Source organism: Leucobacter japonicus (genome assembly GCF_001273855.1).
Classification (GTDB): domain Bacteria; phylum Actinomycetota; class Actinomycetes; order Actinomycetales; family Microbacteriaceae; genus Leucobacter; species Leucobacter japonicus.
In genome coordinates, this window is record NZ_JHBX01000142.1 from 57,051 (window position 1) to 114,078 (window position 57,028).

Genomic DNA, 57,028 nt, shown 5'->3' on the forward strand with positions numbered 1-57,028 from the left:
TCCGTACTTCCGTCGGAACCTCGGAACCGTGTTCCAAGACTTCCGTCTCCTCACGAACAAGACCGTGTACGACAATGTCGCTTTCACCCTTCAGGTGATCGGCAAGTCGCGCGGCTTCATTCAGGAGGCCGTGCCCGACACGCTCGAGATGGTCGGGCTGGCGAACAAGGCGAAGCGCTTTCCGCACGAGCTGTCGGGCGGTGAGCAGCAGCGCGTCGCCATCGCACGTGCGATCGTCAACAAGCCGGCGATCCTGCTCGCCGATGAGCCCACGGGCAACCTCGACCCCGCCACGAGCCTCGGCATCATGCAGTTGCTGCGCGCGATCAACGCCGCCGGTACGACCGTGGTGATGGCGACGCACGAGGCCACCTTCGTGGACATCATGCAGCAGCGCGTCGTCGAGCTCTCGCAGGGCGTCGTGGTGCGTGACGAGGTCGGCGGCGGATACGGCCAGACCGCCTCGATTCCGATTGCAGATCTCTCTGACGCCGGGGTGCAGGTGCTGCGCACCTCTGAGGCCGTCGTGCGCGCCGCGCTCGCCCCCGAACTGATCGGCGACCTGCCGCAGGCCGCCGTCGTGCAGCAGGCGACGGAGCGCGAGCCCAAGCTTGCCGAGGCCGCCGCGAGTGTCGTGGCCGCCGCAGCGAGCACTGAGCCTGCCGAGGTCCCGAGCCCGGATACGCCGGCTGCGCACGACGTCGAACCGACTCCGCCGGTGCGTGAGGCCTCAGTCTTCGAGGAGCCGCACCCGTTCGGGGATGACGACGATCTCGACGAGACCGTGCATGCTCAGGATCGCGGGGGCAAGCGCATCCCGACGTTCCTCGAGCCCGGAAAGCCCTTGGATCCGGTGCAGATGGCCGAGACGGGCAGTCTCGCCGAGCACCTCGGCCTCAAGCGCAAAGACGATGACCAGACGGATGTGGGGCCGGTTCGATGAGGGTGGGACTCGTACTCGGCGAGGTGTGGAGCGGCTTCCGCCGCAACCTCTCCGTGGTGATCTCGGTGGTGCTCGTGACGTTCGTGTCGCTCACGTTCGTCGGTGCCGCCATTCTGATGCAGCTGCAGGTGCAGCAGATGAAGACGTTCTGGTACGACCGCGCCCAGGTCGCGGTGTACCTCTGCACCGATTACGACCAGAGCGCGACCTGCTCGGGTTCGGACGCGGGGGAGGAAGAGATCGCCGCGGTGCAGGCCGCTCTGGACTCGGATACTCTCGCGCCCTACATCGAGGACTCCTTCTTCGTCGATCACGATCAGGCGTATGAGGAGTTCACGAAGCAGTTCGAGGGCAACCCGATCGTCGAGATCACGAAGCCGGAGCAGCTCAACCAGACGTTCTGGATCAAGCTGAAAGACCCGTCGCGTTCCGACATCATCCAGGAGACCTTCGCCGGCATCCCCGGCGTGCAGAGCGTCTCCGATCAGCGAAGCCTGCTCGACCGCATCTTCCTCTTCCTCGGCGCAGCGAGTTACACCGCGATCGCCATTGCGGGTCTGATGCTCATCGCCGCGATGCTGCTGATCTCCACGACGATCCGACTGTCGGCGTACTCTCGGCGCCGTGAAATCGGCATCATGCGTTTGGTCGGTGCGTCGAACCGGTTCATTCAAACCCCCTTCATCTTGGAAGGCATTATCGCGGCGCTCATCGGCGCGGTGCTCGCGAGTGCGGCTTCGGTCGCCATCGTGAAGTTCTTCGTGCAGGGGTTCCTCGTCAGCGAGGTACCGTTCACGAGCTACATCACCGTGGAGCAATCGTTGATCGTGCCCCCGATCCTGATCCTGGTCGGCGTCGTCCTCTCGGCGATCGCGGCGAAGATCGCCATCACGCGATACCTGCGGGTGTAACCGGCGCGGTATGCTGGGAGGTCCGTCCGCGCGAGAAAGGAAGTGCCATGCCCAAGGAGACCGGCGAGAAGCTGATCGCCTCGAACAAGAAGGCTCGGCACGAGTACGAGATTCTCGACACGTACGAGGCGGGCATGGTGCTCACCGGCAGCGAGGTGAAGTCGCTGCGCATGGGGCGCGCGTCGCTTGTCGACGGGTACGTGTTCTTCGAGCACGGTGAAGCCTGGCTCGACGCGGCGTACATCCCCGAGTACCTCAACGGCTCGTGGACGAACCACGCGCCGCGCCGCAAGCGCAAGCTGCTGCTGCACCGGCAGCAGATCGACAAGCTCTCCCAGAAGACGCGCGAGGGCGGCGTGACGGTCGTGCCGTTGCGCCTCTACTTCTTGGATGGCCGCGCGAAAGTCGAGATCGCGCTCGCGCGAGGCAAACGCGAGTACGACAAGCGTCAGACGCTGCGCGAGCAGCAAGACAAGCGCGAAGCCGAGCGCGCCATGCGCCAGCGCAACCGGATGGGCGACTGAGCGACGTGCCGCACGACGCGTCGGCACCGGTCGAGACGGCGCGGCCGTCGGGCCGTGTGCGCAAGTCGGCAGAGGCGCGTCGCGCTGAGATTGTCGAGGAAGCCGCACGAATCGCGTTGACCGGCGGCCTCGAGCGGATCACCCTGCGCGCGGTCGCGGAGCCGCTCGGGGTGCGCCCCGGCTTGATCGGACACTACTTTCCGGCGGTCGATGACCTCGTCGTCGACGCGTTCGTGCTCGCGGTCACTCGCGAGCGCGACTGGCTGTTCGGTTCTGCTGACGCTGATGCGCCACCGCTGACGCGCATGGCGGGATTCGTGCAGCGGGCGGAGAGCCCCGAAGCGCTCGAGCTCTGCCGACTGTGGCTGAATGCGCGGCATCTGGCCCGGTTCATGCCGCGCCTCGCGGCCGTCATCGATGAGCAGGAGACGCTCGACCGTCACCGCATGGTCGAATTGATCGAGTCAGGGGTGGTGAGTGGCGCCTTCACCGCCGCCGACGCCGTCGCCGCGAGTACGCGGATCTACTTGGCCGTTGACGCAGTCGGGGCCTACTCGAATAACGCGCACCCGTTCGATCACCCGTCATCGCGCCATTTCGTCGCCGACGTCGCCGGTTGGTCGCTCGGTATCGATCCGAGTTCGCTGAGCGCTGACGCTGCGACACCGACCGGGGTCGCCGCGCGCACGGCGGGCTGATAAGCTGAATGCTCCGGTGAACGCCGGTTGTGCCGGTGCTCGCACCGGAACTGAAAATTCCACAGCGCATGATGCGAACGTCCCGACCGCACCGGAGTATCCGGTGCACATACGGGGCCGATCGGTTTCGACACGTCGATTTTGAGACTGTGAGAAGCGGGCCGAGGACGCGGAGTTATCTCGTAAACGCCCTTCGCAAACAATAGGTGCAAACGTAAAGCGCACCGACTTCGCTCTCGCTGCCTAAGCACGAGACCGAGTCCGTCAGGTCGGGTGGGCCTCCGCCCCGGTTTCCTGGCGTCATTTAGGAGGCTTGCTGGTGCGTCGCGTTTCAGGGCGTATCGGGACTTTTACTGGAACTGGGCCTGTCGCACGAGGTGTTCGTGACAACGTGCGGGGCCGAGTAGAACGCTTGCACGAACTACGCTCGTAGAAGGCACGGAATCGTCGAAGTGGACCGGGGTTCAATTCCCCGCGGCTCCACCGATACGTTTGCATCATGTGGCGGGGGTGACCCCGTGTGGACACGCAGGCGCGCACTCTCGGGTGCGCGCCTGCGTGCGTTTTCAGGGGGATGCGGTTCGCGTCATGCGAAGAGCGTCTCGCCGATGTAGCCGCCCTCGGCGCAGCCCGGGGGAATCGCGAACACCGCCGAGCCGATCGGCGTGGTCCACTCGTTGAGCAGGTCGAGCTCATCGAGGCGGCGCTGAATCGGCACGAACTGCTTCGTGACGTCGGCCTGGAACGAGACGAACAGCAACCCGCTATCCGAAATCTCGGAGCCGGCTGGTGCGTGGTCGTAGTTGTACGCCCGGCGATAGATCCGCTCGTCGGTGTTCTCCGAACGGGCCCGCCGAATGTGCGAGAACTCGGGGATCACCGGGAACCCGATGCTCGTTTTTGCCGCGAAATCGGGCTCGTCATGCTCGTGCACCCCGGTGAGCGGTGCACCATTCGCGAGCGTGCGCCCAACCGACTGCTCCCGGCCGCTGCGGTCGAGCCGATCCCACTTGTCGAGGTTCATGTGCGTGCGGCGCAGCACGAAGCTCGTGCCGCCGGCGAGCCAGCCCTCGGTGGCCCATACCAGCGCGTCGAAGTCGGCGTCCTGGGGTTTCGGGTTCGACGTTCCGTCGACCTGACCGAACAGATTGCGCATCGTGGTGCCCGGCTGCTCGGAGCCGAGCGCGCGGCGAAACCCGGTCTGGCTCCAACGCACCGACGCGAAACTGCGCGCGTCTTTCAGGAGCATGCGGGTGGCGTGCGCCACGGTGAACGCGTCGTCCGAAGCGATCTGCAGCAGCAGGTCGCCGTCGTTCCAGGCCGGCTCGAGGCGATCGATGGTGAATGCGGGCAGCGGCCCGAGCCACTCGGGGAGGGCGGCTGATCCCGCAGCTCGCGTGACGAATTGCGGGCCGAAGCCGAATGTCACCGTGAGCCGAGCGGGTACCGTGCCGAGCTCGGGCTCGGAGTCGGCGAGTGCGGGATCACCCTGCGTCAGCCGCGCGGCGTCTTCGGTGAGAATCTGCATCATGCGCCGCAGCGCGTCGCGGTCGGAGTCGTCGTGCAGATCGAGCGCGACGAACGTCGCGTGCGCCTGCGGCGTCGTGGCGACTCCCGCCTGGTGCCGGCCATAGAAGTCGATCGTCTGGCCCCCATGGAGTGGCGCCGGAGCATCGAGCGCAGCGCTCGCATCGTGCTGCGGCGATCGGTTCAGCAGCGCATCGGCGCCCACCGCAACAGCGGCGCCGATGCCGGCGACGGCCCCTCCGAAGAGGAGCCCCCGCCGACTCACGCCAGACCGACCGGTTCCGGTCGTCTGATCGGTGCTCATTCGGAGTGACCGCCCATATCGGCGTGCTCATCCATGGTCATGTCCATGTCGTCGCCGCCCTCGTAGTTCTCATTCGCTCCCGCATAATCCTTCGCGGGAACGGTGTACTCGTACGTCGAGTCGTCGGCGAAGGTCAGGGTGAACGTGACCTCGTCACCCGCCTGGAGCGGTTCGGTCAGCCCCATCAGCATGATGTGGTTTCCTCCGGGCTCAAGCGACAGACTCTCACCCGCGGCGATGACGAACCCGCCCGACTTCTCGCGCATGATCATCTCGCCCGCTTCGTTCTCGACGGTCTCGTGCAGTTCGAGTGACGTCGAAGCTTCGGTCGTCGCGGAGACGACGGTGACGTCACTGGAGCCCGTGTTCTCGAGCTCGCCGAACGCAGCCGACATGCCGCTCTCGGCGGCCTTGACCCAACCGTTCTCCATGCTGACCGAGGCGCCGGCGAGGGCGTCGGCCGACGACTGCGTATCCGTGGACGTCGGGCTGCAGCCGGTCAGAGCGATCAGCGCGGCTGCGGTGAGGGCAATGGTCGGGGCGATGGTGGTGCGTGCAAACATAGTGGTGCCTTTCAGCGTGAGGTGAAGATACATGAGTTCGGATCGACGTCAGCGCGACGCATCCGATGAGGGGTGGGGTCGCCGCTTCCTGCGCGACCAGAGCGTGAGCCCGAGGAGAGCGATTGCGGCACCGCCGATCCCGATGATGACCGTGCGCCAGACAGTTCCGGTGTCCGTCGCGCGCGACACGGAGTCAGCCGATGCCTCGGGGGTCTGGATCACTGCCTCGCTCGGAGGCGCCGGAGTGGTGGCCGTCGGATTCGACGGAGCTGCGGAGTTCGAGGTCGGCGCCCCATCTCCGACCGTGAACGGAATGACGCTGCTGATCGGGTGCCCGTCGGACGAGACCACGCGCCAGCGCACCTCGTAGTTCCCGTCGGGCAGGGCGCTATCGACCGGCACGCTCACCTTCGGCCCGTCGAGCTCAGGCGCGGCGTTCACCCACTCGGTGCCATCCTGATCGACGAGCAGCACGACCGCGCCGACGGTGAGCACTCGGTCGGAGAACTCGAGCGAGATCTCCGTCGGAGCCGAGGCGAGGCGCGCCGACTCGGCGGGAGTGCTCGACACCAGCTGATCGTGCGCGAACGCGGGTGCCGCGCTCCCGAACAGGAATGCGGCCGCGACGAGCACGATCGCGCCGATCCGCCTGCGAGCATTCGGGGCCCTGCGCGGGGATCGGCCGCGAAGACGCCATCGGTGTCGTGCGGGGTCAGGAAAACGTGTGGGCGGGGTGCCGGGCATAGCCGTACCTCTCAAAGCGGTGATGAGGGTCATCGAGGGGGTGCAGCTCGAGCGCTCGCGTGCGCGCGGGCGGTATCGAGGTGCCTCCGGGGGCGGGCGCGCAGGGACAGCGTGCAGCCGATTTCGATGCGTCGAATCGGTCGCACGGGTATTGCGCGCACGTCGCAGTCGCCCATGCGCACGACGCGCGTCGCGCCCCGCGTTCAGAGCAGTGCGACGCGCCTCGCGGTGCAGACGGGGCGGTTCAGCAGGAAGCGGTCAGCGCCGGAGGACCACGGCGCGCATGCACCGAGGGATAGACACCGAGCGGCAAGACCACCGCGCTGGAACCGTGGAACGCGGTGGGCCGCGCCACCGACGCAGACGACACGGAAATCTCGGGTGCGACCGGCCGCAGACGAGACAGGCTCGCCACCAGGAGCCGCGCCAGTGCGGCCAACGAGGCAAGTGATGTCTCAGCGCAGGAGAGCGCGACAACGGTGAGGAGACATGCGATGGCGTGCGCAACCCACATTGCGGCACCGGCGTGCCCGAGATGCGCGGTGGTGGCGGTCGACGGGTCGAAGCTCGCCGTGATGGCGTGCACGTGCTTCGGCATCGCCGACGCGGAGGGTGATGCAGTCGTGTTCGTCGCGCCGAGAATGAAGAGCGCGTGGAAGAGGAACTGGCTGACGGCGACGGAGATCGTCAGCCGGGGGAGCGACAGTCTGCGACCGGCGAGCGCGACGCAGACGAGCGTCGAGAGCACCAGCGGTACGACGATACCGAGCACTCCCGGTACCTCGCCGCCACCCGCGACATGCGAGAGCAGTGCGACAAAGGTCGCCAGCGCCGCTGCGGCCGTACCCCGGAGGGCGGCGCTGGCGCGGGCTGACGTCATGCCCCCATTGTGTCAGACGGTTCGCGGTGCGGCACGATCGAGCACGGAGCGAAATGCGCGTGCCGCCGGGCTGGGGTTGAACTCGCTCCACGCGAGATACTCGACGCGCGCGGGCCCGTCGGTGAGCTGAATCTCGCGAATGCCGAGCTCGGAACGGATCGTATTCGGAGGAAGCAGCGCGACCCCGAGTCCCTGCCGCACGAGTTCGAGAGTCAACCCGGTGCTCATCGCCTCATACATCACCGAGCGCTGCACTCCGGCCGCTCGGAACGCGCCGTCGGATTGCGCGCGACCCGGTGTGCCCCGGGGGAAGTCGATGGCCGGCTCATCCGCCAGATCGGCCAGGTCGAGACGCCGCCGCCGTGCGAGCCGATGATCGGGGGCGACGACGGCCACGTGACGTTCGCGGGCGAGCTCTCGAAACGCGACGCCGGTAAGCATGGTGGACTCGGGGAGGCCCAGTATCGCGATGTCGACGGCTCCGGAGGCGATCTCGGAGAGAAACACGTCGCTTCCGCCCACGCGCAGCGACACGGATACCGAGGGATGCAGGTCGCGGAATTCGCGGAGTGCTGCGGGAATGTCGATGCGTGTCGCGGTCGGAATCATACCGATCGCGAGGCTGCCCCGGATCTCGCCGGCAGCGGCGACCGCGTCGGCGGCCGCGCGATCCGCCGCATCGACTGCGGCTCTCGCGGCCGCAACGAATGCTTCGCCGGCGGCCGTCACCTCGACGCGTCGGCTGGTGCGAGCGAAGAGGTCGACACCGACTTCGCGCTCAAGCGCTTTGATCTGGTGGCTCAGTGACGACTGCACCACGAAGCAGCGCTCTGCGGCTCTCGTGAAACTGCGCTCCTCGGAGAGCGCGACCGCGTACCTGAGCTGCTGCAGTTCCATGTATTCATGATTGCAGATCATGAATTCTATGCAACATATGCGTTGGACGCATGGACCTGGTCGCAACGAGACTCAGTGCATGCAGAACATCTCAGCGACGCCCTCACGCTTCGGCTGGACCGCGCTCACCGCGCTCGCCCCAGCGATCTGGGGCTCGACGTACATCGTTACCACCCACCTGCTGCCGCCCGGGCACCCGTTCTTTGCCGCACTCATGCGGGCGCTTCCCGCCGGCCTGATCGCTCTCGCCGTGGCACGCACACTGCCGAAAGGCTCGTGGTGGTGGAAGAGTCTGGTGCTCGGCACGCTCAACATGGGCGCGTTCTTCCCCCTGCTCTTCCTCTCGGCGCAGCATCTGCCCGGAGGCGTCGCGGCGACGCTCGGCGCTGCCCAGCCCATGGTGGTCGCCGTGCTCGCCGTGCTGATCCTGCGCGAACGACTGTCGAGCTGGCGGGTGCTCTGGGGCGTCGTCGGCGTGATCGGCGTGGGGCTCGTCGTTCTCGGCCCAGGGGCCGGTCTCGACGCGATCGGCATCGCAGCCGGGCTCGCTGGCGCCGCCTCGATGGGGACCGGTGTCGTGCTCGCGAAACTCTGGGGGCGCCCGGCCGGAGTCTCGGCGATCGGATTCGCCGGGTGGCAGCTCACCGCGGCGGGCCTCGTGCTGCTCGCACCTGCGCTGCTGATCGACGGCGTACCTGCGGGAGTCGATGGCCCGGCGATCGCCGGGTACCTGTGGCTGGGGCTTGCTGGTGCGCTCGCGAGCTACACGATCTGGATGGCCGGCATTCGGCAATTGCCGGTGACCGCGACGGCGCTGCTGGGCCTGCTCTCGCCACTCGTCGCCGCGCTCCTCGGTGCCGGAATCGCCGGCGAGGCCCTCACCCCGCTGCAGATCGGCGGCTTCGCGCTCGCGCTGCCGGCCATGCTCGCCGGGCAGGTGGCGCCGCGCGCCGTGCAATTGCGCTCCTCCGTTCCGCGCTAGCCTGGCTTCGGGAAGTACCAGCGATACGCCGCAATGATGCGGAGAGAGAAAGGAACGCAGAGGTTCATGCTGCAATCTGTAACTCAGAACACACCGGGGAACGGGCTCGAACGGGCGCTGAGCAATCGGCACATTCAATTGATCGCCATTGGCGGGGCCATTGGTACGGGGCTCTTCATGGGGTCGGGCAAGACCATCTCGGTCGCCGGGCCCTCGGTCGTGCTGGTGTACATGATCATCGGCTTCATGCTCTACTTCGTCATGCGCGCCATGGGGGAGCTGCTGCTCAGCCGCACCCACTACCGCAATTTCGCGGACTTCGCCGGCGACATCTTGGGGCCCGCCGCCGCGTTCTTCGTCGGGTGGACCTACTGGTTCTGCTGGGTGGTCACGGGCGTCGCAGATGTCATCGTCATCGCCTCGGTCTACGTGAAGTACTGGCTGCCGGTGCTGCCGAGCTGGATTCCGGCGGTCGCCATCATCGTGCTGCTGATGCTGCTGAACCTACCCTCGGTGCGCGGGTTCGGTGAGACCGAATTCTGGTTCGCGATGATCAAGATCGTCGCGATCGTGGCGCTCATCGTCGCCGGTATCGTGCTCATCGCGACCGGCTTCACGAACCAGTACACCGACACCCATTCGGGTGGCACCGTCGAAGCCACGGCCTCGTTCGCAAACTTGTTCACGGTCGGCGGCGGGTTCTTCGGCGGCGGATTCATGGGCTTCATCATGGGCTTCCAGATCGCCGTCTTCGCCTTCGTCGGCGTCGAGCTCGTCGGCACGGCGGCCGCCGAAACGAAGAATCCGGAGCACAATCTGCCGAAGGCGATCAATGCCATCCCGATTCGCATCCTGCTCTTCTACGTGGGTTCGCTCGTCATCCTGATGTCTGTGGTGCCCTGGATCGCGTTCAGCAAAGACGAGTCGCCGTTCGTCATGCTCTTCTCGCTCGCGGGGATCGGTGCGGCGGCCCACCTCGTCAACCTCGTCGTGCTGACGTCGGCCGCTTCGTCGGCCAACTCAGGGATCTACTCGACGTCGCGCATGGTCTATACGCTCGCGACGAGCGGTGACGCCCCTCGTCTCTTCGCGAAACTGACGCGCGCAAAGGTGCCGCGCAACGCACTGCTTCTCACGGGAGTGCTGCTGCTGAGTTCGCTCGTGCTGCTGCTTACCGGACTCGACAAATCGACCGGATTCTCGATCGTGACGACGATCTCGTCGCTGTGCTTCATGTTCGTCTGGACCATGATTCTCATCAGCTACCTCGTGTACCGCCGCCGGCGTCCGCAGGATCACGAGCAGAGCCGGTTCAAGATGCCCCTGGGTCGCACGATGCCCTTTGTTGTCATTGCGTTCTTCGTCTTCCTGCTGTGGGCATTCACGCAGGATCCCGATACGCTCGCGGGGCTCATCGCGACACCGGTGTGGTTCCTCGTCGTAGCCATCGGCTACCTGGTGCTGCGCAAGAACCCGGAGCACGCGCGATTGCGCGCCGAGCACGTGGAGAAAGTTGCCGTGGAGCGGCGCGCGGTGGCCGATTGGCAGGCCGGGAAGCGCTGATCCCAGCGAGGTCGGGGCTAGCCGTCGCGGAGCGCATCGACGGGTTCGATGCGCGCGGCTTTGATCGCGGGGTAGCCGCCGGCGGCGAGCCCCACCAGTGCGCCGACGGCGACCCCGACCGGCGCGGCCCAGGGTGCGATGACCGGCGTCCACTGCTGCACGAGGCACACGCCGATCAGGGCAAAGAGCCCGACCACCACACCCATGAGCCCGCCGAGCACACCGGTGGTCAGCGATTCGAGCATGAACTGTTGGGCGATGTCGCGCGTGCGCGCGCCGAGGGCGCGGCGCAGGCCGATCTCTCCGCGTCGCTCGGACACTGAGAGCAGGGTGACATTGGCGATACCGATGCCACCGCCGATGAGCGCGACGATGCCGATCGCGAGGAACAGCACATTGACGTCGGCCTGCACGCCCTGACGCAGCGCGCTCGACGACGACGGTGCGCCGACCGTGAAGCCATCGGGGGAGTTCGGGCTGAGGGCGATCGGAGCCTGGTGCGCGACGACCTCGCCCGCACCTACGGCGATGCGGATGTCGAGGCTCTCGGCGGCGGCGATGCCGAGCTCGTCGCGCGCCGTCGAAATCGGCACAATCACGGAGTCGAGCAGGGGCTTTCGTGTACCCACGGCATCGAGTATGCCGATGACCGTATACGCGTGATCGTCGATGAAGATGGCGGGCTGCCCCGTGACGCGGTTCACTCCGAGCCGCTCAGCAGCTCCCGCGCCCAGCACCGCGACCCGGTCAGCGCGATTGTCGTGGCCGGCGTCGAAAAAGCGGCCGGTCTGCAGCTGGCCGTCGACGGTCTCGAGCAGTTCGGGGGAGGCAGCGACGACGGCGGGGGAGGCCTGCTGCGCGGCGGAAGGATCCTGCACCTGCACAGCGTCGACCTGCGGCGCCCGCGCCGGTTTCGCGACGAGCGCCGCATACTCGACTCCGGCGAGGTCTGAGATCCGCTCCACGGAATCCCACGGGAGTGATGCCGTGGCGCGTTCTTTCCCGTTGGCGGCTTTCGTGGATCCCGGCTCGACGGTCACGCGGGTCGCGGAAAGCGCGTCGAACTGCTGTGCGATCTGGCCCGCGGCGGTCTGCGCGAATCCGATAGTCGCGACGAGCGACGCGATGCCGAGCACGGTGCCGATCAGGGTGATGATGAGGCGCGACGGGCGCGCCCCGACCCCCTCAAGCGTTTCTCGCAGCAGGTCTCGGCCCGAGATTCCGGTGTGCGCTGGTCGCCGCCACGGAACTCGAAGCCGTGCCGCCCAGGCGCTGATGCGCCGCCGCATTATTCGGCCTCCGAAAGCACGCCGTCGTGCATACGGACGCGCCGGTGCGCGGCGGCCGCGACGTGCGCGTCATGAGTGATCATCACAATGGTGAGTCCGTCGGCGCTGAGGTCGGAGAAGAGGCGCAGGATCGCCTGCGAGTTCTCACGGTCGAGGTTGCCGGTGGGCTCGTCTGCGAGCAGCAGGCGCGGCGATGTGCTCACCGCCCGGGCGATGGCGACGCGCTGGCGTTCGCCCCCTGAGAGCGTATTGGGGAAGAAGTCGACGCGATGAGTGAGCCCGACCCGCTCGAGCGCCGCGCGTGCCAGCGGCTCGCGCTCCGCACGGGACAGGCCGGCGTAGGTGCCCGCCAGCATCGTATTCTCGAGCACGGTGCGCGTGGGCATCAGGTGGAACGACTGGAAGACGAAGCCGATAGCGCTGGCGCGGAGAGCGGCGCGGGCGTCTTCTCCCAGGTCGCCGACGTCGATGCCCTCGAAGCGGAAGTCGCCGGTGCTCGGGCGATCCAACAATCCCAGGGTGTTGAGCATGGTCGACTTGCCCGAGCCCGACGGGCCGATGATCGCGAGGTAGTCGCCGCGATCGACGCTGAGCGTGACGCCGCGGAGTGCGTTGACCGGTGGCGGGCCTGGGAAGAATCGCGTGACGTCGTCGAGTGCGATGAGTGGTCCGGTGAAGTCGTGATTACCGGGAGACGCTTCAGTGATCGCGTCGTCGGGCGACGCCACCGAGGTGTCCGCGAACAGGCGCGCGAGCTCGCTCACCGGCCGACCACGACTTTCACGCCCGGCGCGATGCGCCGGTCGTCGCTCGAGATTTCGACGTACCCGTCTGCGGCGAGTCCGGCGGTGACGTCGATGAGTTCGGTCTCGGCATCGGCGCCATGGCGAAGATCGACGAGGAGTTCGACGCGATCCTGCCCGCCCGAGCCCGACGACAGTGCCGCAATGGGCACCGCGAGTACATCGCCGTCGGTGCTCGCCACGGGAACGCGCACGCGCACGTTGGTGCCCCGCAGCGCATCGATCTGGTCGCTCGTAAGGTCGCTCGGGGCGAAGTTCACCGTGTAGCGGGACGAGGTGTCGGCGTCGCCTCCCGACCCGGAGGAGCCTCCGCCGTCGCCGCCGCTGGTCTCGCCGTCACCTCCGTTCGAGGATCCGCCGCTACTGCGCTTCTTGGGGGCTTCGATGCTCGCCACCGTGGCCTGGATGTCGGCGCCATCGGGGCCGGGGAACGTGGCGACGGCGCCCTCCACGAGCAGTTCAGCGTCTTGCGCGGAAATCGTGCCAACAATGGTGAGGGTCGCGCCCGAGACGCTCATGGGTGAACCCGAGAGCACGTCGCCGCGAGACACGGAGACGTCGTCGACGCGTCGCGGCAGGTCGCTGAGGAACAGCACTTCGCTCGACGGAAGCGTGGGCAGCACGCGCTCCTGCGCGGTCGCAAGCTCGCTCTGCGCGTCCGAGAGCAGGTCGTTCGCGGAGGTCACGGCGGCCTGCTCCGCGAGGAGATCGGCGGCAGCGGCTCCGGCTTCGGCGGCCTCGTTCGCCGCGGCACGCGCCTGGTTCAACGCCGACTGCGCTTGCGCGAGCGACACGTTGGCATCCCGCACCGCGCGCTCAGCGCTCTGGAGTGCGTCTGCCGCCTCGTCCCCACCGGTGGCGGGGGCGTACCCGATCTGGTCGTAGACGGCGCCGATCGCGGACGCCGTATCCCATTCGAAGGTGTCGTTGCCGGGGTCACCAGCGGCGTATCCCAGCGCTCCCAGAGCGGCCTTGAGCTGCACGACGTCGGGGCCGCGCATGCCGATGCTCAGACTGCGATACGCGGGGAGTTCTCCGGGGAGCACGATGACCGGTCGCCCGGCGACCTCGAGTGCGATGCTGCCGGACTGGAGCACCGCGCCAACCTCGGGCACGTGCCCGGTGATCACCGGACGATCGCCGGCCGCCCCCGAATCGATGGTGACGGCGACGGCATCGGCGTAGGTGACCTCGCCACGTGTGACGACGGTGTTCTCGATGCTGCGCTCCTCGATAGGCGCGGTGATCGGACCGGCCTCGGGTGCCGCCGTGCGCGCAGCGACCTCGGCCGGGGACACGATGAACTGCATCACGCCGATGCCGATGAGTAATGAACCCACGGCGACACCTGCGATCAGCGCGACGAGGCGAGTGCCCGCCCAGGCTCGCCGTGCACGACCCCCGTGCGGCTGATCCGGTTGGTCGCCCCACTCATTCGCCTGCGCAGGAGGCGCCTCGACACTCTGGGGCGTCTCAGCGATCTCGGAGGCGCGCTCGGCCCCGGCGCGACTGCGGCGCCCGAATCCCCAACCCACGGGCTACTTCTTGACGCCGTACTGGGCGACGAGGGCATCGAGCTCGGCACGGTGCTCGTCGATGAAATCCTGCTCAGCGGCAAACGTGAGCTTCTGCAGCTTCCGGTCGTATTCGACCTGCTTCTTGCACGTCGCGTCAGCGACCGCGACCTCGATCTCGCGTTTCTTGAAGGCGTCCAGCTGCTCCTGGTCGGGCTCAGAGTACTCGTCTTCCCCGCCCCCGGAGTACAGCGCATTGCTCTCCTCCGAAACCTCTTGGGCAGCCGTGTTCGGCGACGTGAACTCATCGACGCCGCGGTCGGCCATGCACGACGCCCACTGCTGATCGAGTTCGGCGACCTCGGGCGAATTCGTCTCTTCGCCGTAGAAGGGTTCGTACACCGTGTTCATCGCTTCGAAGAGTTCCGCGAACTGCGGATCCTCGTACGCCGCCTGCGATCCGCCCTGCTCGTCTTGGATCTCGTGCTGAGCGGCCCCCTGGCACCCGGCGGTCGTCCAGTCGTACTCGTAACTGCCGTCTTCATCGAGCGCGGATTCGTCTTGCGGGCCGTACAGGGTTTCGTAGAAGGCATCGCGCTCGGACTCGCTGAGCGATTCGAGATACGTGCCGTTGGGGTCGACGTACTCTTCCATGTCATCCATCGCCTCATCTCCACCCGGCCAGGAGGTGATGCCGTATCCGTACTGCTCGGCGAACTCGACGGAGCCCCACTCGGGTTCGTCGCCGTCGGTTTCGGAGCTGTACATGACGCTGCCGTTGTTCGTGTTGGGCTGGTACTCGAAACCCTCCTTCGTCATGCACTCGGCAATCAGGGCTTCGGTCTTCGCGTTCTGCTCATCGAGCTTTTCCTGCGTGAATTCGTTCTCGTCGTAGAGCGCCGAGAGGTACTGCTGCAGCGGGCCAACGGCCTCGTCTTCGGATGAAGCATCGGATGCTCCGCCCGTGCACCCGCTCAGTGCCACCGCGGCTGCGAGCGCGAGCGCCGGCGCCAGGATGAAGCGGGTACGTGTTCGGGGAGAAGTAATGCGCGTGTACATGGGAACCTCGGTTTCGGCGTGCCCGGGCAACGATGCCCTTCAGGCGGAATCGATGCTGAATCGAATGTATTTTGGATAATGCCCTTACTTTAAGTGAAGCGCTGGGTGTGCGTTGCATGGATCGCCGCGGTTCCGGGATCGGATGTTGGATACAGGCCTCGCGGTGGCGCGCAGGCGACCGCAACGCAAGCGGATCGCCGCCCGGGTAGGATCGAGGCGTGGAATCGACGCGGGGCGAGCGAACAGGCCGAGGCCTGATCGCTGCGGGTGTCGCAACGTTCGTCGCTGCGTCCTCGCACTCGCTCGCCGACGGGAGCCCGGCCCCGCTGCTCGGCGTTCTGCTCGCGCTCGTCTTCGCGGCCCCGGTGTGCGTTGCGCTCGCCGGTCGATCGCTCTCGTGGGTGCGCCTCGCGAGTGCCGTCGGCGCCAGCCAGTTCGCCTTCCACGGGTTGCTCCTCGTTGGGCTCGGCGAAGGGTCATTCGGGTGGCCGGCATCCGGGGGCGCGCATCTGCATGCGGCCGCAGCGGCGACGATCTCGTCGGGAGCGTCACCCGCGCTCGAGGCGGTTGCGCACACCGCGCACGCCACTCCGGCGATGTGGACCGCGCACGTCTGCGCCGCTGTCATCACGGTGCTCGCGCTCGGGGCAGGGGAGCGAGCGGTCGTCGCGATCCTCGGGCTCGTCCGCCTCGCGCGCGTCTCTGCACTGTTGCGATGGAGCCCGCGAGCACTCGGCGATCCCGAACCCATCCTCCCGACCTGGCGCCTGAGCGCGCCCCGGCTCGCGGTGCTCGCGGTGATGCGTCTGCGAGGGCCGCCCGTCGCGGCGTAACCCTCCCAGCACATCACTCGCGTGACGGCCGATCGCCGCCGCTGAGCACTGCCCGTACCGCGGTATCGCGCGGGGTCCGTGCCTGCGGCCGCCGCCGCGCACCCTCAACATCACCGGAGTTATTCCATGTCTCAGCACACCCGTACCCAGATTCTCGTCCGCACCCTGTCTGGCGTTGCCGCGGGCGCCGTCCTCGCCGTCGCCGCTCCGCTGGCGGCATCGGCTCACGTGACCGTCACCCCTGACCAGGTCGAGTCGGGCGGATGGTCGTACCTGACGTTCCGCGCGCCGACCGAGTCGGAGACGGCGAGCACCACCAAGCTCGAATTCCATCTGCCCGAAGACACCCCGTTCTCGCACGTCTCGTACCAGCCCGTGGCGGGCTGGTCGGCGAAGATCGATGACGAGCAATTGCCGAAGCCGGTCGAGGTGCTCGGCAACACCATCAGCGAGGCCCCGGTGACCGTGACCTACACCGCGGATGGCGCCGGCATCGAACCCGGCCAGGTGCAGATGTTCACACTGTCGGTCGGTCCGATCGCCGACACCGGCCATATCGTCATCCCGGTGACGCAGACCTACAGCGACGGCTCGGTCGTCGAGTGGCAGGCGACCCCTGAAGAAGTCGCGGCTGATGACACGCTGGAGCCGGCCCCCGTGCTCTGGGTGAACGATGCCCCGCCGGCCGACGATCACCACGCGAGCGGTGCCGCAGCGGGCGACCACGACACGGCAGCCACTGAAACGGCGACCGCAGCGGCGTCGGATTCGAGCGGAGTGACGCTCGGTCTGAGCATCGCCGCGCTCGTGATCGCTGCCGGAGGCGCCCTGCTCGGTGCCCTCGCTCTGGCGCGCACCCGCAAGGCGTCGGCGTGACGCTCGCGCATCGCATTCGGCTCGCAGCGGCGGGCGCGCTCGTCGCGCTCGTCGCGGTGCCCGTGGCGGCGACCGCCGCGTTCGCGCACGACAGTCTCGTGAGCGCGGACCCGCTCGCGGGCACTACCGTTGAGTCGCTCGACAGCATCACCCTGCAATTCAACAACTCGCCGCTCGGTCTCGACGGCAGCAATCTGGTGCAGGTGATCGGCCCCGACGGGAAGTACTACGAGACCGGGTGCCCCACACTCGCCGGCCCCGTCGTCACCGCTCCCATCGCGTTGGGTGCAGCGGGCGAGTATCAGGTCGAATGGCGGGTGGTCTCGTCTGATGGGCATCCCATTTCCGAGGAGTACACCTTCACCTACGCGCCGCAGGCGGGGGCCGAGGCCTCCGCGGGGTCTGAGACGCCGCAGTGCGGCACGGCCGTCGGATCGCCAGGCGATGCGGCGAACTCTACCTCCGCCAGCGGTGACACCGCCGACGAGCGCGTCGCCGAAACCCGGAGCCCCGTGAGCGGGCTCGGCATCGGCATCGGGGTCGGTGGGTTCGCCGTCATTGCGATTGCGGCTGCGGCCTGGTTCATCCTTCGGAAGCCGCGCGGCGAGTAGCGGCTGAGAGCGACGCGTGCTGACGCCCAGTCGAGAAGCCTGGAGCGCCGCCGCAGGGCGCGGAGTGAGCCGGGCGGTGCCGACCAGCGCCGCCCGGCTTACTCGTGCGCGTCGTCAGCAGTTGCCCACTCGGGGAACGGGTCGGGGAGTGCGAGCCACGCATCGGGCCCGGCCTCGAACTCGGCGTCGGTGAGCGCGGCCTCGTCGAGCGCGGAGCCGAGCCCGTCCCGGTCGAGGTCGATGCCGATGAATGCGAGGTCTTGGCCGATCGCGAGCAGCTCGGCGTCGATGCTGACTCCGCTGCCGAGCGGTTCGAACGAGATGACGCGCCCGACATGATCCCAGCTCGCGACGGTGGCAGGTCGGGTGGCCAGCCGACAGAACCCTGCGGAGCGCGCGACCGTGCCGAATTCGCCCGGTTCGATGCGCTGGTCGAGTACCCGTTGCAGACGCCCGGGGTGCAGGGGTCGCTCGTGCGTGTAGCGGAAGCCGCTGACGCGCGGGTCGGTCATGTGCGGATCGAATTCGCTGTTGAGAAGCGCGATCCACCCCGCGCCGTCCTGCCCAGATTCGAGGGCATGCGTCGCCCCACCGGCAATTGATGCCGCCCTGCCATCGAGGGAATCGCCTCCCTGCTGGAGACTGAGTCGTGCTCGAGGCGCCAGATGATTCGCGAGAGCCATGAGCGTGGAGAGATCGGGCGTCGAGAGTGCTTCCCAATTCACGAGCACGATGTGCGAGGCGAACTCGACCTGCGTGACCAGCAGTTCGGAGCGCGCAACGTGCAGTGCGCTGCCTCGCGCACGCACGTAGTCGTCGCGCATCAGGTCGGTGAGGAGGTGACTGGCGTCGACGACGCAGACGACGCGGGTGAGGCGCAGATCGTCGGGCTCCGATGAAAACGCGCCGATGATCTCGGTGGCGCGGATGTCGGCGGGCAACTCGACGACGACGCTGCCTCCGGAACCTGCCCAGGGGGCGAGCGCGATGGCTTCGCGAATTGGATCGATGGCGACCGCGAGGCGAGCGGCTGACAGGAGCATGGCGCGATCGCGCTCGGCCACGCGTGAGGCGTAGGCGCGGCGCTCGGGCACGCAGGCGCCGACGATGGCGATGACATTGATGTGGTGCTCGGTCACATGAGCCTCCGGAGGGGTGTGGGACGGCGGTACTGGGTTTTGTCTCTACTATAATGATAATTCTTATCAATAAGGATCGGAGAATCGCACATGAAAGTACGCGCGTCACTGAAGTCGCTCAAGCAGCAACCGGGGGCTCAGGTCGTACGGCGGCGCGGCCGGGTGTATGTCATCAACAAGCAGAACCCCCGGTTCAAGGGGCGTCAGGGCTGATTCAGGCCTCCGGGCTCAGCGGCACCAGTCGCTGAGCCCGCCAATCACCGAGCGCACGGTCTCGCCGGTCGTGAGGCGCACGTAGTTCGTCGTCGTATGCGAGTACCCACCCGTGACCGGCACCCCATCGGGCTCTCCCTCGCGCGACACCGCCTCAACCGCGGCGAATTCGCCGTTCGGGGAGACGCAGACCCGCCCCACGCCCGTATCGCCGGCGGCGGGGGTGTATACGGGTATGCCGTCGAGCGGTTCGAGGTCTCCAGGGTCGGCGGTGGCAGTGGCGGCACCGTCGTTCGTGAGGCGAAGCAACTGCCCGCCCGACGCGAGGCTGCCGTTGCCGAGCAGCGACCCCGCCGATCGTGGATCGACCAGCACCGCATCTGTCGCGAGGTCGACACTCTGGCTGCCCACTGGTGCGGCGGACGAGGCTCCAGTGCGCACGAGCGCGCTGTGCGTGTCGAGCGGAAGCGTGGCCTTCGGATCGCCCGTGCCGTGATCGAGCGGGGTTGCCGGCGGTGCGCCCGCGAACGTTCCGGTCACAATGCTCGAGAGGTCCAGGAGTACGTCGCCCGTCGCCGTCGCTACCGCGAGGCTCGTGCTCCCGGGTGCGAAGCCGAGAAGGTCGCCGGAGACGCCCAGATCGAAGCTGCGCGGCGTCGGAGCCGCCTCCCAGCCGTGGAGGCGCCCATCGGGGGTCTGGAAGACGAGCGAGGTGGTGCCGGGAATGAACCGCCAGTCGCGAACCGGCAGTGCGACCCCGGCGTCGTCGGTCACCGTCGACACGATGATGGCTTGTGGATCGATGACGAGGAGCGTGCGGTCGTAGTGCGTGCCGTCTTCGCCGACGCCGGATCCGACCACCCCCAGAACCCCGCCGTCGGGTTCGCTGCGCAACTGGCCGAGGTCCGCAAGGCCCATGATGCGGAACGGTTGGTCGCTCGCGCCGCCTCCAGGGTTCGCGTGCGGTCCGTGGACGGCGAGTTCTGCGCTTCCGGTGTCATCGCGGGTGATGACCGCGAGACCGGTGGTGACCTGCGCATACTCCTGGATGTGCGGCGCGGTGAATGCGGTGCGCGTGGCCGCGGCATCGTGCACGCGGTGCTCGAGCAGTCGATCCTCGGTATCTCCGCGTACCAGCGTGTACGTGAGTGGATCCGGGGTGCGAAATGCTGCCTCGACGGTGCCTGAGCTCCCCGTCGCCATTCCGGTGACGGACGCCGAGATGCGGTACTCCGTGTCGGTCTGGAGCATGCCGGCGAATCGCAGCGTGACGGTACCGCCATTCGTTGAGACCTCGAACGGGGCTGCGGGCGTCACGGACACGGCGGCAGCCTCCACCTCAGTGACCGGTTGACTGAGGTGCAGCTGTACCCGTTGGGCGGTGCGCGACACCAGCAAATCGGTGTTGGCATCGGTCGACTGCAGTCGCGGTGCTTGGAGGAGGTTGGCGATCGCGAGACCCGACGCGAGCAGCACCAGGATCGCGAACACCGCGATCACGGTGACGCGAGCGCGCCGGCGTGCACCGGCTTCGAGGCTTCGTTCAGTAGACATACGGATCATCCGGCTCTGCGATCGCGGTCACCGAGTAGGGGCGCAGCACGACCGGCTGGTCGCTCGTGACATCGGGGTTCGGCACGAACGCACCCTCGACCTCGACCCACGACCCGGCCGGGTGATCCTGCGACCACCCGGGTGCGAGCACCGGTACGCCGAGCGGCTGGGCGTCGACGGCGCAACACGACACGACAAAGCGTGAGGCGTAGAACAGGTCAGATTGCGAATCGGGGCCGGCGAGCACGAACCCGATGAATCGTGCGGTGCGCCCCTCGGCCTCGGCGCCGCCGTTCTGACGCAGCAGCATGGCCCAGTCGCGAGCATCCCGATCTTCATCGGCGGCGTTCATATCGGCGATGCCGCCACCTCCGCCCGCGTTGACCTCCCGCTGCTGTGCGGTCGCCGCCGAGAGCGTGGTGGGTGGAGCGATGAGCAGTGCGGCGGCGGTACCGCCCACCAGCAGTGCGGCACCGGCGATGTGTATGAGGCGGCGTGCGGTGCGGCGGGGCGCTGGGGCTGCGGGATCGCCGTGCGCGTGCGGCTCATCGTGCGCTGGCCCGTGCTCGTGCTCGTGCTGATCTCGTGCCCGCCGCACCACGGGTACGGCGGCGATGAGGGCGATCGCGGCGATGGCGCTCAGCGACACGGTGAACCACAGGTAGCGGGGGTGCACGTACCAACTCAATCGCCCAGTGGCGGCGAGCCAGACCACGGCGGCGATCCCGATGCCGCTGAGGAGCAGACCGCGCCAGTACTTCGCGAAGCGATCAGGCGACAAGGTTGAGCCCCCATCCGATGACGAGGCAGCAGAGGGCGACCAGCGCGGTCACGAGAACCAGCGTGCGCGCCGTGAACGTGGTGCGCAGCAGAGCCAGCATTTTGACGTCCATCATTGCTCCGAAGAGGAGAAATGCGACGATGCTGCCGGGCAGGAACGTGGCGCTCAGCGAAAGGATGAAAAACGCATCCACGCTTGAGCAGATCGCGATGACGAATGCCAGAAGCATGAGCGCGAGCACCGACCAGAGCGGGTGCGCGCCGAGGGTGACGAGGAGGTCGCGCGGAGCGCCGACCTGAATCGCGCCGGCGATCGCCGAGCCGATGATGAGCGCAGGCATGAGTGCGCTGGTCTCTTCTGCGATACCGAGGAGACTGCGCTGCCAGCGGCTGCCGCTCTGGTGTTCGTCGGCGTGCTCGCAGTGCGCCCTGAACTCGCGTGTCAGTGCGGTCGCGGGGTTCGATGAGCGGCTGAGAAGCCACCCCGCGAGGTTCGCAATGACGAACCCGCCGATGATGCGGGCGGCGAGAATGCCGTCGCTCCAGCCGAAGGCCTGATAGGTCGTGATGATCGTGACCGGGTTGAGCACGGGGGCGGCGAGGAGAAAGGTGACGGCTTCCGGCACCGAGAATCCGCGCAGCATGAGCCCGCGGGCCAGGGGCACGTTACCGCACTCGCACACCGGGAGCAGGATGCCTGTCACCGAGAGGACGGCTCGCCGCAGCGCTGGCCTGCGGGGGAGGAGGCGGTCAATGAGACGCTGCGGTACCCACACCTGCACCGCGGTCGAGAGCAGGATGCCGAGGAACACGAACGGCAGCGACTCGATAAACACGCTGAGCGCGAGTGTCACGAAGTCGGCCACCGCGGTGGGCAGTGCGAGGGCGGCCCCGGCTCGATCGGTCAGCGCACGGACGCCGATCGCTGCGAGCAGCGCGGCGACTGCGATGGCAATGGGAACGGCGTTGCGCGGACGCGTGGCGGTCACCTGCAAGCCGCCTCCATACTTTCCGAGCGCATCGGTATGGTTATACCGCGAGTCCCGGGAGATCGATAATCGTTCTCAGTATAAGTGGCCTACGAGCGCCCTGCGGCACGGCACTCCGCACAGATGCCGAAGACCTCGAGCGTGTGCGAATGGATCTCGAAATCGTGCGTGCGCGCCACCGACGTGAACCACGCTTCATCAGGAGGCTCGATCTCGATCGTCGTACCGCAGCTCGTGCACACCATGTGGTGGTGATGCGTCTGCGGGTCATCGCACGCCCGGTACAGCTGGCCATCGGGAGTCGAAATCGCGTCGGCCTCCTGATTGTCGACCAGCGTATTCAACTGTCGGTACACCGTGGCGATACCGATCTTCAGGCCGTCGTCGGCGAGGCGACGATGGAGCTCCTGTGCTGAGATGAATCCGGCCATGGATTCGAGCGCCGTGCGCACCGCAGTTCCCTGCGTGGTGCGCCGGGTGCGAATGGTCGTCACGGTGAAACTCCCGGGGGTCGTTGGTCGTCTCCGATGCTAGCAGCGGCGTGTCGAGCGCGGGTGACGCCGCCAGCGAACGAAGACGGCGTGCGGAAATGGTTGGAGTCCGCCTGCGCCCCTTTCGAGCGTCGGTCGCGATCGATAATCTGGACAAACGACCGAAAGGACATTCGCGCATGGGCTTCTTCACCAAGGACACGGCACCCGCGGGCGGCGCAGCAGGCGCCCTGGCTCCGCTTTCGAAAGACCGCATCAAGGCTGCCCTGGAGGCCGCCGGCTGGTCGTACAGTGTCGACGGCGACGGCGATATCGGGGGCGGGTGGGAGTACGGCTCGTTCTTCTTCTTCGTGAACGGCAACCAGGATGAACTGTTGTGCGTGCGCGGGTACTGGCGCGGTCGACTCGAGGAGACCGACTACTTGCGGGCACTGGAGCTCGCGAACGAGTGGAACGCGGAAAAGCTCTGGCCCAAGACCTATATCGGCCGTGACGACGAGGGCGCCGTGCGCGTCAATACCGAGCACAATGTCGACTACGAGCCCGGTCTGACCGATGAGCAGCTTGCGCAGCACCTGCTCTGCACCGTCAACACCAGCATGGCATTCTTCGAACGCGTCAACGAGGTCTTCCCCGAAGCCTGGGCGAAGTTCAAACCCGAAGACTGATCGCCAACCGTGGACCAGCGATTTCAAGTCGACCTCGCCGGAATGGTCGACCTTCTCTCCCGGCATCTCTACTCGGGGCCGCAGGTGTACCTGCGCGAACTCATCCAGAACGCCGTCGACGCGGTCACGGCTCGTCGTGAGCAGGATGCCGGCGCGCCCGCGACCATCCGGCTTCGCACCTCTGTCGATGCCGACGGACGATCCCACCTCGAGATCGCCGACACTGGAATCGGGCTGACGGCCGAGGAAGCCGCCGAACTGCTCGCGACGATCGGGCGATCGTCGAAGCGCGATCCGGTGCTCGGCCTGGGCCGAGACGCGTTTATCGGCCAGTTCGGCATCGGCATGCTCGCGGCCTTCATGGTGGCAGACCGCATCGTCGTGCACTCGCGCTCTGCGAGTGGAACCGAGTCGATGCGATGGGAAGGGCGAGCCGACGGCACGTTCGCGGTCGCCGTCGAGCCCGCGGGTGCGGGCATCGAAGAGACCGGTCCCGGATTCACCGAGACCGGATCGACCGTGCGCCTCACGGCCCGAGCCGATGCGGCCCACTGGTTGGCGAACGACACGGTGGTCGGACTCGCCACCGAGTTCGCCTCCCTGCTGCCATTCGACGTCGCCGTCGAAGTGCCAGTGACGGCGACCGAACGCGCGTGGCGCAGAATCACTCAGGCTGAGCTTCCCTGGCGGGTGGCGCACGAGACGACGACGGCTCGCTCGCGAGCGCTCGCCGAGTACTGCGAGCGGGTGTTCGGCTTCACGCCACTCGGGCACATCGACCTCGACTTGCCGCTCGCCGGCACGACCGGGGTCGCATTCATCCTGCCCCAGGCCGTGTCGCCCGGCACCGGACAGCACCGCGTCTACATGAAACGCATGCTGCTCGGCCCCCGAGTCGACCGGGTGCTGCCCGAATGGGCATTCTTCGTGCGCGCGGTGATCGACTCGGATGCACTCTCACCGACCGCCTCCCGCGAGCACCTCCACGACGACGAGATCCTGCTCGGCGTGCGCGAGTCGCTCGGCGCGCAGCTGAAGCAGTGGGCGACGCGCACCCTGCGTCAGCCCGGTGACGTGATGAACCGGTTCATCGAGACTCACCACCTCGCGCTGCGCGCGCTCGCGGTCACCGACCCCGACATGCTCGCGCTCGTCGCTGAGGTATTGCCATTCGAGACGAGCGATGGGCCGATGACACTCGCCGGCGCCGCGTCGCACGGAGAAATCGTCTACACGGCGACTCCCGAGGCCTATCGCCGCGTGGCCGCGGTCGCACGCGCTCAAGAACTCGTCGTGGTCAATGCCGGCTACGTGTACGACGCCGACATCATGGAGCGGCTGGGGCGCCTCGATGACTGGGCGGTCCGTGAACTCGACAGCGCCGATCTGGTGCAGGTACTCGGCGTGCCCGCCGTCGAACGCGAGCTCGCCGTGGCAGATGCGGTCGCTCGCGCTCGTGAACTGCTCGAGGACGACGACTGCGATGTGCTCGTGCGCACGTTCGCACCCGACACCGTGCCGGCAATTCTGCTGCGTGATTCCGACGGCGAGCACCGGCGAGCACTCGATCGTGAGCGTCGGGCGACGCCCGATCTGTGGGGTGGGTTGCTCGACGCCTTCGCCGAGACGAACGCGGGGACGCGGCGCACCCGCACGCTCGTACTGAATGACGCGTCACCCGTCGCGCGCCGGCTCTTGGCAGCGCCCGGCGGTGCGGTGTTCGCTGCCGGGCTCCGCTCCCTGTATCTCTCGGCGGTCATGCTCGCCGGTGAAGGGCTGCGCGCGAGTGAATCGGCATCGCTGTCGGACGCGCTCGGCGTGCTGCTCGACGCGTCGCTCGCAGACGCATCCGAGCGTGACGCAGGGCTGCCGCACCCGTCCGACCCCCGCAGACCGGAGGACCCCCGATGACGATCGACCAGCAACTCCTCGATCTGCGCGATCTCCCGTACGGCGTTGCGCGAACCGCCGCAACCGAAGCCATCGCCCGCCGCGTTGAAACCGAGGGGCCGCGCGAGCATCTGGCAATGGCGTTGCTCGAACTCGTCGAGGCGTACACCTTCACCGATGAGGGTGCGAAGTCGTTCGTGGTCTTCGCCCAGTTGCTGCGGCTCTGGGACGAATCGCCCGAGCTTTTCGACGCAGCCGACGAGCGCAACCTCTTCTGGGAGTTCAAGTGGATCGCGGCCGATGTGCCCGAATACCCCCAGATCTCGCACGCCCAAGCGGCCGCCTTTCTCGACGACATGCAGCGGCGATTCGAGCTCGCGGGGCACGGGCTCTCATCGGTGCGCATGAGCCGATTCCGCTGGGCCTGGCACGTCGGCGATCCCGAAGCGGAGGCGGCCCGCATCGACTGGGTCACCGGCATGCGCGACGAGTTCGAAGATTGTGTGGCCTGCACGATCGGCCAACAGGTCGATTTCTTCACCGAGACCGGCCGCCCCGCAGAAGCCGTGGCACTCGGGCTCACGCAGGAGTTCGACTGCAATCTTGAGCCGGCCCGCACCCGATACGCCGTCGCACTCGCAGCACTGGAGGTCGGCGATGCCGAGCTCGCCGCACGCTCGGCCGGCGACGCGCTCGCCGCAGACGACGGAGGGGCGACCGACTTCGGGCCGGCACGGGGCAAGCTCTTCGCCACACTCGCGCGGGGCGGCGATCTCGACCGCGCACTCCGAGTGCTGCGCAACGAGCACGTCGCGCTGCTGCGGGGCGGTTCGAGCCCGCTCTTCCGCCTGAGGTTTCTGCTCGGGGTGCTCGCCGGGCTTTCGGCTCGGCTCGATCAGGGAGACATGGAGACCGGTCTGCGCGACCCGGAATGGCGCACAGTCGCAGATCTGCATACCTGGGTGCACCGGGAGAGCAACGCACTCGCCGACCTCCTGGATCCGCGCAATGGCAATCGCTATTACGCCGATGCGATCGTTGCAGCGCTCGCGACACGGCCCAGCGCGTTGCACTTGCCGACGAGCGGGCAGCCCGGCGCGGTCGATGCGGCGCCTGCCGGGTCGGCCGGCAACGCTTCTATCGGCGAACGGTCGGTTGAGGCGGAGGTTGCGGCCACAGCGAGGTCGGAGGTGCGCGTCGAAACCGATGCGGCCTGGACGTCAGGCGAAGCCGCATTCGCCGCTGCGGAACACGCCGCCGGTCAGCGCGACTATGCCGCCGCGGCTCGAGCATATGGGCGAGCCGCCGAGCTGTGTGAAGCGGAGGGCTGGCTGGAGCGCGCCGGGTTCGCGCACGCGGAAGCTGCGCAGTGCGCTGCCCTGTCGGGCGCCGACCCCGACGCCCACCGCCGATTCGCCGCAGCGATCCCGCGTCTGCGAACGGGAGGAGCCGACCCGGAGGCGATCGTCGCGGTGCTCGCGGCCTGGGCCCCCGTGGCATCACGTATGTCCGACCCCGAGATGCATCTGCGCGAGGTGGCGGCTGAACTCGATCGCATGATCGCGTTCGACGCCGGAGACACTGCGGAGGCGCTGGCCGAGCGGCAGCGTGACGCGTGGAGTGCGCGACGCGCGACGCTCAGAGACACGCTCGCCCGCTCGATCGCGGCTGCGCCGCCGGGGGTTGCCGCGGGCGCGCGAATCTCACCAGAACCGACCGAGGCACATCGTGACCTCTCCGTCGGGCGGGCGATCGTGGAAGCGCTGCTCGCGGGGGAGGAGTTCGCGGCACTCGGCCGTCTCGCCGACGCCGCGCACGCGTTCTGGCTCGCCGGCCGCCTGCAACGCGATCAAGGCGACACCGCCGATGCGATCTGGTCGCTCGAGTCCGCATTCGAAGGCTTCGCGCTAGCGCGGCAGAAGCCCGATCGCGCCCGTGTCGCCGGAGAGCTCATCGACCTGCTGCGGGCCTCAGGCCAAGAGACCCGCGCCGAGGCGATCGTCGAGACCCTCGCGAACGGCTGACGCGAGGTCGACCGCGCCTCGCGTTGTCGACCGCAGCGGTAGGCTGGTGGCTATGAAACGGGTCGCCGTGGTGGTGCTCGAGGGCGCCAAGCCGATGGATGTCGGGATCCCCGCGCAGGTGTTCACACACCGCGCGAGCATGCCGTACACCGTCGACGTCTGCGGTGTGCGCCCGGGGCTGATTGCGGGCGGCGACGGGCTCTCCTACCACGTCGATCATGGACTGGATGCACTGGAGACTGCCGACCTCATCTTCGTGCCGGGGTACCGCTTCCCGGATCGCGATGCGCCTCCCGCCGCACTCACTGCCGCACTCGGTGCAGCGCACGAGCGCGGGGCGATCCTCGCCGCCATCTCGACCGGTGCATTCGCGCTCGCAGCGACGGGTCTGCTCGACGGGCGCCGCGCGACCACGCATTGGCACTACGCGCGCCGACTCGCCGAGCAGTTCCCGGAAGTGCGCGTCGACGAGCGGGTGCTGTTCGTCGATGAAGGGTCGGTGCTCACCTCCGCAGGAGCCGCGTCGGGCATCGATCTCTGTCTGCATCTGCTGCGCCGGGATGCCGGTATGGCGGTCGCGAACCATGCGGCACGACGTCTCGTCGCCGCGCCTTACCGCAGCGGCGGCCAAGCGCAGTACCTGCCGCACAGCGTTCCCGAATCGCACGGCGAACGATTCACGCAGACCCGCGAGTGGGCGCTCAGGCACTTGGGGTACCCGCTCACCATTTCACGGCTCGCTGCGCACGCGCGGGTGTCGGAGCGCACGTTCTCGCGACGCTTCCTCGATGAAACGGGATACACCCCGATGCAGTGGATCATGCGGGCGCGCGTGGACCGGGCCCGCGAGTTGCTCGAAGAGACCGACCTCGGGGTCGACGAGATCTCGGCCAGCGTCGGGTTGGGGTCGGCGACGAACCTGCGTCGCCATTTTCGCCAGGTGCTCGGAACCGCGCCGACTGCGTATCGGCGCACCTTCTCGCAAGGCTCCTGAGGTGTGACCCGGGCGATTTCCGGGGTGTTTCCACCGCATGTCACATCCTGGCAGCTTTCGTTCGAATGATGGCATTGCGGCCACTGGCGTGGAGGCCGCCGAGCGGCCACTCTGGAGATGGTTCATCATGCACGTCATTGTGAAGGAGATCGTGAAGCCATGACCCGTCGGGTAGCAATCAATGGATTCGGACGCATCGGGCGCGGGGTACTGCGCGCACTGCTGCAGCAGGGGAGCGACCTGGAGGTCGTCGCCATCAACGATCTGACCGATGCGCCCACGCTGGCGCACCTGCTGGCACGCGACACCCTGTACGGCAAGCTTGAGCAGCCCGTTTCGGTTGACGGCAGCACGCTCGTCGTCGGCGATCGCCGTATCGAGATCCTCGCCGAGCGCGACCCCGCCCAGCTGCCCTGGGGCGAGCTCGGCGTCGACGTCGTGCTCGAATCCACCGGCTTCTTCACCTCCAAAGAAGGTGCGAACAAGCACATCGAAGCGGGCGCGAAGCGCGTGCTCGTCAGCGCCCCCGCGAAGGGTGCCGACCTGACCATCGTGGTCGGCGTGAACGACGACCTCTACGATCCCGAGCAGCACCGCATCGTGTCGAACGCGTCGTGCACCACGAACGCTCTCGCGCCCCTCGCCAAGGTGCTCGACGACCTCGCCGGCATCGAGTGGGGCACAATGATGACGGTGCACGCCTACACGCAGGATCAGCGTCTGCAAGACGCCCCCCACTCAGATCTGCGCCGTGCACGCGCTGCCGCGCTCAACATCGTGCCGACGTCGACCGGCGCGGCGACCGCGATCGGCCTCGTGCTGCCCCAGCTCGACGGCAAGCTCGTCGGCGGCTCGCTCCGCGTGCCGGTTCCGGTCGGTTCCATCGTCGAACTCACTGCGGTGGTGTCGCGCGAGGTCACTCGTGACGAGGTGCTCGCGGCCTACCGCGCCGCTGCAGACGGCCCGCTCGCCGGAGTGCTCGAGTACTCGGAAGAGCCGCTCGTCTCCTCTGACATCGTTGCGAACCCGCACTCCTCGATCTTCGACTCGGAGCTCACCTACGCCGACGGCAAGCACGTCAAGGTGACCGCCTGGTACGACAACGAATGGGGCTTCTCGAACCGCGCCGCTCAGGTGCTCGGAACGCTCGCTGCGTCGTAACCGACTGCACAGAACAGCCCCGCCCCGGATACGTCCGGGGCGGGGCTGTTCTGCATGCGCTCGCCCGCAGCCTCTGAGCGATGGCGTACGCGTGCGCGGCGCGGTTGGCTGGCGGGGACGGATGGCGCGGTTAGGCGGGGCGGCGTCGCAGGCGGAGCACCAGTGCCGCAATTGCGCGCCAGCCGAGGACGAAGACTGCGAGTGTGATCGTCGCGACAATGATGAACGCCGGGGCGATACTTGCACCGGTCGCGGCGCGGAGCAGCATGCCGATCACGACCGTGCCGATCCATACCGGTACCCCGGCTCGCAGCACGGAGAGGGGGTGCCGTGCGACGCGCAGCGCCAACCACGTGATCGCGAGGCCGACGAGAAACGGCCAAGCGGTACTGAACAGGCCGAAAAGTGATGCCTCGCGCTCGTGACTGCTGCGACCGATGCCGGCGAACAGCAGCACGAACGCGATGTCGGCGCAGAACGCAAGTATCACGGTTCGGGTGACGGAGCGCTGTGCGTCGACCGGGTGCGCCGTCGAGCTCATCGCGACTCCTGCTTCGACGTCGTGGCAACGTGCTCGAGTACCGCATCGTGCAGGGCGCCGTTGGTCGCGAGCGCGCTGCCGTTCCAGGCGCTCGACGCGCCGTCGATGTCGGTGAAGCGGCCTCCGGCCTCTCGCACGATGGGCACCAGCGCGGCGAGGTCGTAGGGCTTCACATCGAACTCGGCAACGATGTCGACGAGGCCCTCCGCGAGCAGCATGTACGACCACATGTCGCCGTAGGCGCGGTCGCGCCAGACCGCGCGGGTGAGCGAGATCAACGGCTCCAGATACCCCGCAAGATCCCATTGCTCGATGCTCTGGAAACTGAGGGAGGCGTGTTCGAGATCGGAGACGCCCGAGACGCGCAACGGGCGCGGCGCCTCGCCGTGACGCTGCCCCCAGGCGCCCGAGCCGGTCTCGGCCCACCAGCGTGCGCCGAAGCCCGGCGCTGACACGACGCCGACGGTCGGTTGGCCAGCCACCTCGAGCGCGATCAGCGTCGCCCAGTTGGGAACACCACGGAGAAAATTCGACGTTCCATCGATCGGGTCGATGATCCACTGCCGTTCACCGCCGTCGACGACGCCTGATTCTTCCCCGAAGAAGCCGTCTGCGGGGCGCTCCGTCTGAATGCGTGCGCGCAGTGCCGCTTCGACAGCCGTGTCGGCGTCGGTCACGAACGTGCGGTCGGGTTTCGTATCGATCGCGAGGTCTGCTGCCTGAAATCGGGGCAGCGCGATGCTGTCGGCGAGGTCGGCGAGTGCGAGTGCGAACTCGAGATCGGCTGAGGGGGCGTGAGTGGTCATGGCGCCTGCCTTCCGGGACCGGTGGCGGATATGCGAAAAGCCCGGTAGAAACTACCAGGCTTTTCGATCTGTGCGCCCTCACGGGCTCGAACCGTGGACCCGCTGATTAAGAGTCAGCTGCTCTACCAACTGAGCTAAAGGCGCATTTTCGCTGATTCAGAACGTGATTCCCGCGCTGAGCAACGGATGAAACTCTAGCACGGGGTTCACGTACCGTTCAAATCGGCGTCGTCATCCCGCGCGCGTCGCGCGCCGTGGGCGGTACAGCAGCGCGGTCGCGAATGCGACGGCGATGAGCGAACCCACCATGACGGCGAGTCTCGCGGTATCTGCGTCGCTCGGGTCGGGCAGGCTCAACTCGGTCACGAGCAGCGAGACGGTGAATCCGACACCGGCCAGAGCGGCAACACCGATCAGTTCCCGCCACCGAACGGCGGCGTCGAGTTCGGCGCGGGTGAAGCGCGTGACGAGCCAGGTCGTGGCGGCGATGCCGACGGGCTTGCCGACCACGAGACCGAGCATCACGCCGATGGCGATCGGGTCTGCGGGGAAGCGCGAAGCGCCACCGAGTGCAACGCCGGCGGCGAAGAACGCGAACACCGGCACGGCGAACCCGGTCGACAGTGGACGAATGCGGTGCTCGAGCGATTCGGCCAGGGTGGCACCACGACGGCCTCGCACGGGGATGAGGAAGGCGAGGAGCACGCCGGCGATGGTGGCATGGATGCCCGAGGCGAGCACCAACGCCCACACGATCACGCCGACGGGCAGGAGCGCCACCCAGGGCAACCAGGGCAGTCGCACCAGCTGGGGTGCGAATCGGTGCGCGATCCAGCCGAATACCGCGAGGGGGAGGAGGGCGATGAGGAGCGGCAGGAAGCTGAGCTGCTGCGTGTACACGATGGCGATGATGAGGATCGCGATGAGGTCGTCGACCACCGCCAGAGTCAGCAGGAAGAGGCGCAGAGCCGGAGGGACTCCCGGGGCGATGACCCCGAGTACCGCGACGGCGAAGGCGATATCGGTGGCGGTCGGGATCGCCCACCCGTGCAGGCCGCCGCTCTGGGCATTGACCGCGGCGTACACGAGAGCGGGCACGACCACGCCCCCGACTGCTGCCGCGACAGGAACGACGGCCGTCGAGACGCGGCGCAATTCTCCGGCGACGAACTCGCGCTTGAGTTCGAGACCGACGATGAAGAAGAAGATCGCGAGGAGTCCGTCAGACGCCCAGTGGCCGATGCTGAGATCGATGCCGATCGCCGGAATACCGATATGGGCATCTCGCAGTGCACGATAGGCATCGCCTGCGGGAGAGTTGGCCGCAAGAAAACCGAACGCCGCGGCGATGACCACGATCGCACCGCCGAGCGACTCGGTGCGCAAGAGCCTGCCGAGCCGGGATGCCTCTCGTCGGCTCAGCGCAGCGAGAACGGTGCGGCGGCGTGCGGGAGGCGATGCGGGTGAGGTCACGGTTGGCCTTTCCGAGTGGAGACGACTGTATCAATCGTCGACCAGGCTTCCCGACTCACCATCGCCCATTCTACTGTGCGAGGCCGTGCGACGTCACTCCGTGTCGGATTCGTGCGCGAAGTCGTCGTCACGCTCCTGCATGGCGACGCTGGCGACGGCGAGAGCGAGCCCGGCGATCCAGACTCCCCAGACGAGAAAACGGCGCCAGTCCTTGCGCATGGACTGCGTGCGGCGTGCGGTGCTGACGGCGCCGAACGCGGCTCCGAGTACTCCGGGGTTGGTGACGTACTTGCCGATCGACACGGTGACTCCCTCGAATTCGGTACTGCGACTTCTTCAGCCTATCGTTCGGGTCACGAGCTACGAGGGGGTTGCGGTAGCCTGGGGGCACGAGATTCCGCGCGCGCGGAACCCCACCCCGAGCGGCCGCGATGCGGGCGCCGAGCCACGATAAAGGAGAAGCCAGCATGGCGAAGGAGAACGGCGCACTGTTCGAGGAGAGCTCGCAGGGTGCAGTGAGCGCAGTCACCGGCATCATCTTCATCCTCTCGATCGTGCTGGCCTTCGGCGGGTTCATCGTGATGAGCTACGGCGTGAACCCGGAACTGGGCGCGGCTGAGATCTGGACGTTCGTGGCCGGTCTCGCAGCGACCATCCTCGGTTTCGCGCTGCCGTTCACGCTGCTGCCCGCCACCGGCAAGTAGTCGACGCGTACGAACGGGGCCGGAGGAGCAATCGCTCCCTCCGGCCCCGTTCGTCGTTTTCTGCGGTGCGCGGGTCGCTGGGTGCGGGTGCGTGCTGGCCAGCGACCCCGCGCCTGAGCGGCATGCGGGTGCCTCTAGAATGGCGGCATGGCAGAGATTGACATGAAGCCGCGCAGTCGCGACGTCACCGATGGAATCGAGAAGGCTGCGGCGCGAGGCATGCTCCGTGCGGTCGGCATGGGAGACGAAGACTGGGACAAGCCCCAGATCGGTATCGCCAGCTCGTGGAACGAGATCACTCCCTGCAACCTGAGTCTCGATCGCTTGGCGCAGGGCGCCAAGGAGGGCGTGCACTCGGGTGGCGGGTATCCGCTGCAGTTCGGCACCATTTCGGTGTCCGATGGCATTTCGATGGGCCACGAGGGCATGCACTTCTCGCTGGTCTCGCGTGAAGTCATCGCCGATTCCGTTGAGACCGTCATGATGGCGGAGCGTCTCGACGGTTCGGTACTCCTCGCGGGGTGCGACAAGTCGCTGCCCGGCATGCTGATGGCTGCTGCGCGTCTCGACCTGGCCTCGGTATTCCTGTACGCCGGCTCCATCGCTCCCGGTTGGGTGAAGCTCACCGACGGCACGGAGAAGGAAGTCACGATCATCGACGCCTTCGAGGCCGTCGGCGCCTGCAAGGCGGGCACGATGAGCGAGGAAGACCTCAAGCGCATCGAGTGCGCAATCGCTCCGGGCGAGGGCGCCTGCGGTGGCATGTACACCGCGAACACCATGGCCTCGATCGCCGAGGCGCTCGGCATGAGCCTGCCGGGCTCCGCTGCTCCGCCCAGTGCTGACCGCCGCCGCGACTACTTCGCGCATCGCTCCGGCGAAGCTGTGGTGAACATGCTGCGTCTCGGGATCACCGCGCGCGACATCCTCACGAAGAAGGCGTTCGAGAACGCGATTACGCTGCTCATGGCCTACGGCGGGTCGACGAACGCAGTGCTGCACCTGCTCGCGATCGCCCGCGAGGCTGAGGTTGATCTCACCCTCGAGGACTTCAATCGCATCGGAGCGAAGACGCCCCACCTTGCCGACATGAAGCCGTTCGGCAAGTTCGTGATGGCCGATATCGATCGCCAGGGCGGCGTGCCCGTCGTACTGAAGGCACTGCTCGATGCTGGCCTGCTGCACGGCGACGCACTCACGGTCACGGGCAAGACCATGGCCGAGAATCTCGCCGAGCTGAACCCCGACCCGATCGACGGCACGGTGATCCATCACCTCGACGATCCGATTCACGCGACGGGTGGCCTCTCGATCCTGCACGGTTCACTGGCTCCCGAGGGGGCGGTTGTCAAGACCGCGGGCTTCGACGCCGAACTCTTCGAAGGCCCGGCGCGGGTGTTTGACCGCGAGCGGGCGGCCATGGACGCACTGACCGAGGGACGCATCGGCAAGGGCGACATTGTCGTGATCCGCTACGAGGGTCCGAAGGGTGGGCCGGGCATGCGCGAGATGCTCGCGATCACCGCGGCCATCAAGGGTGCGGGTCTCGGCAAAGATGTACTACTATTGACGGACGGACGATTCTCAGGCGGCACAACCGGCCTGTGCATCGGCCACATTGCACCTGAGGCAACGGACGGCGGTCCGATTGCCCTGGTTCGCGACGGAGACCTGATTCGGGTCGATATCGCCGCACGAACGCTCGATCTGCTGGTAGACCCCTCCGAGCTTGAGGCCCGCCGAGAAAACTGGGCCCCGCTTCCTCCGCGGTACACGCGCGGTGTGCTGGCGAAGTACGCCAAGCTCGTCAAGTCGGCGTCTCACGGCGCCGTCACCGGCTGATCTGAGTCGGTCGACGTGCGCGCGATTCGCTCATGTCGGCCGGCTGCACCAGCCGCGTACCGCGACATCACCTCCGATCACGAAAGCTGGACATGACCTCGGAACCGAGTGCACTCCCATCACCCTCCGCCGCGCAACGCGGCGAGCGGATGACCGGCGCGCAGGCCGTCGTTCGCAGTCTCGAAGCACTCGGAATATCCGATGTCTTCGGGCTGCCGGGCGGTGCCGTGCTGCCGCTGTACGACGCGCTGATGAGCGCGGAAAAGCTGAACCACATCCTCGTCCGCCACGAGCAGGGGGCAGGTCACGCTGCTGAAGGCTTCGCGAGCGCGAGCAACACCGTCGGTGTGTGCATCGCGACCTCGGGGCCGGGCGCAACGAACCTGGTCACCGCGATCGCCGACGCCTACATGGATTCGGTGCCGCTCCTCGCGATCACCGGCCAGGTCTTCTCGCACCTCATGGGCACCGACGCGTTCCAGGAAGCCGACATCGTCGGCATCACGATGCCGATCACGAAGCACTCGTTCCTGGTGAAGCGCCCCGAAGACGTTCCGGAAGCGATCGCGGCTGCGTACCACCTCGCATCCACGGGCCGCCCTGGCCCGGTGCTGGTCGACATCACGAAAGACGCGCAGGAGGGGGAACTCGACTTCGTCTGGGATCCGCGCGTCGACCTCGCCGGGTACCGCCCGATCACGAAGGCGAACAGCAAGCAGATCCAGGCCGCAGCCGACCTCATCGCTGACGCGAAGCGCCCCGTGTTCTACGTTGGCGGCGGCGTCGTGCGCGCCGGAGCAGCCGAGGAGCTCAAGCAGCTCGTCGAGCTCGTAGGAGCGCCGGTCGTGACCACGCTCATGGCGCGCGGCGTCTTCCCGGACTCGCACCCGCAGCACCTCGGCATGCCCGGGATGCACGGAACGGTGCCCGCAGTGCTGGCGCTCCAGGAAGCCGACCTGCTGATCACGCTCGGCGCGCGATTCGACGATCGTGTCACGGGCCGCGCTGCACTGTTCGCCCCTGAAGCGAAGGTGATCCACGCCGACATCGATCCCGCCGAGATCGGCAAGATCCGCGCGGCCGATGTGCCGATCGTGGGCGACGCGGCCGAAGTGATCGCCGATCTGATCGCCGCGATGACCACAGCTCAGGTGAGCCGCGAATGCGCGAACATCAGTACCTGGTGGGAGCGTCTGCGCGGATTGCAGCAGCAGTTCCCGCTCGGGTACCAGGAGACGAGCGACGGTCTGCTGTCGCCGCAGCACGTGATCCAGCGCATCGGCGAGCTCACCGGCCCCGAGGGAATCTACGCCGCGGGCGTCGGCCAACACCAGATGTGGGCCGCGCAGTTCATCAAGTACGAGCGCCCCGGCGCGTGGCTGAACTCCGGTGGCGCGGGAACCATGGGGTACTCCGTGCCCGCCGCGATGGGGGCCAAGGTCGCCGAGCCCGACCGTGTGGTCTGGGCGATCGACGGTGACGGTTGCTTCCAGATGACCAATCAGGAGCTCGCGACGTGCGTCGTGAACAACATTCCGATCAAGGTCGCGGTCATCAACAACTCGTCGCTCGGCATGGTGAGACAGTGGCAGACGCTCATCTACGACGGCCGCTACTCCAATACCGAGCTCAACACGGGCCACGGTTCGCAGCGCGTGCCCGACTTCGTGAAGCTGGGCGAAGCCTACGGCTGCCTGGCGATCCGCGTCGAGCGCGAAGACCAGGTCGATGAGGCGATCCAGCTCGCTCTCGCGACCAACGATCGGCCGGTGCTCATCGACTTCGTCGTAAGCGCGGACGCCATGGTGTGGCCGATGGTGCGCCAGGGCACGTCGAACAGCGACATTCAGTACGCGTTGGAGCACAGCCCCGAGTGGGAGGGAGAGTAACCATGAGCCGTCACGTTCTCAGCCTCCTCGTCGAGGACAAGCCGGGTCTGCTGACCCGGGTCGCCGGGCTGTTCGCCCGACGCGGATTCAACATCGAGTCGCTGGCCGTCGGCCCGACCGAGATGCGCGGCCTGTCACGCATCACGGTCGTCGTCGACCAAGACGACATCCTGCTCGAGCAGGTCACCAAGCAGCTCAACAAGCTCGTCAACGTGATCAAGATCGTCGAACTCGAAGCCGGCACATCGGTGCAGCGCGAGCACGTGCTCATCAAGGTGCGGGCCGACAACCAGTCGCGTTCGCACGTGCTCGAAGCCGTCAACCTGTTCCGCGCTCGCGTCGTCGATGTCGTGCCCGACGCGCTGACGATCGAGGTGACCGGAGACCGGGGCAAGATCGAGGCCTTCCTGAAGGTGCTCGAACCCTACGGCATCAAGGAGATCGCCCAGTCGGGGCTCATCGCCATGGGCCGTGGCGCGAAATCGATCACCGAGCGCGTCTTCAAGAACTAGCGGAACCCCGTTCCGCTGCAGTACCCGTAACGAATCACCAAACGAAGGAGAGTCCCAAGTGGCTGAGATGTACTACGACGCCGACGCAGATCTGTCGATCATCCAGGGCAAGAAGGTCGCCGTTGTCGGCTACGGTTCGCAGGGTCACGCCCACGCGAAGAACCTGCGCGACTCCGGTGTCGAGGTCGTCATCGCGCTCAAGGAGGGCTCGAAGTCCACCGCCAAGGCCGAAGAAGCCGGGTTCGAGGTCAAGAACGTGGCCGACGCCGCGGCATGGGCCGACCTCATCATGATCCTCGCGCCGGATCAGCACCAGCGCAGCATCTTCAACGAGTCGATCAAGGATCAGCTGACCGAGGGCAAGACCATCGCCTTCGCCCACGGTTTCAACATCCGCTTCGGCTACATCGAGGCACCGGCGGGCGTCGACGTCATCCTCGTCGCTCCGAAGGCTCCGGGTCACACCGTGCGCCGCGAGTTCGAGGCCGGCCGCGGCATCCCCGACATCATCGCTGTTGAGTCGGATGCGTCGGGCACCGCGTGGGAGACCGCGAAGTCGTACGCGAAGGCGATCGGCGGCACCCGCGCCGGCGTCATCAAGACCACCTTCACCGAGGAGACCGAGACCGATCTCTTCGGCGAGCAGTCGGTGCTCTGCGGTGGCACCAGCCACCTCGTGCAGTACGGCTTCGAGGTGCTGACCGAAGCCGGTTACCAGCCCGAGATCGCCTACTTCGAGGTGCTGCACGAGCTGAAGCTCATCGTCGACCTCATGTGGGAGGGCGGCATCGCCAAGCAGCGCTGGTCGATCTCTGACACCGCCGAGTTCGGCGACTACGTGTCGGGCCCCCGTGTCATCGGCCCGGAGGTCAAGGAGCGCATGCAGGAGGTGCTCGCCGACATCCAGTCGGGGGCCTTCGCCAAGCGCTTCATCGATGACCAGGACAACGGCGCCGTCGAGTTCGCCGAGCTGCGCAAGAAGGAGGAGTCGCACCCGATCGAGAAGACCGGTGCCGAGCTCCGCAAGCTCTTCGCATGGCAGGCGCAGGACGAGGATTACGTCGAGGGCTCTGCCGCTCGCTAACCCGCGTCACACGCAGTGAACGCCCGTCGGGAATCTCCCGGCGGGCGTTCCGCATTTCTGAGGCGGAGTCGCGGGCCGCGGCTGCCGAGGTCGGTTACCCGGAGGCGCGTTTCGTGCGTGCCGTCGCGGGCGCCGTCCACGGATCCTCGGGCCACGGGTGCTTCGGGTAGCGCCCGCGCATCTCCTTGCGCACCTGCTGGTACGGCCCGTTCCAAAACGACTCGAGGTCATCGGTGACGGCGAGCGGACGGCGTGCGGGGGAGAGCAGATGGAAGAGCACCGGCACCCGGCCATCGACGAGCCGCGGGGTCTGCGCGAGGCCGAAGAGCTCCTGCAGCTTGACGGCGACGACCGGACGGTCGCCATCCCCGGCATCAGGGCCGGAAGCGGAAGCGGGGTAGTCGATGCGTGCGGTGTTGCCCGACGGCACTTCGAGGCGTTCGGGTGCGAGCGCATCGAGGCGCGCGGCGTCGGGCCAGGGCAGCAAACGTCGCAGGGCGGGTGCGAGATCGAGCCGATCGAGCGCCGCCCGAGGGCTGAGTCGTTCGAGATCCGGGCCGAGCCAGTCGTCCAGGCCGGCGAGCAGCGCTGCATCGTCGACCGCCGGCCATGGCGCACCCAGTTCGCGGTGCAGCAGTGCGAGGCGATGACGCAGCGATGCGGCACCGTCGCTCCAGGTGAGCGCCCGCATCCCGGAGGTCCGCACCAGCGCGGTGATCGCCGGGCGCGTATCGGTGGGACGTGCTGCAACCGGTGTCTCGGCGAGCAGGATCGCGCTCAGGCGCCGTTCTTCTCGCACCTGAACCCGACCCTCAGCAATGGTCGCGGTGCGCCGGTCGCTGCGGAGCCCCGCGCCGAGACGCAGTGCAGTCGCGTGGTCGAGGGGTGCGGCGAGGCGAATCACAGCTCCGGTTCCGTCAGCGGCCCGCCCGGCGGCACGCTGCACGTCGTGCACCGCGATCCACTCGCTGCCGATGAGCGTGCTGCCCTCGGGAATCGCCGCGCGGGTGCCGCTCGCGAACAGATACACGCGCGACGCAGGTGCGACGCGACGAGCGAGCCATTCGGGTCGCGCGAGTGCGAGCACGGCCCCGGGCGCGAGTGAATCGGGAGTCGCCGAGGCCAGGGCGCCGTCGTCGCCCGGTGCACCCGCAGACTGCGTCGCGATCTCGCGCAGACGCGCGGATTCACGGCGCCACCGATCGGCGCCGACGGCCCGCCCGGCGCGCAGCTCTCGGAGCAACACCGTCAGGTCGGCCCCCGCGTCACGGAAGTCGCCGGTGAACGCCGCCACGATCTCCGCAGCAGCTCGCGCGCCGCCAGCCTCAGTGCTGCCGGCGAGCAGCGCTCGAGCGGCGCGCGCCCCGACCGGTAACTGTGCGACGGTGAGCCCGGCTGCCGTGACTCTGCCGTCCGCATCGACGAGATCAAGGGTGCGCAAGACCGTTTCAGCTTCACGCATGGCAGCGGGCGGCGGTGCGGTGGGCAACCGAAGCCCGTCGCCGCGCGGTGTGCCCCACGCGGCGAGCATCAGTGCGGCATCGGTGAGGTCGGCCGAGGCAATCTCGGGAGGTGCGCTCGCAGGCATGCGCGCGAAGGCAGACTCGGCATAGGCGCGGATGACCTGGCCCGGTCCGAGTCGCGCCGCGCGCCCTCCGCGCTGTTCTGCGCTGGCGCGCGAGGCGCTGACGGTGACGAGGCCGGTCATTGCGCGAGATTGATCGCGGCGCACTTCGCGAGAGAGCCCGGCGTCGATGACGAGTCGCACCCCCGGCACGGTGAGCGAGCTCTCGGCGAGCGAGGTACTCACCACGATGCGCGCGGGCTCACTCCCCGTTCGGCCCCGCACGGCGCGGTCTTGCTCACGTGCGGGAAGCCGTCCGTGCAGGGGAAGCACGTCGATGTCGTGCGGCGTGCCCGGAGCATTGAGCCGCGCGCGCAGCAGACGCACCGTCTCATCGACTTCGCGCACGCCGGGCACGAAGACGAGGGCGTCGTGCCCGGATCGGCGCTGAGCATCGACAGAGATGTCGGCGAGGTGGGCCAGAAATGCGCGCGAGACGCCACGGTCATCGAGTCGTGGCCCAGGTGCCGGGGCGTAGTCGATGCGGAGCGGATGCAGTGCGCTCGCGATGTCGACGACTGCGGCGGCAGATTCCTGCCCATTCGCTCCGCCGAGCAGTGCGGCGAATCGCTCCGCTTCGAGCGTGGCCGACATGGCGATCACGATGAGGTCGTCGCGGAGCGCACGTGCCTCGGCGATCATGCCGAGCAGCAGGTCGCCCTCGAGCGAACGCTCATGCACCTCATCGAGGATCACTGCACCAACGCCCGGCAGGTCAGGGTCGCGTAACAGGCGGCGCAGCAGCACACCGGGAGTCAGCGCCTCGATGCGATCGTCGCGGCCGACCAGGCGTTGCCCGCGCACGGTGAAGCCGACCGCGTCGCCAACGGCGGTGCCGTCGAGCTCGGCGATGCGTGCGGCAGCCGCACGAACGGCGACGCGACGGGGCTGCGTGAGGAGCACGCGCGTTGCGGCGCCGCCGCGCTCGAGCAGCAGGTTCGCGACGAGCGGTGGCACGTACGTCGACTTGCCCGTGCCGGGCGGTGCGGTGACCACCGCCGCGCCTGAACGCGTCGCCGCGCGTATCTCATCATGCGCGTCGGTGACGATGAGCCCGGATCCGATGGCCGGGAGGTCAAAGCGATGCGGCATGCGCTCCAGTCTAGGAGCGCATGCCGCATCGCCGTGCGGTGGGCGTTACTCCGCAGGCGTCTCGGTGGGCTCGTCTGTCGACGTATCGGTCGAGTCGTCGGCTGCGGGGGCCTCTTCGAGCACGGCGACATCGCCTGCCAGTGCTGACTCGACGGCGTCGACCTGCTCCTGCGTGTAGCCGCAGTAGTTCACGGCCTCGCGCTGCCAGTAGCTGACGAGCCGGTCCTTGCCGGCCTCGTGCGCAGCCGCGACCGTACCCTGGTAGATCTGACCGTCGTTCGATTCCTTGTTGACGTCGGGAACCGCATCGCAGACGTGGAAGACCGAGCCGCCCTTGACCCAGAAGACCTCGTCTGCGCCGGTGAGCTGTTCGACGATGTTCGTCTCAGCGGCGTACTGCTCTTGCGACGGCGACTCGAAAGACGCACCGAAGAAGCCGGCGACGAGCAGCACGACGACGCCGATGCCACCGGCGAGCGCCTTCTGCTTGCCGTCGAGATTCTTGTTCGTGAAGATCAGGATGATCAGCGGCAGGAACGCGATGATCGCGATGATCGCGCCGAGCTGGTTCTGCACGAAGAAGCGAACGGCGTCACGCTTCGACGCGGGGTCGAGGCGGTTCGCCTGCTTCCACAGCAACGAACCGACCACCGAGAGCACACCGGTGACCACGATCGCGCCGATGAGCAGCAGCATGTTGACGGGAACCTGCTTGAGCACCCAGAAGATCGCGAAGATCTCGATGGCGATGGCGAGCACCCACAGCCCGGCAGCGATCCAGCGGAACTTCGTCGCCTTCGCCTTGGATTCCGGTGTCGGAGTCCAGACCGGCTCGTCGGGCGCGCCGGACTCGGAGGCTCGTGCACCGCCCGCGGGGGCAGTGCGCGATGCCGCAGGAGTCTTGGGCGACTCGACGCGGACGACCTTTTTCTTCTTCGGCGTTTCGGCCATGCTGTTCCCCCCGGGAAGTCGAATACGGCTCCCAGCATATCCATAAGGTCCTCGCTCCCGGCAGTCTCAAAGACATTGGGAGTTACCCTGTAAGGATGAAGCAGAAGCCGGGCCGCGCGTCGCGGGAGTCGCGGTCACGGGATGCTCGAGAGAGCACGCTGGCCAGCGGGTGGACCGTTGAGGGGGAGCGGAGTACTGACGCACCCGACGCGACGGGCGACAACCACGCCGTGGTGTCAAGTGATTTCGGATCGCCCGTCCCCGAGATCGCTCCGCGAGATTCGGCTGCTGTCGACTCGACGGCTGGCCGCGACACAACGGAAGAGTCGCTCGGCGATGCCCGCGACGATGTGGCAGACGCGGCCGAACCCCGAGCGCAGATCTCGAACGGCGCTCTGGTCGTGCTGGGCGTGTTCGGCGGGCTCTATTTGCTGTACACCTGGGGATGGTTCATCGTGGCGCAGGCCTATTCCGCGGTGAATGCGGTCACCGCGGCGGGAAGCGGCATCATCGGCGGCGTGCTGCAGCAGATCGTCTTTTGGGCGGCACCGATGGCGGCGCCCCTCTGGTTCTTCACCGCACTCGCGCTCAGCCGCGGGGGCAAGACGAAGCGTCTGGCGATCCTGCTCGTCGTCGGCGCAGTGGTGCTGCTGCCGCTACCCATGCTCATCGCGAGAGGGGCCTGATCCGTGCTCACACGCATTCTTTCGTGGATCGGCGGGCTACTGCTCGCGCTCCTGTACCTCTACGCCGTCGTCACGGGAATCGGGAACTTCGTCGGCTTTGTGGGTCTGAGCGGGGCGCTCGACACCGACCTCAGCGCGCTGGGTCGCGTCTGGTTGATCGTCGGCATCGCCTTCCCGCTGATCGTGTTCGTGCTCGCGCTGCTCGTCGGGCGACGCCGCAGCGCGGGTGTGCGCATTCTGCTGCTCGCTGCGGGTCTCGCCCTCGTCGCGGCGTGGCAGATCGACATCATGCACGTCATCCCCGAGTCGTCATATTTCGCGTAGCCACGGGTCGTCACGAGTGCGCCGCTAGACTGGTGGCCTGCGTGCTCCGCACGCTTCGTCCTCGTTATCAACCCGAAGGATCTGCTTGATGTCTGCGCCGGTCGTGCTGATCGCCGAACAACTCTCGCCCGCCACCATCGCCGCACTCGGCCCCGACTTCGAGGTGGTGCACGTCGACGGAACCGATCGCGACGCGCTGCGCTCGGCGCTCGGTTCGGCTGAGGCGGTGCTCGTCCGGTCTGCCACGCAGATCGATGCCGAGGCTCTCGGGTGGGCCCCGAAGCTCAAGGTGATCGCTCGCGCCGGAGTGGGTCTCGACAACGTCGATATCAAAGCGGCAACGCAGGCCGGCGTCATGGTCGTCAATGCACCGACCTCGAACATCATCAGCGCCGCCGAGCTCACCGTGGCGCACATCCTGGGCCTCGCGCGTCACCTGCCGCGCGCCCACGCGTCGCTGTCGGCGGGGGAGTGGAAGCGCTCCTCGTTCACCGGCATCGAGCTCTACGAGAAGACGGTCGGCATCATCGGTCTCGGCCGCATCGGCGCACTGATCGCCGAGCGCCTGCGCGGCTTCGGCGTCGAGCTCATCGCCTTCGATCCGTACGTGACCGCGGCCCGTGCGCAGCAGCTCGGCGTGCAGCTCGTCACGCTCGACGAGCTCATCAGCCGCGTCGACTTCCTCACCATCCACATGCCCCGCACGCCCGAAACACTCGGCATGATCGGTGCGGATCAGCTGCGCGCGATGAAGAACACCGCGTACGTCGTCAACGTCGCCCGCGGCGGCCTGATCGACGAAGAGGCGCTCGCCGAGGCGCTTGCGAACGGCGAGATCGCCGGCGCAGCGCTCGACGTGTTCGTCAGCGAGCCCCCCGCCGACACCCGGCTCACGGGCCTGCCGAACGTCAACGTGACGCCGCACCTCGGCGCATCGACCGATGAGGCGCAAGAGAAAGCCGGCGTCTCGGTCGCGAAGTCCGTGCGTCTCGCGCTCGCAGGCGACCTGGTGCCCGACGCGGTCAACGTCGCCGGCGGCGTCATCGACGAGTACGTGCGCCCGGGCCTCCCACTCACCGAGAAGCTCGGCCAGGTGTTCGCCGGTCTTGCCGACGGCGCGATCGCATCGGTCGACATCGAGGTGCACGGCGAGCTCGCCGAGCACAAGGTCGAGGCGCTGCGCCTCGCCGCACTCAAGGGCATCTTCTCGAAGATCGTCAGCGACCCGGTGTCGTACGTCAACGCGCCGCTGCTCGCCGAGCAGCGCAACATCGAGGTGCGCTTCAGCGTCGACTCGGTGTCCGAGAGCTACCGCAACGTCATCACGCTGCGCGGCGCCCTCACCGACGGCACCGCGATCTCGGTCTCGGGTACGCTCACCGGCCCGAAGCAGGTCGAGAAGATCGTCGAGATCAACGGCTACGAGGTCGAGTTGCCTGTTCCTGAGCACCTCATCGTCTTCAGCTACACCGATCGCCCCGGCATCGTCGCGACTTACGGCGGCGTGCTGGGTGAGGCGGGCGTCAACATCGCCGGTCTGCAGATCGCCCGCGACGAAAAGCAGGGCACCGCGTTGTCGGTGCTCTCGATCGACGCCCCGGTCGAAGAAGCGATCATCGTCGCCCTGCGTGGTGCGATCGGCGCCGAGAGCCTGCACACGATCGACATCGACGCGCTCTAACTCGTCGACGCAAATGCCGGCGGTTCCCTCGGGGGAGCCGCCGGCATTGCTGTGTGCGGCGCAGACGAGCGCGCGGGTCGGCGCGCGTTCAGCGGCCGGCGCGGATCGCCGAGGCGACCGCGTCGATGTGGTGCAGCGCGGCGCGCTCGGCCTCGAGTCGATCGCCCGATTCGATCGCGGCGAAGATCTCGGCGTGCTCGACATCGGAGGTGTGCTGACGCGCCTGGGTGATGTTCAAGAACTCTGACTGTAGGTCGAGCGAGCGGCGCATGGAGGCGGTGATGCTCAGCAGTACGGAGTTGTGGCTCGCCTCGGCGACGAGGGTGTGGAAGTCTCGGTCGAGCCGCACCCATTCGTGCAACACCGAGGTGTCGCGCATGCGGGCGAGCAGACGGCGCATCGCGTCGAGCTCTTCGGTGGTGCGGCGCTCTGCAGCGTGGCCGGCGGTGGGCACCTCGACGTGGATGCGTGCTTCCATCAGGTGATCCGGATCGAACCCACCGAACTCCGAGACACCCGACGGCGTCTTCGAGAGTACGTAGGTGCCGCTGCCGCTGCGGGTCTCCGTGAGGCCGAGCGTTGCGCACGCATGCAGCGCCTCGCGCACGACGGAGCGGCTCACGCCGAACTGCTTGGCCAGTGCGAGTTCGCCCGGAAGTCGGTCGCCCACGGCGAGCGTCTGATCGTCGATGAGTCCCCGAATGGCGCTGAATGCGGCTTCGGTCGCGCTGACGCGCTGAACGGGGGAGTGCATGTTGGGGGAACCTTTCGGGAGCGCGTCGCGGTCTCCCTGGCGGAGTGGTCGGCGTCGGCGCAGATCTACTCGAATAAGGATATTGAGATTCTGTCGGATTCGGGTAATCTGTCTGACAGCCGGACAGATGTGCGCACAGCGGCGCCACCGAGCGACAGAGAAGGGTCTCGACTCATGAACGAAGAAGTTCTTCCGCCCCACGCGGCGTCGGGCGAAGCCGTCGACGCCGGCGATAGCGGGTATCACCGCGGTTTGAAGCGCCGACACCTCACCATGATCGCGATCGGTGGCTCGATCGGCACGGGCCTCTTTCTCGGCGCCAGTGGCCGCATGGAGATCGCCGGGCCGTCGCTCGCCTTCGTCTACATCATCTGCGGCATCTTCGCGTTCCTCGTCGTGCGAGCGCTCGGCGAACTCGTCATGTATCGCCCCTCCTCGGGGGCGTTCGTCTCGTACGCGCGCGAGTTCATGGGGGAGAAGGGCGCCTACACCGTGGGCTGGCTCTACTTCCTGAACTGGTCGACGACGGTCATCGCCGACATCACCGCCGTCGCGCTGTATCTGCACTTCTGGGCGGTCTTCGTGCCCGTGCCCCAGTGGCTGCTCGCGCTGATCGCACTCGCGATCGTCTTCGCGATGAACGTCGCCTCCGTCAAGCTCTTCGGCGAGATGGAGTACTGGTTCGCGATCATCAAGGTCGGCGCGATCGTCATCTTCGGCCTGATCGGCATCTATCTCGTCGTCACGCAGACCCCGGTCGACGGGCACACTCCGGGCTTCCAGCTCATCACCGACAACGGCGGCTTCTTCCCGAACGGGATCGGGGCGATGTTCGTGATCGCGCTCGGCGTGGTGTTCGCATTCGGCGGCACCGAGATGGTGGGCGTCGCTGCAGGCGAATCGGAGAACCCTCGCGCGGCGATCCCGAAGGCCGTCAACTCGATCATGTGGCGCATCATTCTCTTCTACGCGGGTTCGGTGATCCTCTTCACCCTGCTGCTGCCGTGGAACGCGTATTCGGGCAGCGAGAGCCCCTTCGTCACCGTGATGAACTCGATCGGCATTCCCTACGCGGGCGACATCATGAACGTCGTGGTGTTGACCGCGGCCATGTCGAGCCTCAATGCGGGGCTGTACGCCACGGGTCGCACGCTGCGCTCGATGGCCGTCGCGGGTACCGCGCCGGCGTTCGCGAAGCGCCTCAACTCCGCGGGTGCACCCTACGGCGGCATCATGATCACCGCGGCGATCGGTGTGGCCGGTGTCGGGCTCAACTTCATCGTGCCGGCGCGCGCCTTCGACATCGTGCTGAACCTCGCGGGCATCGGCATCGTCGGCACCTGGGCCGCGATCATGGTCTGCCACTGGCTCTACGTGCGCCGCACGCAGCGCACCGGCGAGAGCCGCCCCACGTACCGTTTGCCGTTCGCGCCGATCACCAACTCCGTGACGCTGATCTTCCTCGTCGGCATCGTCGTGCTGATGGCGCTCGACGCCGCGGTGGGCCAGATCACACTGCTCGTGTTCCTCGGGGTCGTCGTGCTGATGGTGCTCGGCTGGTTCGTCGTGCGTCGCCGCATCAACGCGGCCGCCTTCACCTCGGCATTCGCGATTCCGGAGGCCGCGCTCGACACCGACGAAGCGGATCGCGACGTTCGATGATGACGAGTGACGAGCAGCGCCGACTGCTGGTGGTGTACTGCGGGGGCACGTTCGGCATGCGCGAATCGGGCCACGGGCTCGCGGCGCAGACCGATTTCGGGGCTGAACTCGCCGCACTCGTGCGCGAGGCCGAACGGGTGATCGGGCGACCGGTCGTGTGGGAGCTCGCCGAGCCGGCCGAGATCATCGACAGCGCGGAGGCCGGCCATGGCACCGCGCTCGAAATCGCCGACATCGTGCGCGAACGTGCGGTCGCGGCGGCGGCTTCGGGATCGCCGCTGGTCGGTGCGCTCGTCGTGCACGGCACGGACACGCTGGCGCACAGCGCGGCGCAGGCGGCCTTCGCCTGCGCCGATCTCGCGCTGCCGATCGTCTTCACGGGCGCGCAGCATCCGCTCGGAACAGCCGGCGGTGACGCGGGCACCAACTTCGTGGACGCGTTCGCGGAAGCGACCGCGGGCGGCGCTGCGGGAGTGCGCATCGTGTTCGGCGGCCGGTCGCTTCCGGCCGTGCGCGCCGTGAAGCGATCGAGCGAGGCCGACGACGCGTTCGATGCGCGCCGGCCACTCGGCGAGGGGGCGACGCTCCCGGATCGCGCGGCGGCAGCACTTGCCGGCGCCGCGCGATCGGCGGCGCCGCGCGTCGGCATGCTGAGTGCGGTTCCCGGCCTGCCACCGAAGCTGCTCGAAGCGGCGATCGAAGCGTTTCCTGACGGGCTCGTGCTTGAGTGCTACGGCGCTGGCACTGCGCCGTTCTCGGGGGAGCGGGCGCGCGAGGTGCTGCATGCGGCTCGGGAGCGCGGTGTGCCGATCCTGGCGATCACCCGGTGCGATGACGGTGCCGTCGACCTGCCGAGGTACGCGGTCGGCGCCGTGCTCGCCGATGCCGGAGTCATCGGCGGAACCGATCTCACGGCGGAGGCCGCGATCGCGAAGCTGCGGGCGCTCGTAAGGGCGGGCTTTTCGGGGGCGCAGCTGCGCGCGTTGCTCAGCGAGAACCTGATCGGCGAGCTGCGCCCCGCCCGAGCGGATGAATCGGGCCCCGACTTCCGCTGAATCTCGGGGCTTCTCCGGGCGTGAATGCTACGCTGGTGGGGCGGGCAATCGCCCGCAGCAACGAAGAATCGAGCACGTCGGCAGGCGGGCTGGTCTTCGGTGGTGGATCCCTCTGAATCCGAGCGCGGTTGCAGGGTGGTCGTCTACTGAACATCAGCTCCCGCGCACGCCGCACACCAGGTGCGTCCTCTCCGGGACTGTCGGCCGCGTGCTCTCGTGAGTAAGGAGAACCCTGTGGAGGGTCCTGAAATCAAGTTCGCCGAGGCCGTTCTCGATAACGGCAAGTTCGGCAAGCGCACCATCCGGTTCGAGACCGGCCGTCTTGCACAGCAGGCTCAGGGCGCCGTCGCGGCCTACCTCGACGAAGAGACGATGCTCCTCTCGGCCACCAGCGCATCGAAGCAGCCGAAGGATCACTTCGACTTCTTCCCGCTGACCATCGACGTCGAAGAGCGCTCGTACGCCGCGGGCAAGATCCCCGGCTCGTTCTTCCGTCGTGAGGGCCGTCCCTCGACCGAGGCGATCCTCGTCTGCCGTCTGATCGACCGCCCGCTGCGCCCCTCCTTCGTGAGCGGTCTGCGCAACGAGGTCCAGGTCGTCATCACCGTGCTCTCGATCGCACCGGGCGAGTTCTACGACGCTCTCGCGATCAACGCGGCTTCGGCATCGACCCAGATCTCGGGCCTGCCGTTCTCCGGTCCGATCGCCGGTGTGCGCCTCGCGCTCATCGGTGACCAGTGGGTCGCGTTCCCGAACGTGGAACAGCTCAAGGACGCTGTGTTCGACCTGGTCGTCGCCGGTCGTGTCGTCACCGACGCGCAGGGCAACGAAGACGTCGCGATCATGATGGTCGAGGCCGAAGCCACGGAGCAGAGCTGGGAGCTCATCCGCGGTGGCGCGACCAAGCCCAACGAGGCCGTCGTCGCCGAGGGCCTCGATGCGGCGAAGCCGTTCATCGCGCAGCTCGTCAAGGCTCAGTCGGAGCTCGCCGCGCAGTCGGCGAAGGAGATCGCTGACTACCCGGTCTTCCTGCCCTACACCGACGAGGTGCTCGCGGCGGTCGACGCCCTCGCTCGCACCGAGCTCGCACCGATCTACCAGATCGCCGACAAGCTCGAGCGTCAGGACGCCGATGACGCCCTCAAGGCTCGCGTCAAGGAGGCCATCGCGGCCAAGGTCGAGGCCGGGGAGCTCCCCGCATCGGCCAACGCCGAGGTTTCGGCCGCCTACAAGTCGGTTACCAAAGACATCGTGCGCAGCCGCGTGCTCACCGAGGGCGTCCGCATGGACGGCCGCGGCACGAGCGACATCCGCGCGCTCGACGCCGAGGTTCAGGTCATCCCGCGCGTGCACGGTTCGGCCATCTTCCAGCGCGGTGAGACCCAGATCCTGGGCGTCACCACGCTGAACATGCTCAAGATGGAGCAGCAGATCGATTCGCTGTCGCCGATCACGAGCAAGCGCTACCTGCACCACTACAACTTCCCGCCGTACTCGACCGGTGAGACCGGCCGCGTCGGCTCGCCGAAGCGTCGCGAGATCGGGCACGGCTTCCTCGCCGAGCGCGCGCTCGTGCCGGTGCTGCCGAGCCGCGAGGAGTTCCCGTACGCCATCCGCCAGGTCTCCGAGGCGCTGGGCTCGAACGGCTCGACCTCGATGGGCTCCGTCTGCGCTTCGACGCTGTCGCTGCTTAACGCCGGTGTGCCGCTGCGCGCACCCGTTGCCGGCATCGCCATGGGCCTGGTCTCCGACCAGGTCGACGGTGAGACCCGTTACGCTGCCCTCACCGACATCCTCGGTGCGGAAGACGCGCTCGGCGACATGGACTTCAAGGTCGCCGGTACCTCGGAGTTCATCACCGCGATCCAGCTCGACACCAAGCTCGACGGCCTCCCAGCCTCCGTGCTGAAGGGTGCGCTGACGCAGGCGCACGAGGCTCGCCTCACGATCCTGGGTGTGCTGAACCAGGCGATCGACGTCCCCGATGAGATGGCTCCGACCGCGCCTCGCGTGATCACGGTGAACATCCCCGTCGACAAGATCGGCGAGCTCATCGGCCCCAAGGGCAAGACGATCAACGGCATCCAGGATGAGACCGGTGCCGACATCTCGATCGACGACGACGGCACCGTCTACATCGGCGCCACCGATGGCCCCGCGGCCGAGGCTGCGCGCGCGCAGGTCAACGCGATCGCCAACCCGCAGAACCCCGAGGTCGGCGAGCAGTACCTCGGTACCGTCGTGAAGAACGCCGCCTTCGGCGCCTTCGTGTCGTTGCTCCCGGGCAAGGACGGCCTGCTGCATATCTCCGAGGTGCGCAAGCTCGCCGGTGGCAAGCGCATCGAGAGCGTGGACGACGTGCTCTCGGTCGGCCAGAAGATCCTCGTGAAGATCACGAAGGTCGACGATCGCGGCAAGCTGTCGCTCGAGCCCGTCATCGACGAGGCTCCTGCGGAGGCTGCAGCCGAGGCTGCGGAAGAAGCTCCGGCCGCCGAGTAATCTCGACGCCTGAACGACAGCGCCCGCCGATTCGTCTTGCACGGATCGACGGGCGCTGTCGCGTGTGTCGACCTGTTTCGTCATCTGAGCACACACCAATGCATTCGGGTGCATAATGGGTCACATTATGCAAGCGAATGTAGTGGTGGTCGTGCTCGCGGCGCTCGTCGTCGCGTCCCTCGGTCTCGGGTGGGTGCTGCACCTGACGCGCACGCGTGTGCGTATCCCCGCGGCAGCGGACTCGGAACGCCTGCGGCCTGAGGCGTTCACGGCTCCGGGAAGTCATGCGGCACGGTTCGGGGAGCGACTCACGCTCGTGCAATTCAGCACCGAGACGTGCGCGCGCTGCCCGGCGACGGCGCGCACGCTGAACCGCGCCGCCGACACGCACCCCGGCGTGGCGCACGTCGAGGTGGACGTCACCACACGCGATGACTTGATCTCGCGCTTCAATATCCTGCGTACTCCGACCGTGCTGATCCTCGATGGATCCGGCCGCCTGCGTACCCGTGTGTCGGGCCCGATCAGTGCAGCGCAGGCGACCCAACTGGTCGACCTCGCACTCGCCCCCGAACGCGACCCCCAGACCGAAGCGCGCCTGCTCGAACGGAGCTACCTGTGACGACCGCATCCGCAACTCCGGCCCTCGTGCGAGACCGCGTCGATCCTCGGGGTCCCCGCTTCGCCGCAGCCATTACCGCGACACTGCTCTTCATCGCGGTCGCACTGTCGCTGGCAACGGGTTCCGCCGTCGACCCGACCGAATTGGCTCAGCGCACTCCGTTTGCGCGGCTGCTCGAGCCGGGTGCGCTGCTGCTGCTCGCACTGTTTGTGCTCTTCGTGTGGGGAGCCGCGGCGGGCGTGCGTCGGCACCCGTTCGGGCTCCTCTTCGCCGTGGCGATCCGACCCCGCCTCGCGCCGCCCACCGAGCTCGAAGCCGCGGCGCCGCCGACCTTCGCGCAGGGGGTGGGCGCATTCGTCACGGGGGCCGGGTTGCTGCTGCACGTGCTCGGCGTGCCGTGGGCCCTGCCGATCGCGGCCGCAGCCGCATTCATCGCCGCATTCCTGAACGCGGCATTCGCGTTCTGCCTGGGCTGCGAACTCTACCTGCTGCTGCGGCGCGCGCGGGTGATCCGCTGAATCAGTCGGGCGACGCATGGTGCCGGATCGCCACGCCCGGCTGAGGCCCTAGGCTGAGGGGCATGCGTGCACCCATTCAGCTTCCCCTCGACCAGGCAGAACTCACCGCAGATTTGAGCGGGGGCCTCGTGCGGCGCACCGTGCACCCCAGCGGTCTGCGCGTGCTCACCGAGCGTATGCCCGGTGCACGCAGCGCGTCGATCGGGTTCTGGGTGGGCGTGGGGTCGCGTGATGAGCAGGCCGAGCGCGGGGATGCCCCGGGCAGCCTGGGGTCGACTCACTTCCTCGAGCACCTCCTGTTCAAGGGCACCCCTTCGCGCGACGCCTACACGATCGCGACGGAGTTTGACCGCATCGGCGCCGAGCACAATGCGCTGACGGCCAAGGAGTACACCTGCTACTACGCGAAGGTGCGAGACGCCGACCTTGACGTCGCCGTCACCATGCTCTCCGACATGGTCGCGAACTCGGTGATCGACGCTGACGAGTTCGAGACGGAGCGCGGGGTGATTCTCGAAGAGCTGGCGATGGCCGCCGACGACCTGGCTGACGTTGCGAACGAGCGCTTCTTCGAGGCCGTACTCGGTGCGCAGCACCCGCTCGGCCGACCGATCGGGGGGTGGCCGCATACGATTCAGGAGGCGCGTCGCGACGACGTCGATCGGCACTACCGCGACCGGTACGATCCGTCGACGCTCGTCGTCACCGCGGCCGGCGCGGTCGATCATGATGCGCTCGTGGCGCAGGTGGTCGCCGCCCTCGATACCTCAACGGAAGAGCGGTGGCACACCGACCGTGCGGGGGCGCCCGTGCGCCGCCTGCAGCGCGCGGATACCGACTTCGCCGAAGCGACGTCGCTCGACGCGGCGCAGGCCGCCGAACCACGTGTTCAGATCACTGAGCGACCCTCCGAGCAGCTCAACCTGCTCATCGGCACGCACGGCTTCAGCGCGAACGATCCGCGCCGCTTCGCGTTCGGCATCATGAACTCGGTGCTCGGCGGCGGCATGTCGAGTCGACTCTTCCAGGAGATTCGCGAGAAGCGCGGGCTGGCTTACACGGCCTACTCGTTCGGCGCGAGCTACTCCGACGCCGGGCTTTTCGCCATGTATGCCGGGTGCGCTCCGCAGAAAGCGGCAGAGGTGATCGAGCTGAGCCGCATCGAGCTGCGCGCCCTCGCGGATCGCGGCATCACCGCCGACGAACACGAGCGCGCGCTCGGCCAGATCGCCGGATCAACCGCGCTGGCGCTCGAAGATTCGGATACGCGCATGGGGCGACTCGCGCGTGCGGAACTCGGCAGCGGGGAGCTGTTCGATCTCGACGCGTCGCTGGAGCGCTTCGCCGCGGTCACGCTCGACGATATCCGCGACGTCGCGGCGCAGCTGGCCGCGCGCCCGCTCACGGTGGTCGCGGTGGGAGACGCATCGCGATCCACCATCACCGAGCACTCCTGAGCCCGGCCAGTCAGAGCGTGCACCCGGCGCCCGGTAGCCTGGACGCATGACGCATCGTGTAGCCGTTTCGGGTTCGACGGGCCGCCTGGGCCGCCTCGTGTGCGAGGTGATCGAGGAGCACCCCGATTTCGAGCTGGTCGCACGCCTGCGCAGCTCGTCGGCGCCAGAGGGAGGGGCTGACGCCGACATTCTCATCGACGTTAGCCGCCCCGACGTGTCTCCTGAGATCGTGTCGCGTGCGCTCGCGCGGGGGCAGCAGATCATCGTCGGCACCAGCGGCTGGTCGTCGGAGCGCCTGGTCGAGCTCGAAGCGCGGCTTACCGAGCAGCCGGATCGCGGCGTGATCGTCGTGCCGAACTTCTCGCTCGGTTCGGTGCTCGGCACGGCGCTCGCACGCATCGCCGCCCCGTACTTCGACGCGGTCGAGGTCATCGAAGCGCACCACCCCGGCAAGGTGGATTCGCCGAGCGGCACGGCAGTGCGCACCGCGGAGCTGATGGCCGAGGCCCGCGCAGGTCGACCGGTCGACGCGCCGTTCGCCGAGCAGCCGGCGCGCGGCGAACTCGTTGCGGGCATTCCCGTGCACAGTCTGCGGCTTGCCGGAGTCGTCGCCAAGCAAGAGGTGCGCTTCGGCGGGCCCGGCGAAGTGCTGACGGTGACCCACGACACCCACTCGAACGAGGCCTATCGCGCCGGCGTGCGAGCCGCACTTGAGGCGATCGTCGCGGCGCGCGGCCTCACCGTCGGGCTCGACGCCCTCCTCGGGCTCGGCGCCATCGGCGCGCGCTCGGGGGGCGCAGCGTGAGCGGCCGCACCCGCGCCATCATCGGCGTCACGATCATGAGCGCCGTGCTGGTGCTCTACTTCGTGTTCGTCGGCATTCGTGCGATCGCCCTGCTCGGTTCCGGAGAGATCGTCGCGATCGTGATGGGTGCGGCGATGCTCGTACTGCCGCTCATCGGCGCCTGGGCGTTGCTTCGCGAGATACGCTTCGGCAGCTCGGCGACGCGTCTGGCGGATCGTTTGGAAGCTGAGGGTGCGCTCCCCGAAGAACCGGTGGCCACCCATCCGTCCGGGAGACCGGATCGCGCGGACGCCGACGCGGCGTTCCCGCGCTACCGCGACGCCGTTGAAGCCGCGCCCGAGTCGTGGCGCGACTGGATGCGCCTCGGAATTGTCTACGACGCGTGCGGGGATCGGAAGCGCGCGAGGGGTGCGATTCGTCAAGCAATCGCGCTTGAACGACAGGATCTTCGGTGAGGTCCTCCACCGTTTCGTGAATCACTATCCACCTGCATAGACTCGATGCCCGGGCCACCACGTCCGGAGCATTCTGGAGCGCGCAATGATGCCCCGAAGTCTGGAAAGGTGACATGGCGAAGTACGATCTCAACGCACCGGAGCCCGCGACGCGGACGCTCGATTCCGTCAGCGGAATCAGCAAGAAGGGGCTCCCCTCCGGCACGGTCGGCGTGCTGGGTGCCCTCGTCATTGGCCTCTCGACGTGCGCCCCGGCATACACCCTCACGGCAGCGGTCGGGCCGGCGGCCAGCGAAGTCGGCTATCAGACCCCCGCGATCTTCCTGATGGGCTTCATTCCGATGCTGCTCGTCGCGCTCGGCTATCGCGCGCTGAACACGGCGATGCCCGACTCCGGCACCTCGTTCACCTGGGCGACTCGCGCGTTCGGCCCCTGGATCGGGTGGATGGCCGGGTGGGGCCTCATCGCCGCCACGGTGCTCGTGCTGTCGAACCTCGCCGGCATCGCCGTGGAGTTCCTGTTCCAGTCGCTCAGCATTCTGATGAACGATCACTCGATCGCGGAGCTCGCGACCAACAAATTCATCAACATCGCGGTGTGCCTCGGGTTCATGGCCCTCGCGACGTTCATCTCGTACCGGGGCATGACCTCGACCAAGATCTTCCAGTACGTCACGGTCGTCTTCCAGATGGCGGTCATGATCTGGTTCATCGTCGCGATGTTCGTCGGCTCGGGCGACCCCGCCAACGTTGAGGGCCGTACCCCTGAGCTCTCGTGGTTCAACCCGTTCGAAGTGTCGAGCTTCAGCGCCTTCGCCGCGGGCATCGCGGTCTCGATTTTCGTCTACTGGGGCTGGGACACCGTGCTCACGATGGGGGAGGAGACGAAGCCGTCGAAGGGTCGGCTCTCGACCGAGAGCAAAGCGGCGATGATTCTCATCGGTATTCTTCTCGTACTCTACGTCGGCACCGCGACGGCGACGGTCGCCTACGCGGGGCTCGGCGATGGGCCGACGGGCCTCGGCAACTCCGCGATCGTGGAGAACGTCTTCGCCGCCCTCGCGCATCCCGTGATGGGGCCGGCGGCGATCCTCCTGTCGCTCGCGATTCTCGTGAGCGCCATGGCCTCGATCAACTCCACCGCCATCTCTCCGGCGCGCACCCTGCTCGCGATGTCGCACTACCGCGCGCTGCCCGCAGCCATCAAGCGGGTGCACCCGAAGTACAAGTCGCCGCACATCGCGCTGCTGCTCTCGTCGATCGTCGCCTCCGTGTTCTATGCGGTGATGCGGTTCATCAGCGAGGACGTGCTGTGGGATACGATCACGGCGCTCGGCATGATGGTGTGCTTCTACTACGGCATTACGGCACTCGCGAGCCCCTGGTACTTCCGCAAGACGGCGGTGCGCGAGGGCGTCGGTTCGGTGATCTCGAAGCTCGTGCTCCCGGGTATCGGCGGCCTGCTGCTGCTGATCGTGTTCGTGAAGACCACCATCGACGCGATGGATCCGGAGGCCGGGTCGGGCAGCAGTATTGCTGGAGTGGGGCTCGTCGGCATCATCGGTGTCGCCGTGCTCGCCATCGGTGTCGTGCTCATGCTGCTGCAGGCGAAGGCTTCACCGGCGTTCTTCCGGGGCGGGGTGCTCGCGCGCGTCGATGCATCGAGCGACACCTCGGCCATGCCGGTGTTCGACGACGGCCTCGGCTCGTAGTTTCACGGGCTCCCGGTCGGCGGCGCACGATTCGTCGTGCGCCGCGCGGCATTCCAGGTGCATGTTCACCGGTCATGACATAGGATCAGATCTCTGACAGACGGGTGGGGCATGATCGCGGTGATTCACAGGATTCGTGCGCGCCAGAATGATCGCTCGATCGCGACGCTCGCGTTCCTTGCCGCGGGCATGCTCTTCGCGGGCGTGAACGCGACGCTGTTCCTGCCGCCGGGCGATCGGCGACCCGATCTCGTCGCGGTCGCGTTGGCCTGCCTGGTGCTCGCGGTCGCGGTCGCGATCGCGGGGGAGCGCTTCTCCGCGACGGCAGCGGGCATCCTCATGGTGGCCGCGTTCCTGGTGGTGGTTCCCTCGGTGCTGCTCGCCCCCGATCGCGTGCGCGCCCTGAACACGGCGCTCTTGTTCGGGCCGTTTTTTCTCTACCTCGTCTGGTTCTTCCCGATGTGGTTCGCGCGTCTGCTCGGCTACGCATGGATCGGGTTCGTAGACCTGTTCATCCTGCTGCGTCACGGTCTGGAGATGTCGTCGGTGCTGCTCACGCTCACGACGACGGGTCTGCTACTCGGGGAGCTCATCGGCCTGTTCAAGCGCCGTCTCGAACGCGCGTCGCTGACCGACCCGCTCTGCGACGTGTGGAATTCGCGCGGATTCGCGCGACTGCTCGAACGCGAGGTCGCGGGATCGCAGCGCAGCGGCCGACCGGTGACGCTCGTCTACCTCGATCTCGACGATTTCAAACTGATCAATGATCGGCGGGGGCATTCCGAGGGCGATCGCGTGCTGCGCGACTTCGCGACGCAGATGCAGGATCGCTGCCGCCCCGGCGACGTCTTCGCCC

At 67.6% G+C, this 57,028-nt stretch carries 54 protein-coding genes, 1 tRNA gene and 1 other RNA gene (2 of these 56 only partly in view); 34 read left to right on the plus strand and 22 right to left on the minus strand.

What is annotated here, in order from left to right:
* The 5 genes from ftsE to ssrA all read left to right on the plus strand — a co-directional run.
* Window positions 1-943 carry the 3' portion of a cell division ATP-binding protein FtsE gene (ftsE, locus tag AMS67_RS14475; protein WP_053388009.1) on the plus strand. The gene continues 224 nt to the left of window position 1, outside the view, so only the last 943 of its 1,167 coding nucleotides appear in the window; the start codon falls outside the window, past its left edge; its stop codon occupies window positions 941-943.
* A complete protein-coding gene (ftsX, locus tag AMS67_RS14480) occupies window positions 940-1,854 on the plus strand; it encodes a permease-like cell division protein FtsX (RefSeq protein ID WP_053353485.1) in 915 nt (304 codons plus the stop codon). The genes ftsE and ftsX overlap by 4 nt, the downstream gene beginning before the upstream one ends.
* Before the next feature lie 47 nt (window positions 1,855-1,901).
* Window positions 1,902-2,378, plus strand: a complete 477-nt coding sequence (gene smpB / locus AMS67_RS14485) for an SsrA-binding protein SmpB (protein WP_053353484.1) — start codon at window positions 1,902-1,904, stop codon at window positions 2,376-2,378.
* A gap of 5 nt (window positions 2,379-2,383) precedes the next feature.
* Window positions 2,384-3,076 carry a TetR/AcrR family transcriptional regulator gene (locus AMS67_RS14490; protein WP_053388010.1) on the plus strand — a complete coding sequence of 231 codons (693 nt, stop codon included), beginning with the start codon at window positions 2,384-2,386 and terminating at the stop codon, window positions 3,074-3,076.
* Window positions 3,077-3,189: 113 nt separating this feature from the next.
* Window positions 3,190-3,562, plus strand: a transfer-messenger RNA (tmRNA) gene (gene ssrA / locus AMS67_RS16965).
* A 100-nt stretch (window positions 3,563-3,662) separates the two neighbouring features.
* Here the strand turns inward: ssrA and AMS67_RS14495 are convergent.
* The 5 genes from AMS67_RS14495 to AMS67_RS14515 form a co-directional block, all read right to left on the minus strand.
* Window positions 3,663-4,907 carry a Dyp-type peroxidase gene (locus AMS67_RS14495; protein WP_053388011.1) on the minus strand — a complete coding sequence of 415 codons (1,245 nt, stop codon included), beginning with the start codon at window positions 4,905-4,907 and terminating at the stop codon, window positions 3,663-3,665.
* Window positions 4,904-5,470, minus strand: a complete 567-nt coding sequence (locus tag AMS67_RS14500; protein WP_053388318.1) for a copper chaperone PCu(A)C — start codon at window positions 5,468-5,470, stop codon at window positions 4,904-4,906. Before AMS67_RS14500 ends, AMS67_RS14495 begins: the two co-directional genes overlap by 4 nt.
* Before the next feature lie 48 nt (window positions 5,471-5,518).
* Window positions 5,519-6,103 (minus strand): copper resistance CopC family protein, encoded by a 585-nt coding sequence (locus AMS67_RS14505; RefSeq protein WP_053388012.1) that lies wholly within the window; start codon window positions 6,101-6,103, stop codon window positions 5,519-5,521.
* Window positions 6,104-6,458: 355 nt separating this feature from the next.
* Window positions 6,459-7,094, minus strand: coding sequence for a hypothetical protein (locus AMS67_RS14510; protein WP_053388013.1), 636 nt, complete (start codon window positions 7,092-7,094; stop codon window positions 6,459-6,461).
* Window positions 7,095-7,106: 12 nt separating this feature from the next.
* A complete protein-coding gene (locus tag AMS67_RS14515) occupies window positions 7,107-7,991 on the minus strand; it encodes a LysR family transcriptional regulator (protein WP_053388014.1) in 885 nt (294 codons plus the stop codon).
* 79 nt (window positions 7,992-8,070) lie between these two features.
* On the opposite strand from AMS67_RS14515, the gene AMS67_RS14520 reads away from it, so the two are divergent.
* A complete protein-coding gene (locus tag AMS67_RS14520) occupies window positions 8,071-8,973 on the plus strand; it encodes an EamA family transporter (protein WP_053388015.1) in 903 nt (300 codons plus the stop codon).
* 66 nt (window positions 8,974-9,039) lie between these two features.
* Complete coding sequence (locus tag AMS67_RS14525) at window positions 9,040-10,536, plus strand: amino acid permease (RefSeq protein ID WP_053388016.1); 1,497 nt, start codon at window positions 9,040-9,042, stop codon at window positions 10,534-10,536.
* 17 nt (window positions 10,537-10,553) lie between these two features.
* Here AMS67_RS14525 and AMS67_RS14530 read toward each other — a convergent pair whose 3' ends face one another.
* From AMS67_RS14530 to AMS67_RS14545, 4 genes are read right to left on the minus strand one after another with little or no spacing between them, the layout of a single operon-like run.
* On the minus strand, window positions 10,554-11,825 hold the full coding sequence (locus AMS67_RS14530) for an ABC transporter permease (protein ID WP_082305544.1): 1,272 nt from the start codon (window positions 11,823-11,825) through the stop codon (window positions 10,554-10,556).
* A complete protein-coding gene (locus AMS67_RS14535; RefSeq protein ID WP_053388320.1) occupies window positions 11,825-12,532 on the minus strand; it encodes an ABC transporter ATP-binding protein in 708 nt (235 codons plus the stop codon). The genes AMS67_RS14530 and AMS67_RS14535 overlap by 1 nt, the downstream gene beginning before the upstream one ends.
* A 53-nt stretch (window positions 12,533-12,585) precedes the next feature.
* Window positions 12,586-14,163, minus strand: a complete 1,578-nt coding sequence (locus AMS67_RS14540) for a hypothetical protein (RefSeq protein WP_241488100.1) — start codon at window positions 14,161-14,163, stop codon at window positions 12,586-12,588.
* A gap of 3 nt (window positions 14,164-14,166) precedes the next feature.
* The gene (locus tag AMS67_RS14545; RefSeq protein WP_053388017.1) at window positions 14,167-15,201 is read right to left on the minus strand and encodes a hypothetical protein; all 1,035 of its coding nucleotides are present in this window, start codon (window positions 15,199-15,201) and stop codon (window positions 14,167-14,169) included.
* A gap of 218 nt (window positions 15,202-15,419) precedes the next feature.
* Between AMS67_RS14545 and AMS67_RS14550 the strand changes: the two genes are divergently transcribed.
* The 3 genes from AMS67_RS14550 (at window position 15,420) to AMS67_RS14560 (ending at window position 17,521) form a co-directional block, all read left to right on the plus strand.
* Window positions 15,420-16,034: a hypothetical protein gene (locus AMS67_RS14550; protein WP_053388018.1), complete on the plus strand. Its 615-nt coding sequence runs from the start codon at window positions 15,420-15,422 to the stop codon at window positions 16,032-16,034.
* A gap of 126 nt (window positions 16,035-16,160) precedes the next feature.
* Window positions 16,161-16,910: a YcnI family copper-binding membrane protein gene (locus AMS67_RS14555; protein ID WP_053388019.1), complete on the plus strand. Its 750-nt coding sequence runs from the start codon at window positions 16,161-16,163 to the stop codon at window positions 16,908-16,910.
* Window positions 16,907-17,521 (plus strand): copper resistance CopC family protein, encoded by a 615-nt coding sequence (locus AMS67_RS14560; RefSeq protein ID WP_053388020.1) that lies wholly within the window; start codon window positions 16,907-16,909, stop codon window positions 17,519-17,521. Before AMS67_RS14555 ends, AMS67_RS14560 begins: the two co-directional genes overlap by 4 nt.
* 98 nt (window positions 17,522-17,619) lie before the next feature.
* Here AMS67_RS14560 and AMS67_RS14565 read toward each other — a convergent pair whose 3' ends face one another.
* Window positions 17,620-18,660 (minus strand): GTP-binding protein, encoded by a 1,041-nt coding sequence (locus AMS67_RS14565; protein ID WP_241488101.1) that lies wholly within the window; start codon window positions 18,658-18,660, stop codon window positions 17,620-17,622.
* 90 nt (window positions 18,661-18,750) lie between these two features.
* On the opposite strand from AMS67_RS14565, the gene ykgO reads away from it, so the two are divergent.
* Complete coding sequence (gene ykgO / locus AMS67_RS14570) at window positions 18,751-18,873, plus strand: type B 50S ribosomal protein L36 (RefSeq protein WP_053388021.1); 123 nt, start codon at window positions 18,751-18,753, stop codon at window positions 18,871-18,873.
* A 15-nt stretch (window positions 18,874-18,888) separates the two neighbouring features.
* Here the strand turns inward: ykgO and AMS67_RS14575 are convergent, their stop codons facing one another.
* From AMS67_RS14575 to AMS67_RS14590, 4 genes are all read right to left on the minus strand, one after another.
* Window positions 18,889-20,427, minus strand: coding sequence for a hypothetical protein (locus AMS67_RS14575; RefSeq protein ID WP_053388022.1), 1,539 nt, complete (start codon window positions 20,425-20,427; stop codon window positions 18,889-18,891).
* Window positions 20,417-21,208, minus strand: a complete 792-nt coding sequence (locus AMS67_RS14580) for a TIGR03943 family putative permease subunit (protein ID WP_053388023.1) — start codon at window positions 21,206-21,208, stop codon at window positions 20,417-20,419. The genes AMS67_RS14575 and AMS67_RS14580 overlap by 11 nt, the downstream gene beginning before the upstream one ends.
* Window positions 21,198-22,196 (minus strand): permease, encoded by a 999-nt coding sequence (locus AMS67_RS14585; RefSeq protein WP_241488102.1) that lies wholly within the window; start codon window positions 22,194-22,196, stop codon window positions 21,198-21,200. Before AMS67_RS14585 ends, AMS67_RS14580 begins: the two co-directional genes overlap by 11 nt.
* Before the next feature lie 89 nt (window positions 22,197-22,285).
* Complete coding sequence (locus tag AMS67_RS14590; protein WP_053388025.1) at window positions 22,286-22,690, minus strand: Fur family transcriptional regulator; 405 nt, start codon at window positions 22,688-22,690, stop codon at window positions 22,286-22,288.
* A 176-nt stretch (window positions 22,691-22,866) separates the two neighbouring features.
* Here AMS67_RS14590 and AMS67_RS14595 point away from each other — a divergent pair, with 176 nt between their 5' ends.
* The 5 genes from AMS67_RS14595 (at window position 22,867) to gap (ending at window position 29,424) form a co-directional block, all read left to right on the plus strand.
* The gene (locus AMS67_RS14595; RefSeq protein ID WP_053388026.1) at window positions 22,867-23,355 is read left to right on the plus strand and encodes a type III secretion system chaperone family protein; all 489 of its coding nucleotides are present in this window, start codon (window positions 22,867-22,869) and stop codon (window positions 23,353-23,355) included.
* 9 nt (window positions 23,356-23,364) lie between these two features.
* Window positions 23,365-25,266: an HSP90 family protein gene (locus AMS67_RS14600; RefSeq protein ID WP_075201429.1), complete on the plus strand. Its 1,902-nt coding sequence runs from the start codon at window positions 23,365-23,367 to the stop codon at window positions 25,264-25,266.
* Entirely contained in the window at window positions 25,263-27,269 is a 2,007-nt protein-coding gene (locus AMS67_RS14605) for a hypothetical protein (RefSeq protein WP_053388027.1), read from the plus strand. Before AMS67_RS14600 ends, AMS67_RS14605 begins: the two co-directional genes overlap by 4 nt.
* Window positions 27,270-27,321: 52 nt before the next feature.
* Window positions 27,322-28,263: a GlxA family transcriptional regulator gene (locus AMS67_RS14610; protein WP_053388028.1), complete on the plus strand. Its 942-nt coding sequence runs from the start codon at window positions 27,322-27,324 to the stop codon at window positions 28,261-28,263.
* 159 nt (window positions 28,264-28,422) lie between these two features.
* The gene (gene gap / locus AMS67_RS14615; RefSeq protein WP_053388029.1) at window positions 28,423-29,424 is read left to right on the plus strand and encodes a type I glyceraldehyde-3-phosphate dehydrogenase; all 1,002 of its coding nucleotides are present in this window, start codon (window positions 28,423-28,425) and stop codon (window positions 29,422-29,424) included.
* A gap of 130 nt (window positions 29,425-29,554) precedes the next feature.
* Here the strand turns inward: gap and AMS67_RS14620 are convergent, their stop codons facing one another.
* The 5 genes from AMS67_RS14620 to AMS67_RS14640 form a co-directional block, all read right to left on the minus strand.
* Window positions 29,555-29,965 carry a DUF3054 domain-containing protein gene (locus AMS67_RS14620; RefSeq protein ID WP_053388030.1) on the minus strand — a complete coding sequence of 137 codons (411 nt, stop codon included), beginning with the start codon at window positions 29,963-29,965 and terminating at the stop codon, window positions 29,555-29,557.
* Complete coding sequence (locus tag AMS67_RS14625; RefSeq protein WP_053388031.1) at window positions 29,962-30,771, minus strand: inositol monophosphatase family protein; 810 nt, start codon at window positions 30,769-30,771, stop codon at window positions 29,962-29,964. The genes AMS67_RS14620 and AMS67_RS14625 overlap by 4 nt, the downstream gene beginning before the upstream one ends.
* A gap of 71 nt (window positions 30,772-30,842) precedes the next feature.
* A tRNA-Lys gene (locus AMS67_RS14630) sits at window positions 30,843-30,915 on the minus strand.
* Window positions 30,916-31,002: 87 nt separating this feature from the next.
* The gene (gene nhaA / locus AMS67_RS14635; protein WP_053388032.1) at window positions 31,003-32,244 is read right to left on the minus strand and encodes a Na+/H+ antiporter NhaA; all 1,242 of its coding nucleotides are present in this window, start codon (window positions 32,242-32,244) and stop codon (window positions 31,003-31,005) included.
* 93 nt (window positions 32,245-32,337) lie between these two features.
* Window positions 32,338-32,547, minus strand: a complete 210-nt coding sequence (locus tag AMS67_RS14640) for a hypothetical protein (protein ID WP_053388033.1) — start codon at window positions 32,545-32,547, stop codon at window positions 32,338-32,340.
* A 164-nt stretch (window positions 32,548-32,711) separates the two neighbouring features.
* Here AMS67_RS14640 and AMS67_RS14645 point away from each other — a divergent pair, with 164 nt between their 5' ends.
* The 5 genes from AMS67_RS14645 (at window position 32,712) to ilvC (ending at window position 38,275) form a co-directional block, all read left to right on the plus strand.
* Entirely contained in the window at window positions 32,712-32,948 is a 237-nt protein-coding gene (locus tag AMS67_RS14645; protein ID WP_053353460.1) for a hypothetical protein, read from the plus strand.
* Window positions 32,949-33,095: 147 nt separating this feature from the next.
* Window positions 33,096-34,790, plus strand: coding sequence for a dihydroxy-acid dehydratase (gene ilvD, locus AMS67_RS14650; RefSeq protein ID WP_053388034.1), 1,695 nt, complete (start codon window positions 33,096-33,098; stop codon window positions 34,788-34,790).
* Between the two features lie 92 nt (window positions 34,791-34,882).
* Window positions 34,883-36,679 (plus strand): acetolactate synthase large subunit, encoded by a 1,797-nt coding sequence (locus AMS67_RS14655; RefSeq protein ID WP_053388035.1) that lies wholly within the window; start codon window positions 34,883-34,885, stop codon window positions 36,677-36,679.
* A 2-nt stretch (window positions 36,680-36,681) separates the two neighbouring features.
* A complete protein-coding gene (ilvN, locus tag AMS67_RS14660) occupies window positions 36,682-37,191 on the plus strand; it encodes an acetolactate synthase small subunit (RefSeq protein WP_053353457.1) in 510 nt (169 codons plus the stop codon).
* A 67-nt stretch (window positions 37,192-37,258) separates the two neighbouring features.
* Window positions 37,259-38,275, plus strand: coding sequence for a ketol-acid reductoisomerase (gene ilvC, locus AMS67_RS14665; protein ID WP_370726595.1), 1,017 nt, complete (start codon window positions 37,259-37,261; stop codon window positions 38,273-38,275).
* A gap of 94 nt (window positions 38,276-38,369) precedes the next feature.
* Here the strand turns inward: ilvC and hrpB are convergent, their stop codons facing one another.
* Both hrpB and AMS67_RS14675 read right to left on the minus strand, forming a co-directional pair.
* On the minus strand, window positions 38,370-40,991 hold the full coding sequence (gene hrpB, locus AMS67_RS14670; protein WP_053388036.1) for an ATP-dependent helicase HrpB: 2,622 nt from the start codon (window positions 40,989-40,991) through the stop codon (window positions 38,370-38,372).
* 45 nt (window positions 40,992-41,036) lie between these two features.
* Window positions 41,037-41,942 (minus strand): hypothetical protein, encoded by a 906-nt coding sequence (locus AMS67_RS14675; RefSeq protein ID WP_053388037.1) that lies wholly within the window; start codon window positions 41,940-41,942, stop codon window positions 41,037-41,039.
* A 95-nt stretch (window positions 41,943-42,037) separates the two neighbouring features.
* Here AMS67_RS14675 and AMS67_RS14680 point away from each other — a divergent pair, with 95 nt between their 5' ends.
* From AMS67_RS14680 to serA, 3 genes are all read left to right on the plus strand, one after another.
* Complete coding sequence (locus AMS67_RS14680) at window positions 42,038-42,628, plus strand: hypothetical protein (protein ID WP_053388038.1); 591 nt, start codon at window positions 42,038-42,040, stop codon at window positions 42,626-42,628.
* Window positions 42,629-42,631: 3 nt separating this feature from the next.
* Window positions 42,632-42,952 carry a hypothetical protein gene (locus AMS67_RS14685; protein ID WP_053388039.1) on the plus strand — a complete coding sequence of 107 codons (321 nt, stop codon included), beginning with the start codon at window positions 42,632-42,634 and terminating at the stop codon, window positions 42,950-42,952.
* Window positions 42,953-43,040: 88 nt separating this feature from the next.
* Window positions 43,041-44,633 (plus strand): phosphoglycerate dehydrogenase, encoded by a 1,593-nt coding sequence (serA, locus tag AMS67_RS14690; protein ID WP_053388040.1) that lies wholly within the window; start codon window positions 43,041-43,043, stop codon window positions 44,631-44,633.
* Window positions 44,634-44,721: 88 nt separating this feature from the next.
* Here the strand turns inward: serA and AMS67_RS14695 are convergent, their stop codons facing one another.
* Window positions 44,722-45,387: a FadR/GntR family transcriptional regulator gene (locus tag AMS67_RS14695; RefSeq protein ID WP_053388041.1), complete on the minus strand. Its 666-nt coding sequence runs from the start codon at window positions 45,385-45,387 to the stop codon at window positions 44,722-44,724.
* Window positions 45,388-45,561: 174 nt separating this feature from the next.
* On the opposite strand from AMS67_RS14695, the gene AMS67_RS14700 reads away from it, so the two are divergent.
* The 10 genes from AMS67_RS14700 to AMS67_RS17765 form a co-directional block, all read left to right on the plus strand.
* Window positions 45,562-47,049 (plus strand): amino acid permease, encoded by a 1,488-nt coding sequence (locus AMS67_RS14700; RefSeq protein WP_053388042.1) that lies wholly within the window; start codon window positions 45,562-45,564, stop codon window positions 47,047-47,049.
* On the plus strand, window positions 47,046-48,104 hold the full coding sequence (locus tag AMS67_RS14705; RefSeq protein ID WP_053388043.1) for an asparaginase domain-containing protein: 1,059 nt from the start codon (window positions 47,046-47,048) through the stop codon (window positions 48,102-48,104). The genes AMS67_RS14700 and AMS67_RS14705 overlap by 4 nt, the downstream gene beginning before the upstream one ends.
* Window positions 48,105-48,338: 234 nt before the next feature.
* Complete coding sequence (locus tag AMS67_RS14710; protein WP_053388044.1) at window positions 48,339-50,603, plus strand: polyribonucleotide nucleotidyltransferase; 2,265 nt, start codon at window positions 48,339-48,341, stop codon at window positions 50,601-50,603.
* Window positions 50,604-50,730: 127 nt separating this feature from the next.
* Window positions 50,731-51,225, plus strand: a complete 495-nt coding sequence (locus tag AMS67_RS14715; RefSeq protein ID WP_075201466.1) for a thioredoxin family protein — start codon at window positions 50,731-50,733, stop codon at window positions 51,223-51,225.
* The gene (locus AMS67_RS14720) at window positions 51,222-51,743 is read left to right on the plus strand and encodes a DUF4395 domain-containing protein (protein ID WP_053388046.1); all 522 of its coding nucleotides are present in this window, start codon (window positions 51,222-51,224) and stop codon (window positions 51,741-51,743) included. Before AMS67_RS14715 ends, AMS67_RS14720 begins: the two co-directional genes overlap by 4 nt.
* A 62-nt stretch (window positions 51,744-51,805) precedes the next feature.
* Window positions 51,806-53,200 carry a M16 family metallopeptidase gene (locus tag AMS67_RS14725; protein ID WP_053388047.1) on the plus strand — a complete coding sequence of 465 codons (1,395 nt, stop codon included), beginning with the start codon at window positions 51,806-51,808 and terminating at the stop codon, window positions 53,198-53,200.
* A 46-nt stretch (window positions 53,201-53,246) separates the two neighbouring features.
* The gene (gene dapB, locus AMS67_RS14730) at window positions 53,247-54,005 is read left to right on the plus strand and encodes a 4-hydroxy-tetrahydrodipicolinate reductase (protein ID WP_053388048.1); all 759 of its coding nucleotides are present in this window, start codon (window positions 53,247-53,249) and stop codon (window positions 54,003-54,005) included.
* Window positions 54,002-54,460, plus strand: a complete 459-nt coding sequence (locus AMS67_RS14735) for a hypothetical protein (RefSeq protein ID WP_241488103.1) — start codon at window positions 54,002-54,004, stop codon at window positions 54,458-54,460. The genes dapB and AMS67_RS14735 overlap by 4 nt, the downstream gene beginning before the upstream one ends.
* 113 nt (window positions 54,461-54,573) lie before the next feature.
* Window positions 54,574-56,172, plus strand: coding sequence for an APC family permease (locus tag AMS67_RS14740; protein WP_053353442.1), 1,599 nt, complete (start codon window positions 54,574-54,576; stop codon window positions 56,170-56,172).
* 120 nt (window positions 56,173-56,292) lie between these two features.
* Window positions 56,293-57,028: the 5' portion of a GGDEF domain-containing protein gene (locus AMS67_RS17765; RefSeq protein ID WP_162230864.1), read on the plus strand. 257 nt of this gene lie beyond the right edge of the window; the window shows 736 of its 993 coding nt (coding positions 1-736); the start codon lies at window positions 56,293-56,295; its stop codon lies beyond the right edge, outside the window.

Excerpts from the sequence above, each read along its gene's own strand:
- ftsX (WP_053353485.1), top strand. The coding sequence starts at position 940 with ATGAGGGTGGGACTCGTACTCGGCGAGGTGTGGAGCGGCTTCCGCCGC.
- smpB (WP_053353484.1), top strand. The coding sequence starts at position 1,902 with ATGCCCAAGGAGACCGGCGAGAAGCTGATCGCCTCGAACAAGAAGGCT.
- AMS67_RS14495 (WP_053388011.1), bottom strand. The coding sequence starts at position 4,907 with ATGAGCACCGATCAGACGACCGGAACCGGTCGGTCTGGCGTGAGTCGG.
- AMS67_RS14500 (WP_053388318.1), bottom strand. The coding sequence starts at position 5,470 with ATGTTTGCACGCACCACCATCGCCCCGACCATTGCCCTCACCGCAGCC.
- AMS67_RS14510 (WP_053388013.1), bottom strand. The coding sequence starts at position 7,094 with ATGACGTCAGCCCGCGCCAGCGCCGCCCTCCGGGGTACGGCCGCAGCG.
- AMS67_RS14515 (WP_053388014.1), bottom strand. The coding sequence starts at position 7,991 with ATGGAACTGCAGCAGCTCAGGTACGCGGTCGCGCTCTCCGAGGAGCGC.
- AMS67_RS14520 (WP_053388015.1), top strand. The coding sequence starts at position 8,071 with ATGCAGAACATCTCAGCGACGCCCTCACGCTTCGGCTGGACCGCGCTC.
- AMS67_RS14525 (WP_053388016.1), top strand. The coding sequence starts at position 9,040 with ATGCTGCAATCTGTAACTCAGAACACACCGGGGAACGGGCTCGAACGG.
- AMS67_RS14530 (WP_082305544.1), bottom strand. The coding sequence starts at position 11,825 with ATGCGGCGGCGCATCAGCGCCTGGGCGGCACGGCTTCGAGTTCCGTGG.
- AMS67_RS14545 (WP_053388017.1), bottom strand. The coding sequence starts at position 15,201 with ATGTACACGCGCATTACTTCTCCCCGAACACGTACCCGCTTCATCCTG.
- AMS67_RS14555 (WP_053388019.1), top strand. The coding sequence starts at position 16,161 with ATGTCTCAGCACACCCGTACCCAGATTCTCGTCCGCACCCTGTCTGGC.
- ykgO (WP_053388021.1), top strand. The coding sequence starts at position 18,751 with ATGAAAGTACGCGCGTCACTGAAGTCGCTCAAGCAGCAACCGGGGGCT.
- AMS67_RS14575 (WP_053388022.1), bottom strand. The coding sequence starts at position 20,427 with ATGTCTACTGAACGAAGCCTCGAAGCCGGTGCACGCCGGCGCGCTCGC.
- AMS67_RS14595 (WP_053388026.1), top strand. The coding sequence starts at position 22,867 with ATGGGCTTCTTCACCAAGGACACGGCACCCGCGGGCGGCGCAGCAGGC.
- AMS67_RS14605 (WP_053388027.1), top strand. The coding sequence starts at position 25,263 with ATGACGATCGACCAGCAACTCCTCGATCTGCGCGATCTCCCGTACGGC.
- AMS67_RS14610 (WP_053388028.1), top strand. The coding sequence starts at position 27,322 with ATGAAACGGGTCGCCGTGGTGGTGCTCGAGGGCGCCAAGCCGATGGAT.
- gap (WP_053388029.1), top strand. The coding sequence starts at position 28,423 with ATGACCCGTCGGGTAGCAATCAATGGATTCGGACGCATCGGGCGCGGG.
- AMS67_RS14620 (WP_053388030.1), bottom strand. The coding sequence starts at position 29,965 with ATGAGCTCGACGGCGCACCCGGTCGACGCACAGCGCTCCGTCACCCGA.
- AMS67_RS14625 (WP_053388031.1), bottom strand. The coding sequence starts at position 30,771 with ATGACCACTCACGCCCCCTCAGCCGATCTCGAGTTCGCACTCGCACTC.
- AMS67_RS14645 (WP_053353460.1), top strand. The coding sequence starts at position 32,712 with ATGGCGAAGGAGAACGGCGCACTGTTCGAGGAGAGCTCGCAGGGTGCA.
- ilvD (WP_053388034.1), top strand. The coding sequence starts at position 33,096 with ATGGCAGAGATTGACATGAAGCCGCGCAGTCGCGACGTCACCGATGGA.
- AMS67_RS14655 (WP_053388035.1), top strand. The coding sequence starts at position 34,883 with ATGACCTCGGAACCGAGTGCACTCCCATCACCCTCCGCCGCGCAACGC.
- ilvN (WP_053353457.1), top strand. The coding sequence starts at position 36,682 with ATGAGCCGTCACGTTCTCAGCCTCCTCGTCGAGGACAAGCCGGGTCTG.
- ilvC (WP_370726595.1), top strand. The coding sequence starts at position 37,259 with ATGTACTACGACGCCGACGCAGATCTGTCGATCATCCAGGGCAAGAAG.
- hrpB (WP_053388036.1), bottom strand. The coding sequence starts at position 40,991 with ATGCCGCATCGCTTTGACCTCCCGGCCATCGGATCCGGGCTCATCGTC.
- AMS67_RS14675 (WP_053388037.1), bottom strand. The coding sequence starts at position 41,942 with ATGGCCGAAACGCCGAAGAAGAAAAAGGTCGTCCGCGTCGAGTCGCCC.
- AMS67_RS14680 (WP_053388038.1), top strand. The coding sequence starts at position 42,038 with ATGAAGCAGAAGCCGGGCCGCGCGTCGCGGGAGTCGCGGTCACGGGAT.
- serA (WP_053388040.1), top strand. The coding sequence starts at position 43,041 with ATGTCTGCGCCGGTCGTGCTGATCGCCGAACAACTCTCGCCCGCCACC.
- AMS67_RS14695 (WP_053388041.1), bottom strand. The coding sequence starts at position 45,387 with ATGCACTCCCCCGTTCAGCGCGTCAGCGCGACCGAAGCCGCATTCAGC.
- AMS67_RS14700 (WP_053388042.1), top strand. The coding sequence starts at position 45,562 with ATGAACGAAGAAGTTCTTCCGCCCCACGCGGCGTCGGGCGAAGCCGTC.
- AMS67_RS14705 (WP_053388043.1), top strand. The coding sequence starts at position 47,046 with ATGATGACGAGTGACGAGCAGCGCCGACTGCTGGTGGTGTACTGCGGG.
- AMS67_RS14715 (WP_075201466.1), top strand. The coding sequence starts at position 50,731 with ATGCAAGCGAATGTAGTGGTGGTCGTGCTCGCGGCGCTCGTCGTCGCG.
- AMS67_RS14725 (WP_053388047.1), top strand. The coding sequence starts at position 51,806 with ATGCGTGCACCCATTCAGCTTCCCCTCGACCAGGCAGAACTCACCGCA.
- dapB (WP_053388048.1), top strand. The coding sequence starts at position 53,247 with ATGACGCATCGTGTAGCCGTTTCGGGTTCGACGGGCCGCCTGGGCCGC.
- AMS67_RS14740 (WP_053353442.1), top strand. The coding sequence starts at position 54,574 with ATGGCGAAGTACGATCTCAACGCACCGGAGCCCGCGACGCGGACGCTC.